The sequence below is a fragment of the Labrys miyagiensis genome (assembly GCF_030160835.1).
Lineage (GTDB): Bacteria > Pseudomonadota > Alphaproteobacteria > Rhizobiales > Labraceae > Labrys > Labrys miyagiensis.
The window spans coordinates 1-56,278 of record NZ_BSPC01000011.1; the positions used below are offsets into that span (position 1 = coordinate 1).

General features: G+C 63.9%; 52 protein-coding genes. 32 read left to right on the forward strand and 20 right to left on the reverse strand.

The window, feature by feature from the left end; translation table 11 throughout:
* From QQL24_RS06445 to QQL24_RS06465, 5 genes are all read right to left on the reverse strand, one after another.
* Positions 1 to 282, reverse strand: a 282-nt coding sequence (locus QQL24_RS06445; protein WP_284311083.1) for a translation initiation factor IF-2 associated domain-containing protein, incomplete at its 3' end; no start/stop codon positions are given.
* 42 nt (positions 283 to 324) lie between these two features.
* The gene (locus QQL24_RS06450; RefSeq protein ID WP_284311084.1) at positions 325 to 1,068 is read right to left on the reverse strand and encodes an RNA-binding protein; all 744 of its coding nucleotides are present in this window, start codon (positions 1,066 to 1,068) and stop codon (positions 325 to 327) included.
* Between the two features lie 6 nt (positions 1,069 to 1,074).
* A complete protein-coding gene (gene nusA, locus QQL24_RS06455; RefSeq protein ID WP_284311085.1) occupies positions 1,075 to 2,694 on the reverse strand; it encodes a transcription termination factor NusA in 1,620 nt (539 codons plus the stop codon).
* Between the two features lie 13 nt (positions 2,695 to 2,707).
* Positions 2,708 to 3,415, reverse strand: coding sequence for a ribosome maturation factor RimP (gene rimP / locus QQL24_RS06460; protein WP_284311086.1), 708 nt, complete (start codon positions 3,413 to 3,415; stop codon positions 2,708 to 2,710).
* 526 nt (positions 3,416 to 3,941) lie between these two features.
* Positions 3,942 to 4,982 (reverse strand): LacI family DNA-binding transcriptional regulator, encoded by a 1,041-nt coding sequence (locus QQL24_RS06465; RefSeq protein ID WP_284311087.1) that lies wholly within the window; start codon positions 4,980 to 4,982, stop codon positions 3,942 to 3,944.
* A 210-nt stretch (positions 4,983 to 5,192) separates the two neighbouring features.
* Here QQL24_RS06465 and QQL24_RS06470 point away from each other — a divergent pair, with 210 nt between their 5' ends.
* From QQL24_RS06470 to QQL24_RS06500, 7 genes are all read left to right on the forward strand, one after another.
* Positions 5,193 to 6,461, forward strand: coding sequence for an ABC transporter substrate-binding protein (locus tag QQL24_RS06470; protein ID WP_284311088.1), 1,269 nt, complete (start codon positions 5,193 to 5,195; stop codon positions 6,459 to 6,461).
* A gap of 117 nt (positions 6,462 to 6,578) precedes the next feature.
* Complete coding sequence (locus QQL24_RS06475; RefSeq protein ID WP_284311089.1) at positions 6,579 to 7,487, forward strand: carbohydrate ABC transporter permease; 909 nt, start codon at positions 6,579 to 6,581, stop codon at positions 7,485 to 7,487.
* On the forward strand, positions 7,487 to 8,377 hold the full coding sequence (locus QQL24_RS06480) for a carbohydrate ABC transporter permease (RefSeq protein ID WP_284311090.1): 891 nt from the start codon (positions 7,487 to 7,489) through the stop codon (positions 8,375 to 8,377). The genes QQL24_RS06475 and QQL24_RS06480 overlap by 1 nt, the downstream gene beginning before the upstream one ends.
* A 5-nt stretch (positions 8,378 to 8,382) precedes the next feature.
* Entirely contained in the window at positions 8,383 to 9,501 is a 1,119-nt protein-coding gene (locus tag QQL24_RS06485; protein ID WP_284311091.1) for an ABC transporter ATP-binding protein, read from the forward strand.
* Between the two features lie 59 nt (positions 9,502 to 9,560).
* Positions 9,561 to 10,319, forward strand: coding sequence for a sugar phosphate isomerase/epimerase family protein (locus tag QQL24_RS06490; protein ID WP_284311092.1), 759 nt, complete (start codon positions 9,561 to 9,563; stop codon positions 10,317 to 10,319).
* A gap of 331 nt (positions 10,320 to 10,650) precedes the next feature.
* Positions 10,651 to 11,784: a Gfo/Idh/MocA family protein gene (locus tag QQL24_RS06495; RefSeq protein WP_284311093.1), complete on the forward strand. Its 1,134-nt coding sequence runs from the start codon at positions 10,651 to 10,653 to the stop codon at positions 11,782 to 11,784.
* A 120-nt stretch (positions 11,785 to 11,904) separates the two neighbouring features.
* A complete protein-coding gene (locus QQL24_RS06500) occupies positions 11,905 to 13,122 on the forward strand; it encodes a hypothetical protein (protein ID WP_284311094.1) in 1,218 nt (405 codons plus the stop codon).
* Positions 13,123 to 13,408: 286 nt separating this feature from the next.
* On the opposite strand, the gene QQL24_RS06505 is transcribed toward QQL24_RS06500, so the two are convergent.
* The 4 genes from QQL24_RS06505 to QQL24_RS06520 all read right to left on the reverse strand — a co-directional run bounded on the left by QQL24_RS06505 (position 13,409) and on the right by QQL24_RS06520 (position 17,985).
* Positions 13,409 to 14,698 carry a D-tagatose-bisphosphate aldolase, class II, non-catalytic subunit gene (locus tag QQL24_RS06505; protein WP_284311095.1) on the reverse strand — a complete coding sequence of 430 codons (1,290 nt, stop codon included), beginning with the start codon at positions 14,696 to 14,698 and terminating at the stop codon, positions 13,409 to 13,411.
* Positions 14,695 to 15,675, reverse strand: coding sequence for a tagatose kinase (locus QQL24_RS06510; RefSeq protein WP_284311096.1), 981 nt, complete (start codon positions 15,673 to 15,675; stop codon positions 14,695 to 14,697). The genes QQL24_RS06505 and QQL24_RS06510 overlap by 4 nt, the downstream gene beginning before the upstream one ends.
* 40 nt (positions 15,676 to 15,715) lie before the next feature.
* Positions 15,716 to 16,486, reverse strand: coding sequence for an L-iditol 2-dehydrogenase (locus QQL24_RS06515; RefSeq protein WP_284311097.1), 771 nt, complete (start codon positions 16,484 to 16,486; stop codon positions 15,716 to 15,718).
* Between the two features lie 188 nt (positions 16,487 to 16,674).
* Positions 16,675 to 17,985, reverse strand: coding sequence for an ABC transporter substrate-binding protein (locus tag QQL24_RS06520; protein WP_284311098.1), 1,311 nt, complete (start codon positions 17,983 to 17,985; stop codon positions 16,675 to 16,677).
* A gap of 270 nt (positions 17,986 to 18,255) precedes the next feature.
* Here QQL24_RS06520 and QQL24_RS06525 point away from each other — a divergent pair, with 270 nt between their 5' ends.
* A complete protein-coding gene (locus QQL24_RS06525; protein ID WP_284311099.1) occupies positions 18,256 to 19,242 on the forward strand; it encodes a LacI family DNA-binding transcriptional regulator in 987 nt (328 codons plus the stop codon).
* Positions 19,243 to 19,440: 198 nt separating this feature from the next.
* On the opposite strand, the gene QQL24_RS06530 is transcribed toward QQL24_RS06525, so the two are convergent.
* Positions 19,441 to 19,896 (reverse strand): FxsA family protein, encoded by a 456-nt coding sequence (locus QQL24_RS06530; RefSeq protein ID WP_284311100.1) that lies wholly within the window; start codon positions 19,894 to 19,896, stop codon positions 19,441 to 19,443.
* A gap of 196 nt (positions 19,897 to 20,092) precedes the next feature.
* On the opposite strand from QQL24_RS06530, the gene QQL24_RS06535 reads away from it, so the two are divergent.
* The 11 genes from QQL24_RS06535 to QQL24_RS06585 all read left to right on the forward strand — a co-directional run bounded on the left by QQL24_RS06535 (position 20,093) and on the right by QQL24_RS06585 (position 30,505).
* Complete coding sequence (locus QQL24_RS06535; protein ID WP_284311101.1) at positions 20,093 to 20,791, forward strand: Tim44/TimA family putative adaptor protein; 699 nt, start codon at positions 20,093 to 20,095, stop codon at positions 20,789 to 20,791.
* A gap of 41 nt (positions 20,792 to 20,832) precedes the next feature.
* Entirely contained in the window at positions 20,833 to 22,077 is a 1,245-nt protein-coding gene (gene mltA, locus QQL24_RS06540; RefSeq protein ID WP_284311102.1) for a murein transglycosylase A, read from the forward strand.
* The gene (locus QQL24_RS06545) at positions 22,074 to 22,661 is read left to right on the forward strand and encodes a Smr/MutS family protein (RefSeq protein WP_284311103.1); all 588 of its coding nucleotides are present in this window, start codon (positions 22,074 to 22,076) and stop codon (positions 22,659 to 22,661) included. Before mltA ends, QQL24_RS06545 begins: the two co-directional genes overlap by 4 nt.
* Positions 22,658 to 23,020, forward strand: a complete 363-nt coding sequence (locus QQL24_RS06550; RefSeq protein ID WP_284311104.1) for a helix-turn-helix domain-containing protein — start codon at positions 22,658 to 22,660, stop codon at positions 23,018 to 23,020. Before QQL24_RS06545 ends, QQL24_RS06550 begins: the two co-directional genes overlap by 4 nt.
* 90 nt (positions 23,021 to 23,110) lie before the next feature.
* Positions 23,111 to 23,389 (forward strand): type II toxin-antitoxin system Phd/YefM family antitoxin, encoded by a 279-nt coding sequence (locus tag QQL24_RS06555; RefSeq protein WP_284311105.1) that lies wholly within the window; start codon positions 23,111 to 23,113, stop codon positions 23,387 to 23,389.
* Between the two features lie 6 nt (positions 23,390 to 23,395).
* Positions 23,396 to 23,728 (forward strand): type II toxin-antitoxin system RelE/ParE family toxin, encoded by a 333-nt coding sequence (locus QQL24_RS06560; protein ID WP_284311106.1) that lies wholly within the window; start codon positions 23,396 to 23,398, stop codon positions 23,726 to 23,728.
* Positions 23,729 to 23,955: 227 nt separating this feature from the next.
* A complete protein-coding gene (locus QQL24_RS06565) occupies positions 23,956 to 26,586 on the forward strand; it encodes a phosphatidylglycerol lysyltransferase domain-containing protein (protein WP_284311107.1) in 2,631 nt (876 codons plus the stop codon).
* Between the two features lie 381 nt (positions 26,587 to 26,967).
* A complete protein-coding gene (locus QQL24_RS06570) occupies positions 26,968 to 28,380 on the forward strand; it encodes a 6-hydroxynicotinate reductase (RefSeq protein ID WP_284311321.1) in 1,413 nt (470 codons plus the stop codon).
* The gene (locus QQL24_RS06575; RefSeq protein ID WP_284311108.1) at positions 28,377 to 29,243 is read left to right on the forward strand and encodes a UPF0280 family protein; all 867 of its coding nucleotides are present in this window, start codon (positions 28,377 to 28,379) and stop codon (positions 29,241 to 29,243) included. Before QQL24_RS06570 ends, QQL24_RS06575 begins: the two co-directional genes overlap by 4 nt.
* 1 nt (position 29,244) lies before the next feature.
* Positions 29,245 to 29,829 carry an amino acid synthesis family protein gene (locus QQL24_RS06580; RefSeq protein ID WP_284311109.1) on the forward strand — a complete coding sequence of 195 codons (585 nt, stop codon included), beginning with the start codon at positions 29,245 to 29,247 and terminating at the stop codon, positions 29,827 to 29,829.
* Between the two features lie 91 nt (positions 29,830 to 29,920).
* Positions 29,921 to 30,505, forward strand: coding sequence for an amino acid synthesis family protein (locus QQL24_RS06585; protein ID WP_284311110.1), 585 nt, complete (start codon positions 29,921 to 29,923; stop codon positions 30,503 to 30,505).
* A gap of 2 nt (positions 30,506 to 30,507) precedes the next feature.
* Here QQL24_RS06585 and QQL24_RS06590 read toward each other — a convergent pair whose 3' ends face one another.
* The 6 genes from QQL24_RS06590 to QQL24_RS06615 all read right to left on the reverse strand — a co-directional run bounded on the left by QQL24_RS06590 (position 30,508) and on the right by QQL24_RS06615 (position 34,697).
* On the reverse strand, positions 30,508 to 30,792 hold the full coding sequence (locus tag QQL24_RS06590) for a HigA family addiction module antitoxin (RefSeq protein WP_284311111.1): 285 nt from the start codon (positions 30,790 to 30,792) through the stop codon (positions 30,508 to 30,510).
* 16 nt (positions 30,793 to 30,808) lie between these two features.
* Positions 30,809 to 31,087 carry a type II toxin-antitoxin system RelE/ParE family toxin gene (locus QQL24_RS06595; protein ID WP_284311112.1) on the reverse strand — a complete coding sequence of 93 codons (279 nt, stop codon included), beginning with the start codon at positions 31,085 to 31,087 and terminating at the stop codon, positions 30,809 to 30,811.
* 104 nt (positions 31,088 to 31,191) lie between these two features.
* Positions 31,192 to 31,539: a type II toxin-antitoxin system PemK/MazF family toxin gene (locus QQL24_RS06600; protein ID WP_284311113.1), complete on the reverse strand. Its 348-nt coding sequence runs from the start codon at positions 31,537 to 31,539 to the stop codon at positions 31,192 to 31,194.
* A complete protein-coding gene (locus QQL24_RS06605) occupies positions 31,532 to 31,777 on the reverse strand; it encodes an AbrB/MazE/SpoVT family DNA-binding domain-containing protein (protein WP_284311114.1) in 246 nt (81 codons plus the stop codon). Before QQL24_RS06605 ends, QQL24_RS06600 begins: the two co-directional genes overlap by 8 nt.
* A 317-nt stretch (positions 31,778 to 32,094) precedes the next feature.
* Positions 32,095 to 33,594: an aldehyde dehydrogenase family protein gene (locus QQL24_RS06610; RefSeq protein ID WP_284311115.1), complete on the reverse strand. Its 1,500-nt coding sequence runs from the start codon at positions 33,592 to 33,594 to the stop codon at positions 32,095 to 32,097.
* Complete coding sequence (locus QQL24_RS06615) at positions 33,591 to 34,697, reverse strand: mandelate racemase/muconate lactonizing enzyme family protein (protein WP_284311116.1); 1,107 nt, start codon at positions 34,695 to 34,697, stop codon at positions 33,591 to 33,593. Before QQL24_RS06615 ends, QQL24_RS06610 begins: the two co-directional genes overlap by 4 nt.
* 326 nt (positions 34,698 to 35,023) lie before the next feature.
* Here QQL24_RS06615 and pdxR point away from each other — a divergent pair, with 326 nt between their 5' ends.
* The 12 genes from pdxR to QQL24_RS06675 all read left to right on the forward strand — a co-directional run bounded on the left by pdxR (position 35,024) and on the right by QQL24_RS06675 (position 49,572).
* Positions 35,024 to 36,508, forward strand: a complete 1,485-nt coding sequence (gene pdxR / locus QQL24_RS06620; protein WP_284311117.1) for a MocR-like pyridoxine biosynthesis transcription factor PdxR — start codon at positions 35,024 to 35,026, stop codon at positions 36,506 to 36,508.
* A 205-nt stretch (positions 36,509 to 36,713) separates the two neighbouring features.
* A complete protein-coding gene (locus tag QQL24_RS06625) occupies positions 36,714 to 37,781 on the forward strand; it encodes an extracellular solute-binding protein (protein ID WP_348536437.1) in 1,068 nt (355 codons plus the stop codon).
* Positions 37,782 to 37,901: 120 nt separating this feature from the next.
* The gene (locus QQL24_RS06630) at positions 37,902 to 38,300 is read left to right on the forward strand and encodes a RidA family protein (protein ID WP_284311118.1); all 399 of its coding nucleotides are present in this window, start codon (positions 37,902 to 37,904) and stop codon (positions 38,298 to 38,300) included.
* Positions 38,301 to 38,426: 126 nt separating this feature from the next.
* Positions 38,427 to 39,539, forward strand: a complete 1,113-nt coding sequence (locus QQL24_RS06635) for an ABC transporter ATP-binding protein (protein WP_284311119.1) — start codon at positions 38,427 to 38,429, stop codon at positions 39,537 to 39,539.
* 9 nt (positions 39,540 to 39,548) lie between these two features.
* Complete coding sequence (locus QQL24_RS06640; protein ID WP_284311120.1) at positions 39,549 to 40,415, forward strand: ABC transporter permease; 867 nt, start codon at positions 39,549 to 39,551, stop codon at positions 40,413 to 40,415.
* Positions 40,415 to 41,278: an ABC transporter permease gene (locus QQL24_RS06645; protein WP_284311121.1), complete on the forward strand. Its 864-nt coding sequence runs from the start codon at positions 40,415 to 40,417 to the stop codon at positions 41,276 to 41,278. Before QQL24_RS06640 ends, QQL24_RS06645 begins: the two co-directional genes overlap by 1 nt.
* A 16-nt stretch (positions 41,279 to 41,294) precedes the next feature.
* The gene (locus QQL24_RS06650; protein WP_284311122.1) at positions 41,295 to 42,935 is read left to right on the forward strand and encodes a GMC family oxidoreductase; all 1,641 of its coding nucleotides are present in this window, start codon (positions 41,295 to 41,297) and stop codon (positions 42,933 to 42,935) included.
* A gap of 38 nt (positions 42,936 to 42,973) precedes the next feature.
* Positions 42,974 to 43,600: a GNAT family N-acetyltransferase gene (locus QQL24_RS06655; protein WP_284311123.1), complete on the forward strand. Its 627-nt coding sequence runs from the start codon at positions 42,974 to 42,976 to the stop codon at positions 43,598 to 43,600.
* Between the two features lie 91 nt (positions 43,601 to 43,691).
* A complete protein-coding gene (locus tag QQL24_RS06660) occupies positions 43,692 to 44,132 on the forward strand; it encodes a MerR family transcriptional regulator (protein ID WP_284311124.1) in 441 nt (146 codons plus the stop codon).
* A 31-nt stretch (positions 44,133 to 44,163) separates the two neighbouring features.
* Positions 44,164 to 45,942: an acyl-CoA dehydrogenase C-terminal domain-containing protein gene (locus QQL24_RS06665; protein WP_284311125.1), complete on the forward strand. Its 1,779-nt coding sequence runs from the start codon at positions 44,164 to 44,166 to the stop codon at positions 45,940 to 45,942.
* 118 nt (positions 45,943 to 46,060) lie between these two features.
* A complete protein-coding gene (locus QQL24_RS06670; RefSeq protein ID WP_284311126.1) occupies positions 46,061 to 47,269 on the forward strand; it encodes an acetyl-CoA C-acetyltransferase in 1,209 nt (402 codons plus the stop codon).
* A 92-nt stretch (positions 47,270 to 47,361) separates the two neighbouring features.
* Positions 47,362 to 49,572 (forward strand): FAD-dependent oxidoreductase, encoded by a 2,211-nt coding sequence (locus QQL24_RS06675; protein WP_284311127.1) that lies wholly within the window; start codon positions 47,362 to 47,364, stop codon positions 49,570 to 49,572.
* Between the two features lie 85 nt (positions 49,573 to 49,657).
* Here the strand turns inward: QQL24_RS06675 and QQL24_RS06680 are convergent, their stop codons facing one another.
* Positions 49,658 to 50,659, reverse strand: a complete 1,002-nt coding sequence (locus tag QQL24_RS06680; protein ID WP_284311128.1) for a quinone-dependent dihydroorotate dehydrogenase — start codon at positions 50,657 to 50,659, stop codon at positions 49,658 to 49,660.
* Positions 50,656 to 51,000: a DUF952 domain-containing protein gene (locus QQL24_RS06685; RefSeq protein ID WP_284311129.1), complete on the reverse strand. Its 345-nt coding sequence runs from the start codon at positions 50,998 to 51,000 to the stop codon at positions 50,656 to 50,658. Before QQL24_RS06685 ends, QQL24_RS06680 begins: the two co-directional genes overlap by 4 nt.
* Positions 51,001 to 51,249: 249 nt before the next feature.
* On the opposite strand from QQL24_RS06685, the gene QQL24_RS06690 reads away from it, so the two are divergent.
* Complete coding sequence (locus tag QQL24_RS06690; RefSeq protein ID WP_284311130.1) at positions 51,250 to 53,472, forward strand: transglycosylase domain-containing protein; 2,223 nt, start codon at positions 51,250 to 51,252, stop codon at positions 53,470 to 53,472.
* Here the strand turns inward: QQL24_RS06690 and QQL24_RS06695 are convergent.
* Positions 53,450 to 54,871, reverse strand: coding sequence for a serine hydrolase domain-containing protein (locus QQL24_RS06695; protein ID WP_284311131.1), 1,422 nt, complete (start codon positions 54,869 to 54,871; stop codon positions 53,450 to 53,452). The genes QQL24_RS06690 and QQL24_RS06695 overlap by 23 nt on opposite strands.
* 126 nt (positions 54,872 to 54,997) lie before the next feature.
* Positions 54,998 to 56,200 carry an MFS transporter gene (locus QQL24_RS06700; protein ID WP_284311132.1) on the reverse strand — a complete coding sequence of 401 codons (1,203 nt, stop codon included), beginning with the start codon at positions 56,198 to 56,200 and terminating at the stop codon, positions 54,998 to 55,000.
* Positions 56,201 to 56,278 lie beyond the last annotated feature (78 nt).

The following is a 56,278-nucleotide window of genomic DNA, read 5'->3' on the forward strand; positions in this document are numbered from 1 at the left end:
CTGCGGAGCAGGCGCCGGCGGCGGGGGCACCGGGCGCGGAGGCACTGCCGGAGCCTGGGGCACCGGACGCGGTGGCGGCGCGGCAGCGGCGGGCGGCTGGGGCGCAAGCGTGGGAGTGGGCCCTGACGGACGCCGCTTCACCGTCTCGACGACGACTGTCTTGGTACGGCCATGCGAAAAGCTCTGGCGCACCGTATCCGGCGCGCTCGAAGGCCGCTTCAGAGTCAACGTCTTGGTGGGCGTAACAGTCAGCGTATCGCCCGGGTTCTTCGTATCAGTCATTCCGTGCCAAATCCTGCGGGTCGCCCCGTTTCATACAAAAGTTCAGATGACGTCGTCGCCGTCTTGCGACGGGGCGGCATCTTGCGTTGAGGGTTCGTCGTCCGCTTGCAGCGGGGCTTCCCGGGATGGAACGTCCTCGGCCGAAGCCAGTCCGCCATCCCGCCAGAAAGCGAGCGCCGCAACGCGATCCAGGAAACCGGTTGCCGCCGGGCCCGCGCAGAGCGCAGCATGTATCACATTTGTCCGCCCTAATGCCAAATCCAAATGGGCGGAATCGAGATTCATTATTGTGTCGGGTACATTTTTATCCAAATAGGCCCGCCGGACGGCTTGCGCAAGCTTTCTTGCCCCGTCTTCTGCTCCGTCCCGGGCCTGAATCACGGCCACGATACGTTGCGAGAGCCGTTCGGAATCGAGCGCGTCGATCACCTTGGCAAAGCCCGAGATCACCAGCCCGGCCTTGTTGGCGAAGCTGAGCATGTCGAGCACGGCCCTTTCGAGCAGCATCTCGACCATGTCGGGCAGGGTCGGGGGAACTTCGACCGGACGCTTCAGGGAGCGGGCGAAGGCCTTCCTGCGCATCGCTTCGTTGAAGCTCGCCCGATTGGCCGTGACCCAGACGCCGCGGCCCGGCAGCACACGCTTGAGGTCGGGCGTCAGTGTCCCATCGGGTGAGGGGACCAGGCGGATCAGCGTGTCGACAGGCCGCACGAGGCGCGTGGCGACGCACAGGCGCTCGTGCGCCCGGCGGTCATCTCGCTCTTCGAAACTCGGCGTTGTCAACACTATGGGTCATGCTCCGTGCTCGGCAGAGGCAGCTTCTTCGCCGGTGGCTTCTTCGTCGGCGGCTTCCTCGGTTTCCTCGGGAGCCTCGATCCAGCCGGCCTTGACGCGGGCGGCCATGATGATCGCCTCGGCCTCGTCGCGCGTGAGGTCGAAGCCGTCGAGATAGCCGGCATGCTTGGTGGTCTCGCCATCCTTGCGCTCGGTCCAGCCGACGAGATCGTCGGTGGCGCAGCCGGCAAGGTCCTCGACCGACTTCACGTCGTTCTCGCCGAGAGCCACCATCATGGCGGTGGAGACACCCTCGATGTCCTTGAGTTCGTCCTCGACACCCAGCGCCTTGCGCTTGGCGTCGAATTCGGCCTCGACGGCATTGAGATAATCGCGGGCGCGGGTCTGGATCTCGGCCGCCGTTTCCTCGTCGAAGCCCTCGATCGAGGACACGTCGGAGGGATCGACATAGGCGACTTCCTCCACCGTGCGGAAGCCTTCGGACGCCAGCAACTGGCCGACGACTTCGTCGACATTCAGGGCGGTCATGAAGGTCTGCGTACGCGCCACGAATTCCTTCTGGCGGCGCTCGCTTTCCTCGGCTTCGGTAAGAATGTCGATGTCCCAGCCGGTCAGCTGCGAGGCCAGGCGCACATTCTGGCCGCGACGGCCGATGGCCAGCGAAAGCTGGGCTTCCGGCACCACGACCTCGATCTTCTCGGAATCTTCGTCGAGCACCACCTTCGACACTTCGGCCGGCTGCAGCGCGTTGACGATGAAGGTGGCCACGTCCGGCGACCAGGGGATGATGTCGATCTTCTCGCCCTGCAGTTCGCCGACCACGGCTTGCACGCGCGAACCGCGCATACCGACGCAGGCGCCGACGGGGTCGATTGAGGAATCGCGCGAGATCACGGCGATCTTGGCGCGCGAGCCGGGGTCGCGGGCCACGGCCTTCACCTCGATCACGCCGTCATAGATCTCCGGCACTTCCTGCTCGAAGAGCTTGGACATGAACTGGGGATGGGTGCGCGACAGGAAGACCTGCGGGCCGCGTTGCTCGCGGCGCACGTCGAAGAGATAGGCGCGGATGCGGTCACCCGGGCGGAAGACCTCGCGCGGCAGCAATTCGTCGCGGCGCACCACGGCTTCGCCGCGGCCGAGATCGACGACGACATTGCCATATTCCACGCGCTTGACCAGGCCGTTGACCACGGTGCCGACGCGGTCCTTGAACTCGTCGAACTGGCGGTCGCGCTCGGCCTCGCGCACCTTCTGCACGATGACCTGCTTGGCGGACTGGGCGGCGATGCGGCCGAAATCGAAGGGCGGCAGGGTCTCGGCGATCCAGTCGTCGATCTGGGCGGCCGGGTTCTTGCGGCGAGCGTCCTCGACCAGGATCTGCGTGGCGTCGTTCTCGATCTGATCGACCACCTGCAGCAGGCGGGACAGACGGATCTCGCCGGTCTTGGGATTGATCTCGGCGCGAACTTCCGTCTCCTGGCCGTAGCGCGAACGCGCGGCTTTCTGGATCGCGTCTTCCATGGCGGCAAGCACGATTTGGCGGTCGATCACCTTTTCACGGGCGACGGCGTCGGCAATTTGCAAAAGTTCCAGGCGATTCGCGCTGACGGCCATGGGTCTTTTCCTCTCAGCGGGTTTTTGGTTGCTTGTGCGGCTTATGGGCCCGCGGATTCTTGGGCTGCGGAGCCTCCTCGGCGTCCAGCTCAGCCTCGTCTTCTGCCTCGATCTGCGCAGCGAGCGCTTTGGAGGCGACCTTGGCGCGGCGAAGCGATTCCGTCACCAGCGCGTCGGTCAGGATGAGATGGGCTTCGCTCATCTCGTCGATCTTCAATTCAACGTCGGTGGCCTCGCCGGGCTGGGCATCCGTGCGGCGGACCTTGGCCTTGTTGCCCTCGCCGCCCAGCAGGATACCACGAAAGCGGCGGCGGCCGGCGACGATCAGAGTCATCTCTATCTTGGCCTCATGCCCGGCCCAGCGCTGGAAATCGGTGGCGCGCACCAGCGGCCGGTCGATTCCGGGCGAGGAGACCTCGAGGTGGTAAGCCTTGCCGATGGGATCATCGACGTCGAGCACCGGCGAAATGGCCTTGGAGACGTCTTCGCAGTCATCCACTGTCATGGAGCCGTCGGGCCGCTCGGCCATGATCTGTACGGTGCCGCCATTGGTGCCGGTAAGGCGCACGCGCACCAGGCGATAGCCCATCGGCAGGATGGTGCGCTCCACGATCTCGGCCACGCGCGCGGCGACGCCCGTCTCGGTGAGACGTCGCGGCTCATGCAAGGCGTCGGCCGCAAGATCGGCTTCGCTGACAATGTTGGATCCGGGCTCGGTCAAGCAACCCTCGAAACAAAAAGAGCGGGTCCCGGGGGGGGCCCACTCTCACAAACCAACGATCCATGGACCGTCTATGAGATGTCTCATCGAGACACGCGCAATATAGGGATTTTTCGCAGGCGTGCAAGGAGGGATTTGTTCGACTGGGTCTTGCTGCTCGACAGTGCCGACGGCGTGGCCGGACTGACAGATTGTTATGCATGACACGATCGCTTATTTGCGCGGAGTGGGAGCCGGGCTTTCGCCCGACTCCCCCTTGCCTAAAGCTTGAGCAGGATCCGGAGAGTGACTTGCCAGCCACTCCGGGTCCTTTTCGCTTCAAGCGAGATGGTAAGTGGCAAAAACCACATCATCATCTCCTCCGTCGATCGCCAGGGCTGTTGCCGCAGCCATGGAAGCCAATCTTCCACGGTGGGCCCTTGGCACGGCCCCGCTGCTTTTGTCGATCAAGAACATTGCATGAACATAAATTGAGCCCAGGTCAACGGCGGTATACCTGTCAACCGTTGGATCTCAGGAACCTGGCTTACACCTTCACCGGCCCCGCGCTGTCGCGCTTGTCGAGTTCCCCCTTCAGCACCGTCACACGGGGCGGGGCAGTCTCCCCCTTGATCATGCCGAGCAGGATCTCGGCGCCCGTCGAGCCCAGCTCGAAACGCGGTTGGCGAATGGTGGTGAGGGTGGGCTCGACATAGTCGCCGATCTCGATGCCGTCGAAGCCGACGATGGAGACGTCCTCGGGCACGCGCACGCCCGCGCGCCTGATCGTCTTCATGAAGGCGATGGCCATCTCGTCCGAGCAGGAGACCACGCCGGTCGGGCGCCGTTCGAGCTTCAGGAAGGCCTCGCCGGCAGCAACCCCCGAGGCGAAGTCGTAATTGCCTTCGAAGCGGACAAAATCGTCAGGTCCGAGGCCCGCCGCCGCCAGCTCGGCGAGGAAGCCGGGGTAGCGCTCGAGCTCGTTGAAATTGCCCTTCGGGCCGGCGATGTAGGCGAGGTGCCGATGGCCCATCTCGATCAGATAGCGGGTCTGCGCCCGGCAGCACACTTCGTCATCCACCAGCACGGCGGGGATATTCGGCCCGTCTGCCTCGGCGCAGATGGCGACGATCGGCATGCCGGAATCGATGATCGAACGCCCATTGAAGGAGGGTATGGCATTGGAGAGCACCAAGGCGCCGTCGATGAAGCCGCCAAAGACCAGATCGACCAGGTGCTTTTCGGTGTTGTCGTCATGGATGTCGAGATTGCCCATCAGCACCGAATAACCGGCCTGGCCGAGGGCGACGTCGATGCCGCGCAGCACCTCGCTGAAGAAAGGGGGGTTGCGCCTCTTGCCCACCACCACGAGCACGGTCCTGGACGAGCCGGCGCGCAATTGGCGGGCGGCGACATTGGGGGTGTAGCCGAGTTGCCGCACCGCGGCGAACACGCGCTCGCGCGTCTCCTCCAGCACACGGTCGGGAAAGGTAAGAGCCCGGCTGACCGTGGCGGTCGACACGCCGGCGGCGCGCGCGACATCGCCGATGCGGGCCTTGGCAGCTTCCCTCGGGTCCCTGCGCTGCACTCGCTTTGCTCTTGGCTTGGCGGAAACCATGGACTTTACCGATCGCTAAGGTGCTGATCGCTCGACAAAAAGCGCGCCTGCTTCTATCCTGGCGCGTCTCTTTCGGCTCCAGCAACTCCCCCCTTGACATGAACCTCGATCGCAATCAATATCCAGCCGCGTGCAATCGATTACATAAGTTAAACATGCAACGCTTCAGGGAGAATGTCCATGGTAAAAATGTCTGAAATTTTGCCGGCCCGTTATTCCCGTACCGCTATCGCGGTCGTACTCGCAAGCCTCGCTTTGGCGGGTTCGGCGCTGGCGCAGGACAAACCCAAGGCCGAAGTGATGCATTGGTGGACCTCGGGCGGCGAAGCCGCGGCCGTGAAGGTCTTCGCGGACCAGTATACCAAGGCCGGTGGCACTTGGGTCGATGCGGCGGTGGCCGGCGGTGAGGCTGCCCGCGCCGCTGCGATCAACCGCATTGTCGGCGGCAATCCGCCCACTGCCTCGCAGTTCAATACCGGCAAGCAGTTCGATGACCTTGTCAGCCAGGGCCTGTTGAACACGCTCGACCAGGTCGCCGACGAAGGCAAGTGGAAGAGCTTCCTGCCGCCGGCCTTCGTGGAAGCGGCGAGCCGTGATGGCCATTTTTACGCGGTTCCCGTCAATGTGCACGGCCAGAACTGGGCCTTCTATTCCAAGCCGGTGCTCGACAAGGTGGGCATCGCAGCGCCGCCCAAGGATTGGGACGAATTCTTTGCGGATATGGACAAGATCAAGGCCGCCGGCCTGATCCCGATCGCCTTGGGCGGCCAGCCCTGGCAGGAACATATCCTCTTCAACGACATCCTGCTTTCCATCAGCAAGGACACCTATCTCAATCTCTATGACAAGCATGATGCGAGCGCGACCGCCACGCCGGAATTCAAGAAGGCAGCCGAGATCTTCGGCAAGATGCGTGATTATTTCGATCCGGGTGCGCCGGGCCGCAACTGGAATGATGCAACGGCGCTGCTGATCACCGAAAAGGCCGGCGTGCAGTTCATGGGCGACTGGGCCAAGGGCGAATTCAAGGCGGCCAAGAAAGAGGCCGGCAAGGATTTCTACTGCCAGATGGGCCTCAGCGATGGCGAGCTGATGATCGGCGGCGACGTCTTCGTGTTCCCCAAGACGGCCGACGCCGCCCAGCTCAAGGCGCAGAATCTGCTTGCGACGACCATGCTGTCGCCGGAAACGCAGGTGCTGTTCAACATCCAGAAAGGCTCGATGCCCGTCCGCACCGACGTCGATGCCAGCAAGTTCGACAGCTGCGCCCAGAAGGGCATGAAGCTTCTGGCCGATTCCTCGCACCAGACCCCGGTGGTCGACCTCCTGCTCACCGCCGACCTCAGCGGTACGCTGGATGACGTCATCACCAACTTCCTCAACAACAAGAGCGCCACGGTGGACGATTTCATCGCCAAGTTCACCGAAGCGATGAAGGCAGCGAACTGATCCTGCCGGGACCTGCAGGTTTCTCGGCGGCATTGAATCTTGCGCAATGCCGCTGAGCCGCAGCCTGTGGTCTCGGCATGCCTCCATCTTAGAAGACTGCGCCCGAGGGAGGTCACCATGACCGCGCCTGCACGATTGCCGTCTCAACCGCGCCCGTTTCGCCTGACCATGGCCACAGTCGCGCTTTTGCCCGCCTGGATCATTGTTGTCGTCGCCTATCTCGGCACCATGGCATGGACGGTGGTGATCTCGTTCACCAGTTCCAAGCTGCTGCCGGTCTATCATTTCGTTGGCTTCGACCAATATGTGCGGCTGTTCACCTCCGACCGCTGGCAGGTCTCGATCTGGCATCTGGCCGTGTTCGGGGTGTTGTTCATCGTGCTGTGCCTCATCGTCGGTTTTCTGCTCGCGGTGGCGCTGGACCAGAAAATCCGCTTCGAGAATACCTTCCGCACCATCTTTCTCTACCCCTATGCCATGTCCTTCATCGTCACGGGGCTGATCTGGCAGTGGCTGATGAATCCCGATCTCGGCATCCAGAACACCGTGCGAGGGCTTGGCTGGACCAGCTTCACCTTCGATTGGGCGGTGAACAACAATCTGGCGGTATTCGCTCTGGTTATCGCGGCGGTCTGGCAGGCCTCGGGCCTGGTCATGGCCCTGATGCTGGCCGGCCTTCGCGGGGTCGATACCGAATTGTGGAAGGCGGCGAAGATCGACGGCATCCCGTCCTGGCGGGTCTATGTCTCGATCATCATCCCAATCCTGACGCCGACGATCACCACGGCCACCGTCCTGCTCTCGATTTCGGTGATCAAGGTCTATGACCTCGTTGTCGCGCTCACCAACGGCGGCCCGGGGACATCCTCGGAAATGCCGGCTAAATTCGTGATGGACAATCTCGGCCAGCGCCAGAACATCGGCCTCGCCACGGCAGCCTCGACCGTCATGCTGATAACGGTGATCTGCGTCGTCTCGCCCTGGCTCTATTACACCTATTTCCGCAAGCGGGGAGGGCGGGTGTGATGAGCGACACCGCCACCCAGCCAAGGGGACGCCGCCCCACAGGTCTCACCTCCGGACGTGTCGGCGTCTATGTCTTCCTTGCCATCGCTGCGGCGTTCTTCCTGCTGCCGGCCGTGATCATGGTGCTGACCTCGCTCAAGACCATGGACCAGATCCGGCTGGGGCATATCTTTTCATTGCCCGAGAGCCTGGATTTCACTGCCTGGGGCACCGCATGGTCGAGCGCCTGCACGGGCTTGAACTGCAACGGCATCAGCGTCGGCTTCCTCAATTCGGTGAAGATCCTGGTGCCGAGTACCATCATCTCGATCTCGGTCGGAGCGATCACCGGCTATGCGCTGTCTCTATGGAATGTGCGCTGGGCCAATGTCCTGTTCGGCATTCTGCTGATCGGCGCGTTCATCCCCTATCAGGTGTTCATCTACCCACTCGTACGGTTTTCGTCGATGGCGGGTATCTTTCAGACCCTGCCTTGCATCATCACCATCCATACCATCTTCGGTCTGCCGTTGATGACGCTGATCTTCCGCAATTATTACGCCAGCCTGCCGATCGAACTCTTCAAGGCCGCGCGCGTGGACGGCGCCGGCTTCTGGCAGATCTTCTTCTACGTGATCCTGCCGATGTCGACGCCGATGATCGTGGTGGCGGCAATCCTGCAGATTACCGGCATCTGGAACGACTTCATCCTCGGATTGAATTTCGCAGGCAGTACCAATTCGCCGATGACGGTGCTCCTCAACAATATCGTCAACTCGACCACGGGCGAGCGTGTCTACAACGTCAACATGGCGGCGACCATCCTCACCGCCGCCGTCCCGCTCGCGGTCTATTTCATCTCCGGTCGCTGGTTTGTGCGCGGTATCGCCGCCGGCGCAGTCAAGGGGTAGATGCCATGGAAGCTCCCGTGAATGCTCCCGCTGCCGCCAAGAGCCAGTCGGTCTCGGTCAAGGATCTGGCGATCCGCTATGGCGCGGTCACCGTGCTGGACAATCTCCAGCTCGATGTGAAGCAGGGCGAGTTCATCGTGCTGCTCGGCCCCTCGGGCTGCGGCAAGTCGACCCTGCTCAACGCCATTGCCGGCCTCCTCGATATCAGCGATGGCGAGATCTGGATCTCAGGCAAGAACGTCACCTGGGCCGAGCCCGCCGATCGCGGCATCGGCATGGTGTTCCAGTCCTATGCGCTCTATCCGCGCATGAGCGTGGAAGGCAACATGTCCTTCGGGCTCCGGATCGCCGGCGTGCCCAAGGACGAGATCGCCAGGCGCGTCGCCAAGGCGGCCAAGCTGTTGCATCTCGAACCGCTGCTGCAGCGCAAGCCCTCCGAGCTGTCCGGCGGCCAGCGCCAACGTGTCGCCATTGGCCGTGCCCTGGTGCGCAATGTCGACGTCTTCCTGTTCGACGAGCCCTTGTCCAACCTCGACGCCAAGCTGCGCAACGAATTGCGCGTGGAGATCAAGAAGCTCCACCAGGACCTCGGCAACACCATGATCTATGTCACCCACGACCAGATCGAGGCGCTGACCCTGGCCGACCGCATCGCCGTGATGAAGGGCGGCGTCATCCAGCAATTGGCGAGCCCGCTCGAGATCTACCACAAGCCAGCCAACCAGTTCGTCGCCGGCTTCATCGGTTCGCCCAGCATGAACTTCCTCGACGGTCGCGTCGCGGGCGGGCCAGGCGGCTGGCGCTTCGAGGCGGCGGGCGAGAGCATCGACCTCGCGGCTTACGGCTTCATCGGCCAGCCCGGTGAACGCAAGGCCGTCTTCGGCATTCGCCCCGAGCATGTCGAGATTGGTACAGGACCCGCCAGCACCCACTCCACCCGCGGCAAGATCAGCATCGTCGAGCCGATGGGCGCCGACACCGTGCTGTGGACAACCCTCGCCGGCGTTCCCGCCACCATCCGTGTCGACGGCGACAACGTCGTCCAGAGCGGCGACGAGATCGATTTCCATTTCGACGTCGCCCGTGCCTCCCTGTTCGACGCCGAGACGGGGGAGCGGCTGTAATCCTGGTCTGCGATCACCTCTAACCTTTTGATTTTCCTCATTTCCAGAAAGGACCCATCATGGCTCTCACCAATCCTCTCTCTTTCCAGCTTTATTCCGCCCGCAATTTTCCTCCACTCAAGGACCAGCTCAAGATCATCGCCGATGCCGGCTTCGACACTGTCGAGCCCTATGGCGCGTTCTATGCCGACGTGCCCGCCGCCAGCCAGCTTTTCAAGGACTTCGGCCTGAAGGCGCGCAGCGGCCATTTCGGTATCGATTCCCTGGAGAGCGAACTCGACCGCAACCTCGGCATAGCCGATGCACTCGGCATTGAGACCATCGTGGTACCCTTCCTGGCGCCGGCGGCTCGTCCCAGCGACACCGCAGGCTGGAAAGCCTTCGGCGAACGTCTCGCCAGGATCGGCGAACAGGTGCGCAAGGCCGGCCGCGGCTTTGCCTGGCACAATCATGATTTCGAGTTCATCGCCTTGCCGGATGGCTCCTTCCCGATCGAGCACGTCCTCACGGATGGTGTGAAGTGGGAGGCGGATGTCGCCTGGATCGTGCGCGCGAAGGCCGATCCCAAGGCCTGGATCTCACGCTACGGCTCGATCATGCCGCTGGTGCACGTCAAGGATATCGCTCCGGTCGGCGAGAACACCAATGAGGACGGCTGGGCAGATGTCGGCACAGGCGTGGTCGACTGGGCCACGATCTGGCCGCTCTGCGTCAAGGCAGGGGCCGAGGTCATGATCGCCGAGCACGACAATCCCTCCGACCTCAAGCGCTTCGCCACCGTGAGCGCCGAGGCCATGCGCAAGCTCGCCAATGCGTAACGGCACGCACTTTCGAATCCAGTGTGGGTCCTGAGAGCCTGATCGAGAAGGGAACCTCGACCTTTTGTCATTGCCGGGCTCGTCCCGGCAATCCAGGGGTGCAAACGCCGGCAACCATCCGCGTCCCTTCGGCGATGCCGCGCTTTTGAGGCAGCTTTTCAGACCGACACCAACCTCTTCATGCCGTGCTGGTCCGACGACCGGCACCCCGAAGCTCTCTAGAGCAAAGCGCGTTTACACGTAAACGCCCATTGCTCTAACTGTTTGTTTTAACGCGTCTTTGCGATTCTTGCCGATTCCGTCAAATCGCAAAACGCTATAGGAGACCACCATGCCCTTGCGCGTTGGATTGATCGGCTGCGGCAATATTTCGGATATCTATCTCATCAATGCCGCGCTGTTCCGCGACTACGACTTCGTCGCCTGCGCCGATCTCAAGGATGAGGCGGCCCGGAAGCAGGCAGACAAATACGGGCTGCACAAGCGCAGCATCGCCGATATCCTCGTGGCTGACGACATCGACATCATCCTCAACCTCACCATTCCGGAGGCACATGCGGGCGTGTCGATGTCGGCGATCGAAGCCGGCAAACATGTCTATGGCGAAAAGCCCCTGGCGACGCGCCTGACCGACGGCGTCAAGCTGATCGAGGCTGCCAAGGCCAAGGGGCTTCGCGTTGGCACCGCGCCCGATACGGTGCTCGGCGCCTCCATCCAGGACGCGCGGCGCCGCATCGATGCCGGCGAAATCGGCAAGCCTTTGCTCGGCACAGCGGCGGTGATGGGCCATGGCATGGAGGCCTGGCATCCCAATCCGGAATTCTTCTTCAAGCCGGGCGCCGGGCCGGTGTTCGACATGGGCCCCTATTATCTCTCCACGCTCGTCACCCTGCTCGGGCCGGTCGCCAGCGTGGTGGCGCTGAGCCAGAGCGGTTTCGAGGAGCGCGTCGTCACCACCGAGGGGTCGCCCTTCAACGGCCAGCGTATAAAGGTGGAGACGCCGACCTCGATCCAGGCGCTGCTTGCCTTCAAGTCGGGTGCGCAGATCGCCTTCATGGCGAGCTGGGACGTGTGGGCGCATGGGCAATTGCCGCTCGAATTGCACGGCACCACCGCCTCCATGCGCGTGCCCGATCCCAACTGGTTCGGCGGCGAGGTATCGCTCGCCATCGGCCGCCAGCCCTGGGAGGCCCATGCCACCAGCAAGGACCGTTTCGGCGAGGCGAACTGGCCCAAGGACGCCCCGGGCGTCGCCAATTACCGCGGCCTCGGCCTCGCCGACATGGCCCGCGGCATTCTCGACAAGCGCCCGCACCGCGCCAATGGCGAGATCGGCCTGCATGTGCTGGCGATCATGGAGGGCATCCTCACCGCCGCAGCCGAGAACAGGACTGTCACCATCGAGCAGGGCTGCGACCGCCCGGCCGCCCTGGGTGACGTGGAGGCGAGGGGATTGCTGGCCTGAGCCTTCGGGCGGTCTTGCTGGCCTCACGTAAACCAAATCTTCGCCCTTACGCCAATTCGCGCTAGGACCCCGGCCCAAGCCCGGGTCATAGTGCGGCCATGACGTAAGGGCGATGTGTGCATGGGCTTGCTGGATTGGCTGTTCTCGCCAAAGGAAGTGACGAGAGAAGCGTTCGTTCAGGAGGCAATCGAGCTTCTGGAGCGCGCGGGCGGCACGAATTTCACCTTCGATGCCGAGCGCTTCGCCTTGCGCGGGGCCGACCACACCTGGTTTCTCGACAATGCCTTCGCCCGGACGAAGGGATTGTCGAAGCATAAGCGGCGAATGGAGCTAGAGCGGTTCGTCGCCACCGTGATCGAGGCACCCACGATCGACGTCTCCACGCTCGACATGGCTGCCCCGCTGCTGAAGCCGACGCTGCGCCTGCGCGGCAGGGACGCCACCACCCAACTCCAGGCCATGCTCGATGGCAGTGCCTCGACGGATATCGTTCCCTATGCCTTCGAGCCCCTGGTCGACGAGTTGATCGTGCGCCCGGTGGTCGACACCCAAGTCAGCATGCTGCATGTCGACGCTGAGCGCCTGGGCGAGTGGGGGATTTCGGTCGAAAATGCGCTGAAGATCGCCCTTGCCAACATCCGCCACGAGGTCGTGCCAGCCGGCTTCACGCGCCTGCAGGATGGCGTGTTGGCGGGGGCCTGGCTGCCGGACTACCAGCCCTGCGCCATGCTTTTTCCCGAGATCTTCCGCAATCTCGGCCTGCGTGGCGCGCCAGTGGTGGCGCCGCTGACGCGCGGGCTGATCTATGTCACCGGCAGCGAGGACATGGCCGGGCTCGCCCGTGTGCTGACCTTGGCCGAGCAATCCATAACCCGGGAACTCTATCCCTGCTCGGCCAGTCTCTATCGTCATGACGGCCGGTCGTGGTCGAAATTCATGCCGACGGGGAACAGCGAGGTCGAGCGGCTCGCCCATAGGGTGGAGACGCTCCAGGCCTGGGAGCTCTACGAGACGCAGCAGCGCCTCCTCAACAGGGTGCACGAGAAGACGGGCATCGACATCTTCGTGGCCACCTTCATGGTGGTGGAGCGCGGGCCCGCCATGTTCTCGGTCTCCTCCTGGGCCCGAAACGTACTTTCCCTGCTGCCGCGAACCGATGTCCTCGCCATACAACTCGAGGACGGCAGCAACCGGACGGTGTCATGGGAGGCGGCCTTCGAGGCCTTCGGCGATCTCATGAAGGAAGAGCCCGACCTCTGGCCCCGGCGCTGGCGGGTGAAGCGCTCGCCTGGCGACGCTCAGATCACCGCTCTGCCGGAATATCAGTCCGAAGCCTGAGGCGTTTTGCGATTTGACGGAATCGGCAGGAATCGCAAAGACGCGTCAAAACAAAGAGTTAGAGCATTGCAGCGTTTACGCTTAAACGCATTTTGCTCTAAGGAGTCACTCGATGCGCTTTTTTCGATGGTTGTCTACATGCTTTTAATTGACCAATATCGAAGGAAGTCTGACCCGGGAGCACGCGAGGTGCCAAATGCGGGAGGCGTATCTAACACCCTGCGGGCCCCCGGATCAGTAGTCCCGACGCTCTGCCCAGCGCGAGACCATCTCGGAATCTGGTGGATCATAACTGCCGCTCCTGGCGGCAAGCGCAGGCATCGTCATAACGTTGCAAAACTTCACCTACCGAGGCTATGACGATCGCCTGCGGTGAAGAGGTTTGAACAAGTGCGGCCGAAAGTTTAGGCAAGTACTGAGACGAAAGTGTAGTAGGAATAGCAACCTTGGAAAGCACCTGTTGCAGGTGCAGCCAGGCGGCTTGTGCTTTACCCTTGCCCCAATAATATCTTACACGATCGCTTAAACTATAGTGACGTTCGACATATTGATTTCTCTTTGAACCCTTGTAGTAACTCTTCCAATAAATGGGCTCATCACACATCAGCTTTTCCATGGTGGCAGCCAACGGCCTGTCGCCATAGCCTTCGACCAGCTCAGTGGCAATCATATCGAGTGCGTAGATCGCTTCGCGAAGGGCGAATGTCAGCTCTGGGCCAACCTTGAGGATTGAAAAGCCATTCTGCACAAGGTTTGATAACGCCTCACCGGATTGATAGTCGGTCGAGTGGGCTTCGTAGACGAAGGTGGGATACTCATTGAGGAGATTGGTCAGGTGCAATGTCGCGGCCGGCGCGTAAGTAATGACATTGTCATTCCCGAATTCGACACCCGGCTGCACAACGAGCGCGATGACCCTCTCGTACGCGCCATGCAGATTGTTCCTGGCAAATGTCCGCCGATGAACCTCTAGCGTCTCTCGAGCCGCATCCGCCGATGTTGGAGTGATGGCATCGAGTGCATGGTCCGCCCCGCCAGGGATAGGGACTTCCGTGCCGATAACATAGCAGGGTGGGGTGGTACCGCGGCGCCTCGCGATCTTTTCCGCGACCGAAGCCAGGCGCGCTGCCCGCTCCGCCGTGATCTCATCATTGAGAGCTGCGGGTTCCCCCGCGCAGCCCATCGATGCATCGAGATGGATCTTGCTGAAGCCTGCTTCCACATAGGCTCCCACCATCTCTTCCGCCTTCGCCATGGCGGTTTCAGCGGGCTCCTTCCTCCACGGATTCGGACCGAGATGATCGCCGCCGAGGATGATGCGGTCCATTGGCACGCCTTCCTGAGCAGCAAGTCCCGCCACGAAGTCTATGAATGCCTTCGGCGTTTGACCGGTGTAGCCACCGAATTGATTGACCTGATTGCATGTTGCTTCGATCAACACGCTTTTGTTCAGCCGCCTCGCCTGCTGGAGAGCAGCACTGAGGACGAGCGGATGGGCAGAGCAGACCGAGGTGATGCCGACGGGACTACCGTTCGTGCGAGATTTTGCGAGGTTCGTCAGAGCCGATTCCGTCATGATCTAGGCGTTCCTTCGACGAAAGTGTTCAGTTCACGAAGGGAGGCAACACCCTCCATCGGGCCGCGCTGGGTTACGGTTCGTGCGCCGGCGGCATTCGCCATCGTCAATGACTTGGCCGGGTCCATGCCCAGTCGCCGGCAAGTGAGATATGTCGCACCAAAGCAATCGCCGGCGCCTGTCGGATCAATTTCCGTCACTCTGAAAGCGGCAGCGTCGCCGCTCGAACCGTCACGTCGATAGTATGAAGCCCCCTCCGCTCCACGCTTGAGGACAATCTCGCTGACACCGAGTTCAAACAGTGCTGACAAGGCGTCATCCCGGTCTGCCCGTCCCGACACCGTCAGAAGCTCATCGCCCGATGGCAAAAGAAGGTCCGCCTGTTGGACGAGCGCCTCGAAACAGGCATAGGCAGAGCTGTCGGCCAGGAGCTCCTTGCGAACATTCGGGTCAAGCGACACCGAGCCACCGCGCTTGCGAACAGCAGCCAAGGCGAATTCGATGAGTGTCGCTACACCCGGAATAGCGAGTGACGAACCCATCACGTGCAAATGGCCTGCCCGTTCCGCAATGGCTTTTGTCACCGTCGTCAGGGATAGCTGGCCAGCCGCGGAATGGGTGATGTTGAAGATGAAATCCCGCGCACCATCAGGCCGATACCGGACAAAGGCACTCCCCGTCGGCCGGTTAGGCTCGACCGTCACAGCCGAGACATCAACACCGTCGCGCCTGAGACGCGCGAGGTTCAATTTTCCAAAGTCGTCATCGCCGACTGCGGCAACGATAGCGGCAGAGCCACCAAGGCGAGCGACCTGATCGATGAATATTGCCGGCGCACCGGAGGGGAAGGGTCCGGCAAACGTCTGGGGCTCGTTGAACCCAAACCCTGGTGAAGTCGCCATGATCTCCACCAAAATCTCGCCGATGGTAAGCGTCGGTCCAAGAGATTCCGGTGCGATCGCTTGAGGTGAACGCATGGCTAAATCCTGACGAATGGGAGTGAATTGGACCGACGCCTCAGCTCATCCAATTGCCGCCGTCGACGTTGTACGTCTGGGCAAGGATGTAGTTGCTTTCGGCAGAGGCCAGGAAGATGGCCAGCCCAGCGATATCTTCGGGGTTGGCAAAGCGGCCGATCGGCACCGCCTTCGCGACGGCTGCCTTCTTCTCACCCGGCTTGAGGCCTTCCCATTTGGCGAAGCTGGCGTCCACGACATCCCAATGCTCCCCATCGACGACGCCGGGGGCGATGGCGTTGACATTGATGCCATGCTTGACCAGGGCAAGCGCGGCGGACTGGGTCGCGGAGATAATGGCTGCCTTGGATGCACAATACAGCGTGACGAGTGCCTCGCCCCTGCGGCCGGCCTGGCTTGCCATGTTGATGATCTTGCCGCCGCGGCCGCGCGCGATCATCGCATTGGCCACCGCCTTCATCATGAAGAGTGGACCTTTCAGATTGATATCGAACACCCGGTCATAGCTCGCTTCGGTGATATCCTGGATCGGAGCCATGTCGAAGATGGCGGCGTTGTTCACCAGAATATCGATGCCGCCAAACTCCTGATCGACCTCTTTGACGACGCGTTCGATATCGTCGAGCTTCGTCACATCCAGTCGAACAGCTCGCGCAGCGGGCCCAATGTCCCGAGCACCACTCTCCGCCCGCGCAATATCGATGTCCGCGATCACAACTTTGGCGCCCTCAGCCACGAAAGCCTTCGCGAAGCCGTAGCCGATGCCGCGCGCAGCGCCGGTGATAAGTGCAACCTTGCCATTGAGTCTCATGTCTTCATCCTCGAAAGATTAGCCACTTGAAAGCAATCCCCCCAATTCGCCTTTCCAGGTGTGGGGAAAGGTCGTTTGGATCAGATTGCAATTGTATCTGAATGAAACCGGCCTGGAGCCTATTATCGATGCAGCGCTGGGAGAGAGGCTGTCCCATCCAGGACGGGACAGCCGTTGGAAACGAGGAACTACTTGATGTAGCCGGCCTTGGTCATGACACGAGTCACCTGATCCTGTGAGGTCGAGAGCGCGTCATCGATGCTCTCAGTGCCGGCAAGTGCAGACGAGAACTGCTGACCGACGTTCGTTCCGAGGCCCTGGAACTCGGGAATTGCAACGAACTGCACGCCGACATAAGGCACAGGCTTGACCGTCGGATGGTTGGGATCTGCCGACATGATCGAGTCGAGCGTGATCTTGGCAAACGGCGCGGCCTGCAGGTAGTTATCGTCCTTATAGAGCGAGGTTCGCGTCCCCGGGGGAACGTTGGACCACCCGTTCGTCTTGGCTACGAGACCGAGATATTGCTTGCTCGTTGCCCAGGCCAGGAACTTCTGGGCGGCATCAATCTTCTTGGACGAAGCCGGAATGGCAAGAGACCAGGCCCAGAGCCAGTTGCCGCCCTTGCCCAGGCCGGCATTGGGTGCCACAGCGAACCCGACCTTGTCGGAGACAGTCGACTGCTTGGGATCAACGACGAAGGATCCAGCCGACGTCGCATCGATCCAGATGCCGCACTTGCCTTGGTTGAAGAGAGTCAGATTTTCCTGGAAGCCATTCGTCGGGGCACCTTGCGGGCCATAGTTCTTCATCAGGTCGACATAGTAGGTGAGCGTCGCCTTCCATTCAGGCTGATCGAATTGAGGCTTCCAGTTCTCGTCGAACCAGCGAGCGCCGAATGAATTCGCCATCGAGTCGATGAAGGCCATGTTTTCGCCCCAACCCGCCTTGCCGCGGAGGCACACGCCGTAAACGCCGTTGGCGGGGTCGTTCATCTTCTGTGCGGCTTCCTTGACGAAGTCCCAAGTCGGCTGCTCGGGCATCTTGAGCCCGGCCTTTTCGAGCAGATCCTTGCGATACATCGTGAACGAAGATTCGCCATAGAACGGCGCTGCATAGAGCTTGCCGTCATAGCTCAGTCCGGCTCGAATCGGAGGCAGGAGATCGTCGACGTCGTAGCCCTTATCGAAGTCGAGCGGAGCCAGCCAGCCCTTCTTGGCCCAGATCGGTACCTCATAGGTGCCGATGGTGAGGATATCGAATTGACCAGCCTTGGTGGCGATATCCTGGGTGACCTTATCGCGCAGTGCATTTTCTTCGAGCGTCACCCAGTTCAACTGAATGTCCGGATTTGCCTTCGTGAAATCGTCGGTCAGCTTCTGCATGCGAAGCATGTCGCCATTGTTCACCGTGGCGATCGTAAGGGTTTCGGCATGTGCATACGCGACCGAGCCAACGAGGGCGGCTGCGCACACGGCTGCCTTCCACACTCTCCTCATGACGTTCTCCCATCTGGAGCAGGGGGATTGATCTCAATCCTCGAATTCCTGCTTCCGGCGCTCTTCCTTTGTCTCAAAAGCGAGTGCTCGTCAATATCATGTGTATAGAAATTTCTTATCGTATGTAAAGATTTTTAGTGACGTTTGATTCTCACGTGCGTTACGAACGAAACTTCGACATAAGACGGCTTGGGTCAGACGACGAACCAGGGGCAGGGAACGACTGTGTCAGAAGCGACAGACTACGGTGGCGCCGGCAAGATCCGAACCATGGAGGAGTTCGCCGCGGCAGCTGGCCTGTCGCGACCAACCGTATCCAAATATTTCAATGACCCCGATAGCGTTCGGCCGGCAACACGCGAACGGATCGAAAATGCCATCAAACGTCTTGGATATCAGCCCAACCTGCTCGCGGTGAATTTCAACCGCAAGGCCCCGAAAACGATCGGCATGATCGTCCCTTCTTTGGTTGACCCGTTCTACGCCGCCCTGGTCGAGCAGGTAGAGTTGAGCGCACTCGACGAGGGTTACTGGACGATCGTTCTCAATTCCCACGGCGAACGTTCCATGGAGGAGCGCGCTGTCCGCACTTTGATGTCCATGCGTGTCGCAGGATCGATTGTCGTCCCGCTGGGGACAACCTCCGAAATCTCAACGCTGAAGGAACTGGCGGGCGCTTTTCCCCTCGTGCTGGCCGATACCCGCGTTGATATCGACGCGCCCTTTGTCGGAACCGATAACTTTCAGAGCATTTCGCTTATTGTAGATTACCTTCTCCGCACAGGAGAGGCGCCTTGCTATTTCGATATGCCCCGCGTCAATCGAAACGCCCTCGAACGCCGGGAAGCTTACGTCCGCGCGATGGAACGGCGAAACGCGCTCCCCGAAATCATATCGGCGCCAGCGCACAGCTGGGCTTTTGAAGCCGTGGCCTTTGAGCAAATGACGAACCTTCTGTCGAATGGCCCACTGCCGACCAATACCATTTTATGTGCCACCGACAGAACCGCGTTTGGCGTGATGGCGGCGGCGAGTGAACACCGCCTAACGGTTGGTCGGGAAGGACAGCTTCGGGTTGCCGGGCATGACGACCATCCGTTCAGCCGCTTTGCAAGCCCCTCTCTCACGACAGTCGCACAGGACGGCCACAAGATGGCGATGCTGGCGCTTGGAATGTTGATTGGTCGAATTGGAGGAGAGACAGACGAGAGCGCTCATCTCCTGGAAGCGCAACTCCGCATGCGCAATTCAGCATGACGCGATCGTGTATCGCTAGAGCAAAGCGCGTTTAAGCGTAAACGCTGCTTCGCTCTAACTCTTTGTTTCGACGCGTCTTTGCGATTCTTGCCGATTCCGTCAAGTCGCAAAACGCTGTAGGCAGCCTTGCACCTGCTTGGGTCCTTATTCGGCGCAGGTTCTTGTCGAAAAGCCGTGCTACACTTCTCAGCGCCCTGCTTAGTCGACCGGCTTCCACTCGTCTTTGTCGAGGTCGATCACCTTCGGATCGGCGCTGGTCGCACCTGGGCGGGTCCGCGGCGTCACGGGCGAGCCCTCTTGCCATTGCTTGAACAGGCTCGGCAGGATCAGGGCGAAGCCGATGACGTCGGTGACGAAGCCCGGAATGATCATCAGCACGCCGCCGAGCGCCACCATCATGCTTTCGCGCGCGGCGCCGGTCGGCTCGCCGCCCTGCAGGGCGCGCATCAGCCGGGAGAAGGCGGCAGTGCCCTGCCTGCGCAGGAGCGACACGCCGATGAAGGAGGTCGCCACCAAGGCGATCAGCGCCAAGGGCAGGCCGACGCGGGACGCCACCCAGAAGAAGGCGGTGAGTTCGGCGAAGGGCAGGATCGCCAGCCCGGCAAGGCCGAGCCAGGCCCAGCTGGCGGGGACGTTGAAGCTGCGTGCGATCATCGGCGCGGTTACTCCGGTGGGAGCCTTCTGTCTTGGCGGAACCTACCGCATGCTGACCACGTTCAGTGTTCATGGTAGCATGGAAGCTGGCAAGTTACATATTTGACACCATATAGGTGAGGACTGTGGCATTGCCACGGGGGAGTGAAGCCGATATTGCGAACATTGGTTCGATCGGTTGGATGCTGAAGGTCAGATGGGCAGTTTCGATATCATCACGCTCGTTTTCCTCGGGCTTGCGGTCTTCGTGATCTTCAAGCTGCGCTCGGTGTTGGGCGAACGGACGGGTGCGGAGCCGCCGCCCTTCGAGGGACTGCGCCGTGACGCCCCACCGCCGGCCCGCGACGAGAAGGTGGTGACGCTTCCTTCCCGCGAGGCCGAGGCGGGCATTCCTGACGAGACACCGGTGCCGACTTTCCGCTGGGAAGGCTTCGCCGAGCCGGGCTCGGCGCTGGCTACCGGCTTCGACGCCATTGCAGCACTCGATCCCACCTTCCAGCCGCGTACCTTCTCGGCCGGCGCCAAGGCCGCTTATGAGATGATCGTCACCGCCTACAACAATGGCGACCGCAAGACGCTGAAGGGCCTGCTCTCGCGGGAGAATTTCGAGGCTTTCTCGCAGGATATCGGCGAGCGCGAGACACGTGGCGAGAGCGTGCAATCCACCTTCGTGTCGATCGACAAGGCCGATATCACCCAGGCCGTCGCCAAGGGCCGCATGGCCGAGGTGACAGTGAGGTTCGCCTCCCAGATGATCAGCGCCACCAAGGACAAGGCCGGCACTCTCGTCGACGGCAGCCTCGACAAGGTGGAAACCGTCACCGACACCTGGACCTTCGCACGCGACACCAGCACCCGCGATCCCAACTGGCGCCTGGTCGCCACCGGCGAATAGGTGGTGTCGGAGCAAGGCGGGCGGGCGACGGTATCCATGTCATGCGCATTTCCTGGAGTTTGGGCCTCGTTCCGGCGCTTGCCGTGATCGCCGGCATGGCGGGTGCGGCCGAACGCAAGCCCGCTGCCGCCCCCGTGCCGCCGCCCTTGCCTGTGGGCGTGCGGGCCGAACCTGTCTCCTTCCGCGCTCTCGCCGGATGGCGGGGTGACGATCACGCCAAGGCCTTCCAGGTCTGGCTCGCCTCCTGCCGGTCCCAGACGTCGGACAATCCCGCCCTCAATGACGGTGTGCCTGCGCCGCCGGATCTCGTCACCCTCTGCCAGAAGGCGCTCAAACTGGGAAAGCTGGATGCCAGGGCGGCTCGCGCCTTCTTCCAGGACAATTTCAGCCCCTGGCGCATCCGCCCGCCGGAGGGCAGCGGCCCCGTGGCCGGAAAAGCCTTCTATACGGGCTATTACGAGCCTGAGATCCCAGGCTCGCTGGTGCGCGAGGGGCCGTATCAAACCCCGCTGCTCGACCGTCCTTCCGACCTCGTGGCCTTCGGCCTCAACGCCGTCCCGCCCGGTTTCGAGGGCTACGCGGCTGCCCGGCGCAAGCCCGACGGCAGCCTGGAGATCTACCCCGACCGCAAGGCGATCGAGGAAGGCGCGCTGGACGGGCAGGGGCTCGAGATCGGCTATATCGCCGACCCGGTCGACCGCTTCTTCATGCAGGTGCAGGGCTCCGGCACGCTGCGCCTGCCCACGGGCAGCACCGTGCGCTACGCCTATTCCGGCAAGAACGGCCAGCCCTATACCGGCATCGGCCGGATCGTGGCGCAGAGACTCAACGTACCGCCCCGCGAAATCACCATGGCAAGCCTGAGGGCCTTTCTGGCCAAGGATCCGTCGGTGGCGCGCGAGGTGATGCAGGAGAACAAATCCTTCGTCTTCTTCAAGATCGCACCCTTTCTCGGCCCCGATGCCGGCCCCATCGGCGGCGAGGGCCTGCCGGTTACGCCGCTCCGCTCCATCGCCATCGACCGCAAGATCTGGCCCTATGGCCTGCCGGTCTTCATCGACACCGCCATTCCCGATATCGGAGGCGGGGTGAAACCGCAGACGATCCGCAAATTGATGATCGCGCAGGACACCGGTTCAGCCATCATCGGCGCGGCGCGGGCCGATATCTTCTTCGGCACCGGCGACAAGGCGGGAGCGATTGCCGGAGCGGTGCGCCATGGCGGCGAATTCACAGTGCTCTGGCCCAAGCCAGAGGCGGCTTCCAAACCGGGGAGCGCCAGGTGACCCCGCGCCGCCGCAAGGAGCTGACTGCCGAGGACAGCGAGCTTTGGGCCTTCGTCACCCGCGAGGTGACGCCGCTCAAGCGTCGGCGCCGCAAGCCCGTGCCGAAGCCGGTGGAGCTGGTGGTGGAACCGGCCGCCGGCCCTGCCGCCAAGCCGGTACCCAAGGCGAAGGCGGCCGCGCCGAAACCGGTCAAGCCGGTGGCGCCTCCTCTGCCGCCGATCGCTCCGATTGACAAGCATGAGCGCCGCCAGGTGGTGCGCGGCACCCGCGCCATCGATGCCCGCATCGATCTGCATGGCATGCGCCAGGCCGAGGCGCATGGCGCCCTGCGCGGCTTTCTGGCCATCGCGCAGATGCGCGGCTATTCCATGGTGCTGGTGATCACGGGCAAGGGCGGCACGGGTGGCGAGAGCCTGTTCTCGGCCGATGAGCGCGGCGTCCTGCGCCGCGTCGTGCCGCAATGGCTGCGCATGCCGGATCTCCGACCCCTCGTACTCGGCTTCGAGGAGGCGCATCAGGGCCATGGCGGCAGTGGCGCACTCTATGTTCGGCTGCGGCGCCTGCGCAAAGGCCCTCAGCCATGACGCCCTTCGGTGCCAAGCTGCGCGACCTGCGCGCCGCCCGCGGCCAGAGCCTCAAGCAGATGGCGGGCGCGCTCGGCGTCTCCCCCGCCTATCTCTCGGCTTTGGAGCATGGCAAGCGCGGGCGGCCGACCTGGCTGCTGATCCAGCGCATCATTGCCCATTTCAACATCATCTGGGACGAGGCGGAGGACCTGCAACGCCTCGCCGCGCTCTCCGATCCCCGCGTCGTCGTTGACACGGCCGGCCTCACGCCCCAGGCGACGGAGCTTGCCAACCGGCTCGCCCGGGACATCGCCACGCTGCCGGAGGCGGAGATCCGGGCGCTGCTCTCCCGCTTGCGGACGATCAGTCGGGAGTAGAGTCCGGCCGGCAAGGCCAAACCGACGTGTTGTGGTTTTGCATTTTCGGACTACATTCGGTCCTTATTTTGGTCACCGAGAGATGCGCCCATGAAGATCACCGACCGTGTGAAGCCAATCAGTTATCTGAAAGCGCATGCTCCAGAGATAATCCGTGGTCTCTCCGAAGGCGCGGATCCCGTTGTCATTACACTTCATGGTGAGGCAAAGGCGGTGTTGCAAGACGTCGCACAGTACGAAGAGACTCAGGAGACGCTTGCGCTCCTGAAAGTGCTGGCACTGACCAATCAGCAGGTTGAACAGGGCAAGGTGCGTCCCGTTTCGGAAGCATTCCAACGTATCCGCGAGCGTATCAAGAACGAAGCGTGATGCCCGATGCGCTACCGTGTGGTGATGGCCGACGAGGCCGAGGCTGATATTGAGGATATTTATCGCTATATCGCGCGCCATGACTCGATAACGATCGCTGAACGCGTCATGCAGGCTCTCGATGATGCCTGTCACGGCCTCGGCCACATGCCTCTACGGGGCAATGTTCCCAAGGAACTCATCAGTCTCGGTATTTCCGAATATCGCGAGGCTCATTATAAGCCTTTCAGGATCATTTACCGGGTTATCGGGGCCGATGTGGTGATCTATTGCGTTGTCGATGGGCGCCGCGACATGCGCGCCTTTCTTGAGCGACGGCTTCTGCGTCAACCGCGATAGGCAAACGGGATCCTGAGCGCTTTGCATACGCTTGCCAAAGGCGCACCAAACGCGGAGTGGTGATCGCCACTCCGCGTTCGGTGCGCGCCCGATCGAGGAAGCTGCGCCTCTAATAGGGCCGAATTCTCCACCGCAACGCCGAATCGCGCCGCGCACCCCTTCACAATTTGGTCTTCCTGCGCGCATAAGGCAGGCCTGTTGCAGGACCGTGGTTCGGGAGTCGATGCGTGACGGCGGAAAAGGACGAGATCAAGCCGGCATCGACATTGCTCGTCCTGCCTCGTGAAGGAGGCCGCCTGTCCGCCCTCCGGCGAGTCCTGCGCCGCGTGCCCTGGAACTATGTCGGCCCGATCCTCTCGATCGCCTTGTTCGTCGGCGCCCTGGTGGTGCTCGCCTCGCTCCTGCGCACCGTCAAGCCGGATGAGGTGGTGGCGGGCTTCACGGCGACGCCGGCCCTCGCCATCGCGCTTTCCATCGTCTTCACCGCCTGCTCCTACCTAGCCTTGACCGGCTATGACGGCCTGGCGCTGAAGCAGATCGGCGCCAAGGACATCTCCTATTCCACCGCCGCCATCGGCTCCTTCACCTCCTACGCCATCAGTTACACGCTGGGCGTGCCGCTGCTCACCGCCGGCGTGGTGCGCTACCGCGTCTATGGCGGCGCCGGCCTCTCCGGGCCGCAGATCGCCGCGCTCACGCTGGTTTGCACCCTCACCTTTTGGCTGGGCATGGGGGCGGTGCTGGCCCTCGGCCTCTTGCTGGTGCCGCAATCCGTGGCCGGGGTGGATCATCTGCCGACGATCTTCAACATGGCGATCGGTCTCATCCTGATCGGCCTCATCGTCGGCTATGTTTCCTATGTCTCCACCGGCAGGCGCGTGGTGGCGGTCGAGGGCTGGTCGATGCCGCTGCCGGGCGGCAAGGTCACCGCCATGCAGATCGCTCTGGGCGTGTTCGACGTCTGCGCCGGCGCCGGTGCGCTCTATGTGCTGCTGCCCGAGCAGGCGGCGGGCATTCCCTTCTTCACCTTCATGGTGATCTACGTGCTGGCCGCCTTCCTCGGCGTGCTCAGCCATTCGCCCGGCGGCCTCGGCCCATTCGAGGCCACCATGCTGGTGGCGCTGCCGCAGATTCCCGAGCCGATCCTGCTCGGCCGCATCATCCTGTTCCGCGTCATCTACTACTTCATTCCCTTCGCCCTGGCGCTCGCCATTCTCGGCGCCTATGAACTCGCGCGCCGCCGCCATTTCGTCGGCAAGATGGTGGACCAGGTCTCCGGCATCATGAAGCCGCTGGCGCCGATCCTGGTCTCCGGCGCCATGTTCCTGGCAGGCGGCGCCCTGCTGATCACTGGCGCCGTGCCGGCAAGCGAGGCAAGGCGGATCCTGCTCACCGATTTCGTGCCGCTGCCGGTGCTGGAGTTTTCGCATCTGGTCGCCTCGCTGACCGGCGTGGCGCTGCTCTTCCTGGCCCGCGGGCTGATCCGCCGCATCGAGTCGGCCTGGCGGGCGGCGATGATCGTGCTGATCGTCGGTACGGTGGCGACGCTGCTACGCAGCGCAGACTTGCGCTTCATGCTGACCTTGTGCTGCGCGCTCCTGGTGCTCGCCCTCAGCCGGCCGGCTTTTCCGCGCAGCGCCACGCTCTTCGGCGTCGACTATTCGCCGCTCCTGCTCGGCGCCATCGCCGCCATGCTGGCCGTGACGGTGTGGATCGGTTTCTTCGCCTTCCGGTTTGTCGACTACACGCCAGACCTCTGGCTGCGCTTCGGCCAGGGCTATGAGATGTCGCGCTTCCTGCGTTCCACGAGTCTTGCCGTGGTGGCGGCCGTCGCCATCAGCTTCCTCACCGTCTACTGGAAGGGCGGCATCGGCCTGGTGCCGGCCAGCGCCGTCGATCTCAGCGCCCTGGTGGCCCGCGTTCCTTCGGCGGAAGCGCGCCTCGCTCTGCTGCCGGGCCAGATGCTACTGGCCAGCGACCTGGGTCGTGCCGCCATGGTGGTGGCACGCTCGGGCGGCTCCTCCATCGCCCTTGGCGACCCCCTGGGGGCCCCTGCGGTCGTGCAGGACCTGCTCTGGGTATTCGGCGAGCGGGCCGAGCAGGAGCGGCTCTGGCCCGTGGTGCTGTCGGCCTCGCCGCAGATGCGCGCCAACTATCTCGAGGCCGGCCTGATCCTGACACCGATCGGCGATCACGCCTGGCTCGATCTCGCCAACCTGCCGGACGAACCCTTCAGCGGCGCCAATGCCGTGTTCGGCTGGGCGGATATCCACTCCCTCAGCATCGATCTCGTGCCGGCGGGGGCGACCGCCGCGACCATCTCGCTGCTCGACGGGGTTTCGCAGGCCTGGCTCTCCGGCACCGGGCAGAGCGAGGGGCATTTCGTCATCGGCCGCTTCACGCCCGAATGGATCCGCACCAATGACTGCGCCATCCTGCGCCGAGCCGGCGAGATCGTCGGCTTTGCCGTGGTGATGCGGAGCGGCAACAATGAGGAGTGGGCCATCGACATCCTGCGTTATCTGCCGGATCTCGGGCCCAACGCGCTCGATTTCATGCTGCTGCGCCTGCTGCGCCTCGCCAAGGCGCGCGGCGTGCAGCGCTTCGATCTCGGCCTGACGCCCAATCCCGCCCGCGCCACCGAGAATCTCGGCCCGGCCTGGCAGCGCGTCACCCCGCTCCTGTTCCGCTTCGGCGACCACATCCAGAATTTCGACGCCCTGCGCGGCTTCAAGGCCCGCTTCAATCCGCGTTTCGAGCCGCGCTACCTCGCCTGCACCGCCGGCTTTGCGCTGCCGACGATCTTGCAGGACGTTACGGCGCTGATCGAGAAGGGCGGGGAGGAGACGCCAGTTTGAGGGGCGCGGCGCGAGGTCGGAGGGGGTGTGGACAGAATGAGGCGGAGGAACCGCTAACCCAGGGCTCCTTTCCCGCGCCTTATCCTGGCCACACCCCCTCCGTCACGACTTCGTCGTGCCCAGCGCACACAAAGTGTGCGCGATACCCCAAGCTTCGTGGGAGAGGCTTCGCGTCCCGCCCTTTTCGTCATGCAGCCATACTTGACACTGTGCGCTAACCCGCCGAATATTGTTAGTACACAAACGAAATCGGGACGCCTCGTTCCCGTCGAGGGCCAGCGCATGACCACTTACAGCGAGTTCTCCGCCCATAGCGAGTTCGCCGTGCCTCAGCCTCAGCTCGGCGTCGACGACAAGATCCGCTGCGATGCCTGCCCCGTGATGTGCTACATCAAGCCCGGCATGGCCGGCGCCTGTGATCGCTATGCCAACGACAATGGCGTGCTGGTGCGTGTCGATCCGCTCGTTCTCCTGGAGCGCACGGTCGGTGAAGGTGGCGAGGTCGTGCCCTTCGGCGGCGGCAGCTGGGACGGCTCGCTGGTAGCGGGCTCGGAGAAATTCGTCACCGCCATCGGTGCCGGCACCACCTATCCAGACTACAAGCCGGCGCCCTTCATCGTGTCCTCCGAGGTCGAGGGCGTCGACATGGTCACGGTCGTCACCGAGGGCATCTTTTCCTATTGCGGCGTGAAGGTGAAGATCGATACCGACCGCTTCATCGGCCCCGAACAGAGCACGGTGCGCGTGAAGGGCGAGGCGGTGGGCCATGTCACCACCGGCGAATATGGCTCTCAGATGCTCTCGCTCGGCGGCGTGCACCACCTCACCGGCGGCTCGAAGAAGGAAGGGCGCGTCACCTGCGACGCCCTGCTGGAGCTCTGCAACGGCAAGCCGGTGGAACTGACCATCGATGATGGCGCCACCCTCATCATCGAGGCGGGCAAGGCGCCGATCGTCAACGGCCAGATGGAGCAGCGCATGCGGGTGGGCTGCGGCTCGGCCACCATCGGTATCTTCGCCAAGCAATGGGAGGGCAAGACCGACGAGGTGGTGGTCGTGGACGATCATATCACCGGCGTGCTCTCCGAACACCAGGCCGGCAAGCTGCTCGGCATTCCCGATACGGGAATCAAGATGAAAGGGCGGCGCTCGACCCCCGGCCGCTATTTCCAGGTCGCCCAGCCCGGCACCGGCTGGGGCGGCACGGATATCGACGATCCCCTCACCATCCTCGGTCCCTTCGATTCGAAAGTGGCCTGGCCTGGGCTACGCCTGCTGATGGTCAGCACCACCGGCGAGCACCATGCCTATTACGAGCTCGACGACGAGCTCAAGCCAGTGAAGCGCGACCTGCCGGAGGTCTTGGTGGAATCCGTCGAGCGCATCGCCGAGAATTGTGAGCCGGCCCTTGCAACCGTGCTGTTCATCGGCGGGGCCGGCGGCTCGCTACGCGCCGGCGTCACCGAGAACCCTGTGCGCCTGACGCGCTCGGTGAAGAACGCCCTCACTTATGTCACCTGCGGCGGCGCCCCCGTCTATGTCTGGCCGGGTGGTGGCATCACCTTCATGGTCGACGTGACGCGGCTGCCGGAAAACGCCTTCGGCTATGTGCCGACGCCGGCCCTGGTGGCGCCGATCGAGTTCACGCTGCGCCTCGACGATTACGAGGCGATGGGCGGTCATGTCGGTCATGTCAGGCCGCTGTCCGAGATCACCGAAGGCAAAGGCGTACGCCACCGCGACGACAATCCCTGGCCGCTGACGCCGCATGATGCGAAGCGGTCGCACGGATGAGCCCCCAAGCCGCCATCCTCGCCGATGGCCGCCGGCTGCATCTGCAGCACGGGCCGATCGATCTCGTCATCGAGGCCTTCGGCGAGGTCGGCGCGGTGCAGGACGCCTATCGGACGGCGGCAAGACGTTTCGACGGGCTGCTGGAAGAGCTGTGCGCCGAGCTGCCGCTGCTGCGTGCGAAACAGCGGTCCGACAGTGCCGAGGCCGAGGGGATCGTGGCGCGCCGCATGCAGGCCGCAGTCAGCCCCCATGCCGCCGCGCATTTCATCACGCCGATGGCGGCTGTGGCGGGTTCCGTGGCCGATGAGATCCTCGCCGCCATGCTGGCCGCCGCGCCGCTGCGCCGCGCCTATGTCAACAATGGCGGCGACATCGCCCTGCATCTGGCCGAAGGCGAGGTCTTCGCCATCGGCCTGGTGGATCGGCCGGACCAGCCCAGCCTGTTTGCCCGCAGCGAGATCCGCGCTGCCGACGGTGTCGGGGGCATCGCCACCTCGGGCTGGCGCGGGCGCAGCTTTTCCCTGGGTATCGCCGATGCCGTGACGGTGCTGGCGCCCTCCGCCGCCATGGCGGATGCGGCGGCCACCATCATCGCCAATGCAGTCGACCTGCCTGGCCATACCGCCGTCACCCGCCTCCCGGCCGTCTCCCTGCAGCCCGACAGCGATCTCGGGGAGCGCCTGGTTACGCGCGGGGTCGGCGTCCTCACGCCCGGCGAGATCGCGCTTGCCCTGCAGGGTGGGGAGATCCGGGCGCGAGACCTCATCGACGCAGGCTTGATCGCCGCCGCCGCCCTTCACCTTGCCGGCGCCACGCGCCTCGTGCCAACCTCTTACGCCCTCATTCAACCGGAAGCCGCCTGAGATGCCCGAAGTCGTTCTGCGCAAGCGCGCCATCATCGTCGAGGAGATCTTCCACGAGGGCGGCCCGGCCAGCCCCGTGCCGCTGAAGCGCGGAGCCGCCATCTCGGTAATCCGCAACCCCTTCGCCGGCCGCTATGTCGAGGAAATCGCCTCCTTCATGGACGATCTCAAGCCGCTGGGGCTCGAGATGGCGAAGGCGCTGCTGGCGGCGCTGGGTGGCGATCCAGCCAGCGTCGAGGGCTATGGCAAGGGCGCCATCGTCGGCGCGGCCGGCGAGCTCGAACATGGCGCGCTCTGGCACGTGCCGGGTGGCTATGCCATGCGCGAGATCCTGGGTGACGCCAAGGCGATCGTGCCCTCCACCAAGAAGCTCGGCGCACCGGGCACGCGGCTCGACGTGCCCATCACCCATGTCAACGCCTCCTATGTGCGCAGCCATTTCGACGCCATGGAAGTCGGCCTGTCCGACGCCCCCAAGGCCGACGAGATCGCCCTCGTCCTGGTGATGACCACCGGCCCGCGCATCCACGCCCGTGTGGGCGGCTTGGCGGCCGGGGACGTGAAGGGGCTGGATGGGTTGAGGTAACCGGGGGGTGGGTCTTCAGACCCGGCTCTTCTTCTCAGCAACCGCCACGTATTCAGGCTGGTCTGAAGACCAGCCCCCAGGAGGTATCATCATGCCCGCCAAGATCCGCAAGCTCGTCACCCTCCTCGAGGAAGTCCGCACCGAGATGGACCGACCCGTCGATCCGCCCACCCGCCGCGCTGCTGCCGTCGCGGTGATCGAGAACCCCTTCGCCGGGCGCTATGTCGAGGATCTCACGCCGCTGATGGAGATCGGCGAGGAACTCGGCGACCTGCTCACCAGGCGCGCGGTAGCGGCGTTGGGCATCGAGGGTCCGGCGGCCGAAAGCTACGGCAAGGCTGCGGCCGTGGGCGAGAATGGCGAGCTGGAGCATGCCGCCGCCATCCTGCATCCCAGGATGGGTGCGCCGGTGCGCAAGGCCCTGGGCAAGGGCGCGGCGCTGATCCCCTCGGCCAAGAAGCGCTGCGGCCTCGGCGGCGTGCTCGATGTGCCGCTCGGCCACAAGGATGCGGCCTTCGTGCGCAGCCATTTCGACGCCATGGAAGTGCGCGTGCCCGACGCGCCCCGCGCCAACGAGATCCTGGTGGCGATCGTCGTCACCGACAGCGGCCGCCCGCTGCCGCGTGTCGGGGGGCTGGCGAAGAGCGAGATCAAGGGCGAGGATGGGCTGCGATAGGGTTACGCGGCGTTCTGCAGCCGGCGCACTGTGGGCTTGGTGTTCTTCCTGGCCTGCGCCAGGTCAAAGCTCGTTTGCATGGCCAACCAGGCCCGGGCCGTGCTGACGCCAGCCATTTCAAGTCGGATGGCGAGATCCGGGCTGATCGCCGCGCGACCATGCAGAACGCGGGACAGAGCCACTCTTGATATGCCGAGGCGGCTGGCCGTCTCCGTCACCGAAATTTCGAGCGGAGCAAGCACATCTTCCCGCAAAAGCTCGCCGGGATGAGGAGGGTTCATCATCATCACCATGCAACTCCTTTCAATGATAATCTTGATAGTCGACCAATTCGACATCGGCACCGACAAATCGAAATGTGACCCGCCAATTGCCGTTCACCCAGACCGACCAGTGTCCCCTCAAATCACCCTTCAGGGAATGCAATTTGAAGCCTGGCACATCCATATCGGCAGGTTCCACAGCCACATCCAGAGAGCCTAATATGCGCCTGAGCTTGTTGGCGTGAGCGGCTTGGACGCCTCTAGTGGAATCCGTCCGATAAAGAGCTTCGAGGCCTTTGTGTCGGAAACTGACAATCATGCATTATTGTATCGTGTATCGTTACGCTATACAAGGCGCGAGTTTGCGATGGACCTTGATAGATGGAGCGGCCTAGGTCGCAGCCGATGTGACATCAGCGTTCGCTACATTCCGCACAACGCGGCGAGTTTTGCCCGCACGTCCGCCAATGTGGCAGCCGGCACGCTCCCTCCAGCGTAGCGGATGGGTCGGGCGGTGGTATCGATGCTTCGCACGTGGCCTGTCAGGATTTCGCCGGACACGGCGAGGCCTGGCGGGAGAATGACGCTGGTCCCGAAATTCCGGATCGTGCTGGTGATCGGACAAACGATGGCGAACCCCGATGCCCGGCTGAACGCCATGGGAGACAGCACAAGGGCTGGCCTTCGTTCGCCTAGTTCCCGGCCCGTCCTTGGATCGAAGTCGGTCCAGATGAGATCGCCCTCATCGGGCGTGTAGGTGACATTAGTCATCCACGATCTCTCCTCCTACATCCACACCCCACTCAAACGCGGCACCCATGGCCTCGGGCGTCACATTGACGAGCAGATCCTCCAATCGATAGCTGGGCGTGGCCCCTTCAACGATGAGCCTGTTGCCTTCGGCGACGACGCTGACTGTTTGCCCTTCGCTGATGCCGATTTGCTGAACAAGTGCTCGCGGCAGCCTGAGGCCCAGGGAATTGCCCCATTTCGACACGACGACTTCCATGTCATGACCCTCCAAGAGTGATACACAATGTATATCCATCTCAAAGGAAGCGCAATCAGCTGAAATCCCGCCGCGATGCTCTTCACCAGCGGCAGTTCCTCAGCCGATAGCTTATTGAGCCCGGAATCTCTCAGGAGGTTGGTAGCACGCTTGCGGTGCGGTAGCAGGACCGCAATCTGAAGAAGATTTGCTGTCGGCCCGTCTCGCAGGGCAGACATCAGTTGCGGAACTATCGAGTGGAGCAGGAAGGCCTTGCTAAAGAAGTTCATCTCGATAGGAAGCTAGCATGACCACCATGCCACTGAGTGGGGTCGCCACTATCCCGAAATCCGCGCCGCGATGCTCTTCACCCGCGTATAGTTCTTCAGCCCGTCCAGGCCCTTCTCCCGCCCGAAGCCAGATTTGCGGTTGCCGCCGAAGGGCATTTCGATGCCGCCGGCGAAATATTCGTTGATGAAGACCTGGCCGGCGTCGATGTCGCGGGCGAGGCGATGGGCACGGCCGAAATCGGCGGTGTAGATGCCGGCGACAAGGCCGTAGCTGGTGCCGTTGGCAAGGGCCAGCGCTTCTTCCTCGCTCTCGAAGGGCTGCACCGTCAGCACCGGCCCGAAGACTTCCTCCTGCACGATGGCGTCGCTGCTCGAAGAGGGCTCGATGATGGTGGGTTGATAGAACCATCCCTGGCCAAGCGCGCCACCTTCGGCCCTGGCTCCGCCGGTGTGCAGTTTGGCGCCGCGCTCGACGGCCGACGCCACCATGCCCTCGATCTTGGCGAGTTGCGCCGCCGAGTTGACCGGCCCCATGCCGGGATTGGTCAGGCCGTGGCCGAGCGTGAGGGCGCACACGCGTTCGGTGAGGTGGGCGAGGAACGTCTCGCTGAGGCTCTTCTCGATCACCAGGCGCGAACCGGCCGAGCAGATCTGGCCGGCATTCTCGTAGATCGCTTCCATCATGCCTGATAGCGCCGCCTCGATATTGCAGTCAGCGAAGACCACGACAGGCGATTTGCCGCCGAGTTCCAGGACAAGCTGCGTCACATTCGGCGCGGCCGCCTGCATCACGCCGATGCCGGTGGCGACCGAACCAGTGAAGGTGATCTGATCGATGCCGGTATGGCTGACCAGCGGCGCGCCGGCCTCGCGGCCCGTACCCGTCACCACATTGCATACGCCATCCGGCAGACCGGCCTGGTGCAGGATGTCCGCCAGCATCAGGGCCGTGAAGGGTGTCTGCTCGGCTGGCTTGGCCACCACGGCGCAGCCGGCGGCGAGGGCCGGGGCGAGGCCACGGGCGGTGGTGGAGATCGGATAGTTCCAGGGGATGATATGGGCGGTGACGCCCACCGGCTCATGCACCGTCATGCCGAAATGGTCGCGCCCGAGCGGCATGGTATCACCATGCAGCTTGTCGCAGGCGCCGGCGTAATATTCGAAGGTCCGCGCGGCGCCGCGCACGTCGCCCAGCGCCTCGACGAGTTTCTTGCCGGAATCGAGGCTTTCGACGACGGCAAGGCGCTCCGCATTCTCGCCGATCAGCGCCGCCGCACGCTGCAGGATGCGCCCGCGCTCGGCCGGCTTGAGATCGCGCCAGCGCCCTTTCAGCGCCCGCCGCCCGGCCTCGACGGCCGCGTCGACATCGGCGGTATCGCCGGCGGCAAAGCTCGCAAAGGCGGTGCCCCGGCCGGGATCGAAGCTGTCCATACGCGCGCCGGAGTGCGAGGGCTGGAAACGCCCGTCGACGAAATGGCCGCCGGGCAGGCCGGCGATGCGGCCCGTCGTCAGGGCTTCCTGCACCAGCGCGTCGAGGGAGGCGCTCATGCCGCCAACTCCGTCGCCTGGTAACGGGCCTTGGCGAGCCAGTCCGGATTGACATCGATGCCCCAGCCCGGCCCTTGCGGGATTTGCACCTTGCCGTCCTCCACATGCAGCGGATTGGTGAGGAGACCGACCTCCCAGGGATAATAATCCGGGCCCTCGATCGAATATTCGACATAGGGTCCCGCATTCTCCAGCGCGCCCATGACGTGCAGCGTATAGGCCGTCAGCATCGACTGGTTGGCCGAATGCGGTGTCACCGGCAGGCCCGCCGCCCTGGCCAGCGCGGCAACCTTCAGCATGCGCTCGACGCCGCCGATATAGCAGATGTCCGGCTGGGCCACGTCGACGATGCGGTTGCGCATGGCATAGGTCCAGATCGTCAGGTCGCAATCCTGCTCGCCGCCGGTGACATCGAGGGAGAGCGCCTCACTCACCTCCTTGGTCCAGTCATGCTCCCAATAGGGGCAGGGCTCCTCGAAATGGATGACGCCGTGGTCCTGGAGCATATGGCCGACCTCGATGGCCTTGCCGGGCGAATAGGCGCTGTTGCCATCCACCAGCAGCCGCGCCTCCTCGCCCAGGGCCTTGCGCACCGTCGGCACGATGGTGTCGGTGCGGCCGGGCCATTCGTCCTCGTCATGACCGCATTCCTTGCCGACGCGGAACTTGAAGGCGGTGAAGCCGAATTCGCCCTGCAGGCGCTTGAGGCGCTCGGCCTCGTCCTCCGGCGTGATCTCGCCACGCTTCATGCTGGAGGCATAGACGGGGAAGGGGCGGAGCGTACCGCCCAGCAATTCGCACACACTCCTGCCGGCGCGCTTGCCGCGCATGTCCCACAGAGCGGTGTCGAGGCCAGTGAGGGCGCGGAAGAGATAGGAGCAGGGGAATTTGTGCTCGCGCTCGGGAATGAGCTGCACCAGCCCGGCGATGTCGTCGGCATCGCCGCCGATGGCCCAGCGCGCTACCTGGCGATGGAAGACCTCGCAGGTGATGTCGGCATTGTAGGGCGAGACCTGGCCCCAGCCTTCCCGGCCATCTTCGGCCGTGGCGCGGACGAAGCCGACATGTTGGTTGGAGAAGGTTTCCAGCCGCGTGATCTTCATCGAATTGCTCATTGATATCGATAGCGTTCGCGTCGGAGGGAAAGTGCGAACTTATGGCAACGGATATTTCCTTCTAATTGGTCTGCCTCTAAGGTCCATTTTGAACCAACAGGCAGGCCACTGGCTCAATCGAGTTAGGGAAGCGCCGTCATTCCGGGCGACCGTGTCCTCACAAGCGGAGCTTGTGAGTGGAGACCCGGAATCCAAGAACATGAACTTCGCAGGATGGTGTTCATGGATTCCGGCGCTTCGGCCGGAATGACGGGCGGATAGGTGCCTGCCTTTCTCGACCCGAATTCAAAGTCCAACAGGAAAGGGAGGAACACATGGTCAAACGGGCGGGCGGAGCGCTCCTGCAGTCGATCACCATCGACCATGCCTCCTCGCGCACCATCGGCATCCAGCTCACCACGGCGCTGCGCGACCTCATCCTGGGCGGCGGGCTTGCTGCCGGTGAAAGGCTGCCGGCCTCGCGTATCCTCGCCAAGGAACTCGGCATCGCCCGCATGACGGTGATCGGCAGTTTCGAGCAGCTCACGGCAGAGGGATTGGTGGAATCGCGGACTGGCGCCGGCACCTTCGTCAGCGAGGCCGTCCAGACCGACAGGCCAGCCACGCACAGCCTCGAACAGGCCAGGCCGGTGCAGAGCGCGCCACTCGCCCGGCTGCTCTCGGCTGCCTCCCATCATTTCGTGCACCGCCTGCCGCATGAGCCGCGCGCCTTCACCACGGCCATGCCAGCCTTCGACGCCTTCCCGATGGCGCAATGGTCGCGCATCGCGGCCCGCCACTGGCGCAGCCAGCGCCATCAGGTGCTCGGCTATCCCGAGCCGCATGGCCACCGCCCGCTGCGCAATGCCATCGCCGCGCATCTGCGTGCCAATCGTGGCATCACCTGCAGCGCGGATGAGATCTTCATCGTCTCCGGCGCCCAGCAGGCCTTCGACCTGATCGGCAGCACGCTGGTCGATCCCGGCGACCGCATCTGGTTCGAGAATCCCGGCACCATCGGCGCCCGCAACAGCTTCCTCGCGCATGGCGCCGAGATCGTGCCCGTGCCCGTCGACGATGACGGCCTGGTGGTCGCCGAAGGCCTCGCCCGCTCGCCGGACTTCAAGCTCGCCTTCGTCACGCCCTCGCACCAGCAGCCTCTCGGCTCGAAGATGAGCCTGGAGAGGCGCTTTGCCCTGCTGCAGGCCGCCACGGCGGCGGGGGGCTGGGTGATCGAGGATGACTGGGACGGCGAATTCTTCTTCCATGGCCGGCCCCTGCCGACGCTGAAGGGGGTCGATGCCGCCGGCCGGGTGATCTATGTCGGCACCTTCTCCAAGACCTTGTTCCCGGCCCTGCGACTCGGCTTCATCCTGGCGCCGCCGGCCCTCGTGCGCATCTTCGAGACCAGCCTGGAAGCCTTCTCGCCCGGCGTGCCGACCTCGCTGCAGGACCATGTCTCCGATTTCATCGGTGAGGGCCATTTCGCCGCCCATGTCCGGCGCATGCGCAAGCTCTACGCGGAGCGCTGCGAGGCCCTGCTGGAGGCCGGCGCCAGGCACCTGACGCCCTGGCTGGAGATCGTGCCGACCAATACCGGGCTCCACACCGTCGCCTGGCTGAAGGGAGGGCTGAGCGGCACCGCCGTCTCGGCCGCTGCGGCCCGGCGCAACCTCACCGTCGCCGCGATCGAGCGTTTCTGCATCGAGCCCATCGCGCGCGAAGGCTTGGTGCTCGGCTTCGGCGGCATCAACGCCGCCAAGATCGAGGCGGGCGCGAAGAGCCTAGCCCAGACCTTCGCGGAACTGTCATCCGCGTGACATAGGGTGGGCTGTTCCCCCGAAGTGGTCTTCCTATTTCTCCAGAATGGACCTGCCCGGCAGACCAATCGGGACCTAGCGTAATGCTCGAGTAGCTGGGCCGCCTATTGCTGCCGGTGCCGGGCCGAGGTCCGACCCTCGCTCCGACGGCTGCCATGGCTGGTTCGACCAGTTCCTCCAGCAGAACAAAAACCGGAGAGGGCACGTGACCAGCATCAAGACACTCCTTGCAGCCTTAGCCACCACGGCGGTGATCGCATTCGCGACCCCCGCGGCGGCCGAAACCCTGCGCCTTCTGACCTGGGGCGGCTATGCCCCCGACGCGATCGTCAAGAAGTTCGAGCAGGAAACCGGCATCACCGTCGAGGTGACGGTGTCCAACAACGAGGACATCATTTCCAAGCTCCGCGCCACCGGCGGCGCCGGTTTCGACCTGGCCCAGCCCAGCGCCGACCGTATCACCGGCCCACAGGAGGAATACGGCATCTACAAGCCGCTCGATCTCAGCAAGATCGACACCAGCCTCTTCATCCCGGATTTGCTGGAGGCCTCCAAGAAGGTCACCACCGCCGACGGCAAGGTCTATGGCATCTCGCATCTGTGGGGCACGGCCGGTATCGTCGTGAACAGCAAGCAGGCGTCCGACGTGAAGGGCTGGGGAGACCTCTGCACCGACGCCCACAAAGGCAAGGTCTCGATGCGCCTGAAGCGCATCCCGTTGCTCGGCATGGCCTTTGCTGCGGGCGATGATCCCTTCGCCGCCTATGGCGACAAGGCCAAGTATCAGGAGATCATCGACAAAGCCGGCAAGAAGCTTGCCGATTGCAAGGCCAATGTGAAGGCCTATTGGTCGGGCTCGGACGATCTTCTCAACATGCTGCGCTCGGGCGAGGTGGTCGCCTCCGAATCCTGGGATTCCACCGGATTCAAGCTCAATGCCGAGAACCCTGACTTCGTCTTCGTGGCGCCTGACACGGGCGCGCTCGGCTGGATCGACACCTTCGCGCTGCCCGCCAAGGGCAAGGCGGACGATGCTGCCTACAAGTGGATCAACTTCGTGATGAAGCCGGAGAACGCTGCCGCCATCACCGAGGCCTCGGGCAGCTTCTCGGCCTCCAAGGGCGCCGACGACCTCGTCAATCCAGCCCTGCGCAAGGCCTTCAAGCAGTTCTTCCCGCCGGACGTGATCGCCAAGGTCAAGTGGTTCCCGCCGATCCCGGCCGGCTTCGAAGACATGGAAGGCAAGGTTCTCGACCGTATCGCCGCGCAATAGTCCCCTGGCGCGGCAGCCTTGAAAGCGGGACACCATCGTCCCGCTTTCCCTTCTTGGGGGGTGCTGTGCCCACTGAGCGACGTTGTCTGGGAGGCGTTGAATGACCGGAGACCAAGACGAATGACGATCGAAAGCATCAACCCCGGGACTCTTCCGCTCCCGAAGAACTACGCTCAAGTCGTCGTCGCGACGGGTACAAAGCTGGTATTTGTTTCTGGTCAGGAACCGGAAGACATAAATGGCGATCCCGTTGGGCGAGGTGACTTAGCCGCTCAAACCCGCCAGGTCTTCGACAACATCGGCCAGGCGCTCTCGGCGGCGGGAGCCCGCAAGAACCAGGTCGCCAAGATCACATTCTATGTCGCCAACTACAAGCGCGAGGACTTGCCGATACTGGAAGAAGCTCGAGTGGCGTTCTTCGGGGATCACAAGACAGCCGATGTCGTGTTGGGAGTTCAGGCCCTGTCCCACCCAGACTACCTGATTGAGATCGATGCGTTTGCTGTCGTGGACGGGTGATGGAACGATGCACCACCACGGGCCAAGCGCCATCGCCCGAACAGTAGCAACGAGCGACGGGCGGGTACCTTTTTCTGGTCAGTATCTGAGGCCGAACAGGCCCTTTCTCATCCTCCGGCGGTGTCCATGAATTTCGATCTCGAATGTCGTGATCTCGTCAAGACCTATGGCAGTTTCAGAGCTGTCGACGGCATTTCGGTGCAGATCCCCCAGGGCAGTTTCTTCTCGATGCTCGGGCCCTCGGGCTGCGGCAAGACCACCGCGCTGCGCCTGGTTGCCGGCTTCGGCGAGCCGACCTCCGGCGACATCCTGATCAAGGGCGAGTCCGTGCTGAGGACGCCGCCGAACAAGCGGCCCGTCAACATGGTGTTCCAGCACCTCGCCCTCTTCCCGATGATGAGCGTGGCCGAGAATATCGGCTATGGCCTGCGCCGCCGCGGCATGGCGCGGGAGGATATCGCCAGGCGCGTCGCCGATATCCTGGCGCGCGTGGACCTGCCCAGTGCCGGCGAAAAGCGCATCGATCAATTGTCGGGCGGCCAGAAGCAGCGCATCGCCATCGCCCGCTGCATGGTGCTCGATCCCGCCGTGCTGCTGCTCGACGAGCCGCTCGGCGCGCTCGATCTCAAGCTGCGCGAGCATATGAAGGTCGAGCTGAAGCAGCTCCAGCACCAGTTCGGCACCACCTTCATCTACATCACCCATGACCAGTCCGAGGCGCTGGTGATGTCCGACCAGGTGGCGGTGATGAACCACGGGCGCTTCGAGCAGGTCGGCTCGCCGCAGGAACTCTATTTCAACCCGAAGACCGCCTTCGTCGCCGGCTTCGTCGGCGATTCCAACCGCTGGGCCGGCAAGGTCGTTTCGGCGGGCGGTCAGGCCGTGACGGTGGAGCGGGCCGATGGCGGGGCGCTCAATGCCGTCGTCGGACCGAATCACACGATCGCCAAAGGCGAGGCCGTCGAGGTCTTCGTGCGCCCGGAGGAGATTGCCATCGAGCCGGTCGGCGCAACGCCGCTGCCCGGCAATGGCACCAATGAGATCCGGGGCGAGGTCGAGAGCTTCCTGTTCAACGGCGCAATGAGCCGTGTGCTGGTGAAGTGCGGGGCGGGTGCGCCCGTCTCGGTGGCCTTCGCCCATGATAGCGGCATCGGCAATTTCACCGTGGGACAGCCGGTTTCGCTGCGCTTCGCACCCGGCAAGAGCCGCTGCTTCAGCCAGACCGCAAGCCGGGCCTGAGGAACCAGCATGATCACCTCAAGCCGCCGCCTCACCTTCTTCCTCCTGCTGACGCCCTTCGTGCTGTGGATCGGGCTGCTGATCATCATCCCGCATATCGACCTGCTCTACATGTCGCTGCAGGAGAAGATATCGCCGCGGGTCTACCGCACGAGTCTGGCCAACTACCAGGATTTCTTCGGCGAATGGGCTTATGTCTGGACGCTGATCCGCACCATCACGATGTCGGTGCTCGCCACCGTCCTCACGCTCGTCATCGCCTTCCCGGTGGCCTATTACATCGCCAAGATCGCGCATGGCCGCTCGCGGACCATCCTGTTCCTGACCTGCCTCCTGCCCTTCTGGGTCAGCGAGATCGTACGCGTGTTCGGCTGGATGCTGATCCTGCGCGAGACGGGGCTGCTCTCCAACCTCCTGCAGTTCCTGCACATCACCTCCGGGCCGGTCGAGTTCCTCTATAATGACGTGGCGATGATGATCGGCCTCGTCTACACCTCGATGCTGTTCATGGTGGTGCCGCTGATCTCGGCCATCGACAGCCTCGACAATTCCTATATCGAGGCGGGCTACGATCTCGGCGGCGACGGCTTCACCGTGCTGCGCGAGATCGTCATCCCGCATGCCATGCCCGGCATCGTGGCAGGTTCGGTCATCGTCTTCATGCTCAGTCTCGGCAACTATCTCACGCCGACCCTGATGGGCGGCAAGAGCGGGCTGTGGTTCACCGCGCATATCTACACGCAGTTCATCACCCGCTTTAACTGGGAGGCGGGCTCGGCCTTTGGCTTCATCCTGCTCGCCTGTTCGAGCGCCGTGGTCTGGCTTGCGCTCAAGCTCAGCGGCCAGTCGCTCTCCTCGACGCTCGGGAGGCAATGATGCTGGCTTCCTTGTCCCGCAGCCCCTTCGTCCGCGGCGTCTACAACGCCTATGTCGGTCTGTTCATCGTCTATCTGGCGCTGCCGCTCCTGGTCGTCGCCGTTTTCGCCTTCAACAATTCGATGTATCCCTCGCTGCCCTGGAAGGGGGGCACGCTGACCTGGTTTTTCGGCACCAAGGATCCGATGCTGGGCCTGTTCAACGATCCCAATGTCTGGCGGGGCATGGGCAATTCGCTGATCGTGGCGGTATGCACGACCACGCTGGCGCTGCTGGTCGGCACCACCACCTCTTTCCTGTTCGAGCGTTACGAGTTCCCGGGCAAGAAATTCTGCCATCTGCTGATGCTCGCCCCGCTGGTCATCCCCGGTGTCATCCTCGGCATCTCGATCCTGGCCTTTTCGAGCGGCATCGCCAATCGCACCGACGATGCCTTCGGGGTGGAGATCGATTGGCTGAGGCCGGGTCTCTTCCTGGTCATTCTCGGCCAGTTCTCCTTCATCGCCACGGTAGCGACGCTGGTGATCTCGGCGCGCCTGCGCAAATTCGACCGTTCGCTGGAGGAAGCCGCCCACGATCTCGGCGCCACGCCCTGGGAGGTGCTGCGCACGATCACGCTGCCCTATCTCAAGCCGGCGCTGATCGGCTCGGGCATCATCTCCTTCCTGATGTCCTTCGAGAATTTCAACACCACGCTGATGCTGGTGGGGTCGGATCCGCCGCTGACCATCACCATGTTCGACCGCATGAAGGAAGGCTCGACCCCGCTCCTCAATGCCGTCTCGCTGTTCCTGATGCTCTCCTCGGCGACGCTCGGCCTGATCAGCATCCTGGCCCAGCGCGACCACAGCGCAGCCCCGTAATGAGTTTGCCCGTATCATGAGTGAGTATGACTACATCGTCGTCGGCGCGGGCTCGGCGGGCTGCGTCGTCGCCGCGCGGCTCAGCGAGAGCGGGCGCTACAAGGTGCTGTTGCTCGAAGCCGGGCCGTCGGACCGGCGCTTCTGGATCCAGACGCCGATCGGCTACGGCAAGACCTTCCATGACCCCGAAGTCAACTGGATGTACCAGACCGAGGCTGAGCCGAACCTGAACGGCCGCACCGTCTACCAGCCGCGCGGCAAGGTGCTGGGCGGCTCGAGCTCGATCAACGCCATGGTCTATTCGCGCGGCAGCGCCGGCGATTTCGACGGCTGGGAGGCGATGGGCAATCCTGGCTGGGGCTGGCGCGACGTGCTGCCCGCCTATCGCCGCCTGGAGGACCATGCCCTCGGGGCGGGGCCGTGGCATGGCGCGGGCGGGCCGCTCCATGTCAGCACCATCGCCTCGACCGCCCATCCCCTGACCGCCATCTTCATCAAGGCGGCGCAGGAAACCGGGCTGCCCTTTACCGGCGACCTCAACGGCGAGAGCATCGAGGGCATCGGCTATTACCAGATCAACACCACCACCACAGGCTACCGCGCGTCGACATCGCGGGCCTATCTCTGGCCGGCCAAGGGGCGGGAGAACCTGCGCATCGAGACCGGCGCGCTGGCGACGAAGCTCCTGTTCGAGGACCGCCGCTGCATCGGTGTCGCCTACCGGCAGAAGGGCCGCAGCATCGAGGCGCGCGCCGGGCGCGAGGTGATCCTCAGCGGCGGGGCGATCAACTCGCCGCAATTGCTGCAACTCTCGGGCGTCGGACCGGTGGACCTCCTGCGCGAGGCCGGTGTCGAGCCGCGGCATGAATTGCCGGCGGTGGGCGCCAATCTGCAGGATCATCTGTGCTACGACCATGTCTACCGCTCGCGCCTGCCGACCCTCAACCAGGTGCTGGGCCCGCTGATGGCGCGGCTGCGCGTCGGCCTGCAATATGTGGTGCGCAGCACGGGACCACTGGCGCTCAGCGTCAACCAGGGCGGCGGCTTCATCCGCACAAAGCCGGAGCTGCCGGCGCCCGACATCCAGCTCTATTTCTCGCCGCTGAGCTATGAACGCGCCGTGCCGGGTGTGCGCGCCCTCACCAGGCCCGACCTCTTCCCGGGCTTTTCCACCAGCATCTCGCCCTGCCATCCGACGAGCCGGGGCCATATCGCCATCCGCTCGGCCGATCCGACCGCGGCGCCCCTGATCCGGCCCAATTACCTCGCCACCGAGCATGATGTCGCCGACATGCTGACGGGCGCACGGATCCTGAGAGGCCTTGCGAAGACGCATTCCTTCCGCAATCTGATCGTCGAAGAGAAGAAGCCCGGCATCGCCGTCGAGAGCGACGAGGAGCTCATTGCCGACATCCGTGCGCGCGCTTATTCGGTGTTCCATCCCTGCGGCAGTTGCGCCATGGGGCCGGATGCAGGCCAGGCGGTCGTCGATCCCCGGCTGCGCGTGCATGGCCTTACGGGCCTGCGTGTCATCGACGCGTCGATCTTTCCCGCCATCACCTCGGGCAATACCAATGCACCGGCCATCATGGTGGGCGAAAAGGGCGCCGACCTTGTGCTGGAGGATGCCGGCCAGTCGGCGGAGATAGCCTTGTAGCATTTTCCAGAAAAGTTGCAGAGCGACACTCTGACGAAATGATGCGTCGTTTTGGCAGGATGTCGCTGCGGCAGGGAAGCGGCTATGATGGCATGATGCTGGGACCCACGCTCGAAACGCCACGCCTGTTCCTGAGACCGCCGCAACCGGACGATCTCGACGCCTGGGCGAGAATGCTGGCGGATCCCGTCACCACCCGTTTTCTCAGCGGCCCCAAGCAGCGCTCGGAGGCCTGGCGTATCCTCACCTTGATGACGGGTGCCTGGATCACGCGGGGTTTCAGTACCTTCTCGGTGATCGAGAAGGCCTCAGGCCTGTGCATCGGCCGCGCCGGCCCCTGGCAGCCCGAGGGCTGGCCGGGTACCGAGATCGGCTGGGTGCTCGACCGCTCGGTCTGGGGCCAGGGTTATGCCACCGAGGCAGCGGCGCGCTGCATCGCCTGGGCCTATGACGAACTCGACTGGCAGGAGGTCGTCCATGTCATCGACCCCGGCAATGCCGCATCCATCGCAGCGGCGCACAAGCTGGGTTCGGAGCGCTGGGGCAAGACAAGGCTGCCGGCGCCTTTCGCCGGGGCGACCGTCGATCTCTACGGGCAGAGGCGCGCGGCGGCTGTATCCAAACCTGTCATCCGGTCCGCTCCCATGCGGCGCGGCGGGACGTGATCCCCTTCATCCGTATTAACTTTTCGCTGTTCTCTTGACGTTGACGTAAACTGGAGCTATCTCCTCTTCAACAGCAATGGAGAGGCGTTCGATGACATTGAGCGAGTCGACTTTCCGGGAGGAGAATGCGGAAGCGCAGGCGGAGGTTCCGCGCAAGGAGCGCTTCACCATCCACGAACTCGTCGAGGAATTCGACATCACATCCCGCACGTTGCGTTTCTACGAGGAGAAGGGTCTCCTCAATCCCACGCGCCGGGGGCTCGATCGCATCTATTCGCGCCGCGACCGCGCCCGCCTCAAGCTCGTGCTGATGGGCAAGAGCGTGGGCTTCTCGCTCGAGGATGTCCGCCACATGCTCGATCTCTACGATCTCGGCGACGGCCAGGCCACGCAGTTGCGCGTCGCTCTCCAGCGCTTCGAGGAAAAGCTCGCCGAGCTCGATCGCAAGCGGCGCGACCTCGACCATGCCTATGCCGAGCTGAGCCATGCCCGCGACGTGGTGAAGAGCCGCCTTGCGCGCCAGCAGAAGTAATTTCTGATTTTGAATTTGAAGGGAGTGAGCCATGCCTGTTTACAAGGCTCCGGTGGAGGACGCGATGTTCCTCATCAACGACGTGCTCGATATCAACAAATACAATAATTTGCCGGGTTTCGAGGACGTTTCGGCCGATACCGTCGCCGCCATTCTGGGCGAGGGCGCCAAACTTTGCGAGGAGGTGCTGCAGCCTCTCAACGCCAGCGGCGACCGCGAGGGTTGCCATCGCGCGGCCGATGGCACCGTGACCACCCCCAACGGTTTTAAGCCGGCTTATGAATCCTATCGCGCCGGCGGCTGGGTCGGGCTGCCGGCGCCTGTGGAGTATGGCGGCCTCGGCTTGCCGGCCGTCCTGAATTCGGTGATGCAGGAATTCGTCTCCGGCGCCAATCTTGCCTTCGGCATGTATCCGGGTCTTACCCAGGGCGCCATCGCCGCGATGCTGGAACATGGCTCGGACGAACAGAAGAACACCTATCTGCCCAAGATGATCTCCGGCGAGTGGACCGGCACCATGAACCTCACGGAGCCCCATTGCGGCACCGATCTTGGCCTCATCCGCACCAAGGCCGTGCCCAATGGCGATGGTTCCTACAAGATCTCCGGCCAGAAGATATTCATCTCGGCCGGCGAGCACGACCTTGCCGCCAACATCGTGCATCTGGTGCTCGCACGCATCGAAGGCGCTCCATCGGGCACCAAAGGCATCTCGCTGCTCGTCTGCCCGAAATATCTCGTCAAGGAAGACGGTTCGCCAGGCGAGCGCAACACGCTCTCCTGCGGCAAGATCGAGGAGAAGATGGGCATTCACGCCAATGCCACCTGCGTAATGAATTACGAGGAAGCGACCGGCTTCCTGGTCGGCGAGGAGAACAAGGGTCTCGCCGCCATGTTCGTGATGATGAACGAGGCCCGCCTCGCCGTGGGCGTGCAGGGTCTCGCCATGGGCGAGGTCTCCTACCAGAACGCCGCCAGCTACGCCCGCGAGCGCCTGCAAGGCCGGGCGCTGAGCGGTGTGAAGGAAGCGAGCAAGCCCGCCGATCCGATCATCGTGCATCCGGACGTGCGCCGCACCTTGATGACCGCCCGCGCCCTCAACGAAGGCGGCCGTGCTTTGGCGCTGGTCACCGCGCTGCAGGCCGATATCCATCGCCGCTCGCCCGACGCAGCGGCGCGCCAGGCGGCGGATGACCGTCTCGGCTTGCTGACGCCGATCATCAAGGCCATCCTCACCGAGAACGGCCTGCAGAATGCGATCAATAGCCAGCAAATGTTCGGCGGCCACGGCTATATCGCCGAGGTCGGCGTCGAGCAGTTCGTGCGCGATGCCCGCATCACCCTGATCTATGAGGGCGCCAACGGCATCCAGGCGCTCGACCTCGTCGGCCGCAAGCTGCCGCGCGACGGTGGCCGCGCCATGATGGCCTATCTCGCTGAGCTCAACGGCTTCCTGAAGGCCCATGAGGCGGACGAGGCGCTAAAGCCCTATGTCGCGCCGTTGAAAGTTTCGGCCGGCCATCTCCAGCAGGCCACGATGTGGCTGATGCAGAATGCCCTCGCCAAGCCCGACAATGCCGGCGCGGCCTCCACCGACTATCTCCAGCTCTTCGGCTTGGTCGCGATGGGCTATATGTGGGCGCAGATGGCCAAGGCGGCCTTGGCCAAGGGCGACGATGCTTTTGCGAAGAACAAGCTCGTCACCGCGAAATTCTTCGCCGACAGGCTGCTGCCCGAGACGGGCCTGCGCCTGGCCCGCGTGACCGCCGGGGCAGGGGATGTGATGGCCCTGCCGGCGGAGGCGTTCTAGCTGGGAGCGCGGACGTCACAGCGACATGCTTGCATGTCGCGATGTCCGCTCTTCCTTTCCTGCAAGTGTATCGTTTCCAAGAGCGGACGAGACCTCCGCGCTCCCAGGGGTATCCCCAATGACCGAAGCCTTCATCTATGACGCGGTGCGCACGCCACGCGGGCGGGGCAAGCCCGACGGCGCCCTGCATGAGGTCACCAGCCTGGCGCTCGCCAGCCAGACGCTGCGCGCCGTGGCGGAGCGCAACAGCCTGCCCGAAAATGCGGTCGAGGACGTCATCCTCGGCTGTGTGGACCCGGTCGGCGAGGCCGGCGGTGACATTGCCCGCATCGCCGCTCTGCATGCCGGGCTTGGCGAGAAGGTGCCGGGCGTGCAGATCAACCGCTTCTGCGCCTCCGGCCTCGACGCCGTGAACCTTGCCACCGGCCAGATCGCCAGCGGCCAGAAGGACCTCGTCCTCGCCGGCGGCGTCGAGAGCATGTCGCGCGTGGGCATGATGGCCTCGGGCGGCGCCTGGGCGCTCGACCCCTCCAGCGCCGTGCCGACCTGGTTCATGCCGCAGGGCATCTCGGCCGATCTGATCGCCACCAAATACGGCTTCTCGCGCGCCGACGTCGACGCCTATGCGGTGGAATCGCAGCGTCGCACGGCGCAGGCCTGGGACGAGGGGCGCTTCGCCAAATCCGTGGTGCCGGTGAAGGACATCAACGGCCTCACCATCCTGGCGAGGGACGAGCATATGCGCCCGTCCACCACCATGCAGACCCTGGGCGCGCTCAACGCCTCCTTCATTCAGATGGGCGAGATGGGCGGCTTCGACGCGGTGGCCGTGCAGTCGCATCCCGAGGTCGAGAGGGTCGAGCATGTCCACCATGCCGGCAATTCCTCCGGCATCGTTGACGGCGCCTCGGCGGTGCTGATCGGTTCCGCGGAAGCCGGCAAAAGACTGGGCCTGAAGCCGCGCGCCAGGCTCAAGGCCGCCGCCTCCGTCGGCTCCGACACCGCCCTGATGCTCACCGGCCCGGTCGACGTCACCCGGCTCATCTTCCAGAAGGCGGGCATGGACAAGGGCGATATCGACCTCTTCGAGATCAACGAGGCCTTCTCCTCGGTGGTGCTGCGCTACATGCAGGCCTTCGACCTCGACCCCGCCAGGGTCAATCCCTGCGGCGGCGCCATCGCCATGGGCCATCCGCTCGGCGCCACCGGCGCGATGATCCTCGGCACGGCGCTCGACGAGCTCGAACGCACCGGCAAGTCGACCGCCCTGGTGACCCTGTGCGTCGCCGCCGGCATGGGTGCCGCCACCATCATCGAGCGGGTGTGATCGGGGGGCGGGTCTTCAGACCCGCCTTTTCCTGGTGCGCCGCGTTTCCAGCCGGGTCTGAAGACCCGCCCCCCATTTCCTGGGAGCCCCCAATGGACCTCACCAATTTCCGCTTCGATGTCGACGCCGACGGTATCGCCCTCGCCACCTGGGACATGCCCGGTCGCTCGATGAACGTCATCACCGTGGAGGTGATGGACGAGCTCGAGGAGATCCTCGCCAAGGTCGTTGGCGAGGCCGGCATCAAGGGCTGCGTGATCGCCTCGGGCAAGGAGGCTTTCTCAGGCGGCGCCGATCTCACCATGCTGCAAGGGCTGGGCCGGCGTTATCAAGAGGCCTGCAAGGCGCTTGGCGAAGAGAAGGCGATGGAGACCTTCTTCGCCGAGAGCCGGTATCTCTCGCAGCTCTACCGCCGGATCGAGACCTCGGGAAAGCCGTTCGCCGCCGTGATCAATGGCATCTGCCTCGGCGGCGCCTTCGAGCTGACGCTGGCCTGCCACTACCGCATCGGCGTCTCGGACAATGACAAGGCCCGCGTCGGCCTGCCCGAGGTCAAGGTCGGCCTCTTCCCCGGAGCGGGCGGCACCACCCGCGTCTCCCGCCTGATGAAGCCCGACCAGGCCCTGCAGATGCTGCTCAAGGGTGACCGGCTGCGCATCTCGCAGGCCCACAAGATGGGCCTCCTGCATGCCGTGGCGCCCAGGGACGAACTGATCGCCAAGGCCAAGGAATGGATCAAGGCCGGCGGCTCGCCCAAGGCGCCCTGGGATGTCGAGGGTTTCCGCCTGCCGGGTGGCCTGGTCTATTCCAAGGCCGGCATGATGGTCTTTCCGCCGGCCAACGCGCTCTATCGCCGCGAGACCTACGACAATTATCCCGCCGCCCGCGCCATCCTGCAAAGCGTCTACGAGGGCCTGCAACTGCCCTTCGATCGGGCCCTGACGGTGGAATCGCGCTATTTCGCCCATGTACTGCGCTCGCCCGAAGCCGCTGCCATGATTCGCAGCCTGTTCGTCTCGATGCAGGACCTCAACAAGGGCGCCCGCCGCCCCGCCATGCCGCCGAGCCGGCTCAAGCGCGTCGGCGTCGTCGGCGCTGGCTTCATGGGCGCCGGCATCGCCTATGTCTCGGCACTGGCCGGCCTCGACGTGGTCCTGGTCGACCGCGACCAGGAGGCGGCCGACAAGGGCAAGGCCCATTCGGACAGCCTGATCACGAGCCAGATCAAGAAGGGCCGCGGCACCATGGCCGAGCGCGACGCCTTGCTTGGCCGCATCACCGCCACGCCCGACTACAACGCGCTGGCGGGCGTCGACCTCGTCATCGAGGCGGTGTTCGAGGATCGCGCCGTCAAGGCCGAGGTGATCAAGAAGGTGCAAGCCGTGCTCGCCCCCGATGTGATCTTTGCCTCGAATACCTCGACATTGCCGATCTCCTCCCTCGCCATCAATTCGGCGCGGCCGGAACAGTTCATTGGCGTGCATTTCTTCTCCCCCGTCGAGAAGATGCTGCTGGTCGAGGTGATCAAGGGCGAGAAGACCGGCGACAAGGCGATCGCCACGGCGCTCGACTTCGTGCGCGCCATCCGCAAGACGCCGATCCTGGTCAATGACGGGCGCGGCTTCTTCGCCAATCGCTGCGTGCTCAACTATATCCGCGAGGGCCATCTCATGCTCGCGGAGGGCGTGCCGCCGGCGATGATCGAGAATGTCGCCCGCGCTGCCGGCATGCCCGTCGGCCCGCTCTCGCTCAATGACGAGGTCGCCATTGATCTCGCCTGGAAGATCCTGCAGGCCACCAAGAAGGATCTTGGCGAGGGCGCTGTCGATCCCGCCCAGGAGACGCTGCTCGACACCCTCCTCAACAAGGAGGGAAGGCAGGGCCGCAAGAACGGCAAGGGCTTCTACGACTATCCCGCCGTCGGCCCCAAGCGCCTGTGGCCCGGCCTTGCCGACCTGCAGCCGGTGAAGCTTGATCCCGACACCATCGACATCCCAACCCTCAAGCATCGCTTCCTGGTGGTGCAGGCGCTGGAAGCCGCGAGAACGGTGGAGGACGGCATCATCACCGACATGCGCGAGGCCGATGTCGGCTCCATCCTCGGCTTTGGCTTCGCGCCGTTCACGGGCGGCGCGCTCTCCTACATCGACGGCATGGGCACCAAGGCCTTCGTGGCGCTCTGCGATAGACTGGCGGCTGCCTATGGCGAACGTTTCGAGCCGAACAAGCTGCTGCGGGACATGGCGGCGGGGGATGAGCGTTTCTACCAGAGGTTCAAGCCGGAGACGAAGAAGGCGGCTTGACTGGGAGCGCGGACATCCTGTCCGCCTCTTGGAAACGATGCGACTGCGGGAGGGGAAGAGGCGGACAGGATGTCCGCGCTCCCGGCTACAACCCCCGCTTGATCTCCGTCACCAGCCCCGGGCCCTTGTAGACCAGGCTGGAATAGAGCTGCACCAGCGTGGCGCCCGCCTCGATCTTGGCCTTCGCAGTTCGCACCGAGTGGATGCCGCCCACGCCGATCAGCGGGAATTTGCCCGCCACCCGCTTGGCAGTTTCCGCCAGCACCCGGGTGGAGAGTTCGAACAGCGGCGCGCCGGAGAGACCGCCGGTTTCGCCGGCGAGCGCCTTCTCCTTCAGGCTTTCGGGCCTGGAGATGGTGGTGTTGGAGACGATCATGCCGTCGAGCCCATGCGCCAGCGCCCGGTCGACGATGTCGTCGAGTTCGGCCAGGGTGACGTCGGGTGCGATCTTCAGGAGCAGGGGGCGGCGGGCCCCGTTGAGGGCGACGGAGTCACGCGTTTCCACCGCTCGGGCGAGGAGTTCGTCCAGCGCCTCGCGCTTCTGGAGATTCCGCAGGCCCGGCGTGTTGGGGGAGGAGACGTTCAGCGTGAAATAGGAAGCGACGGGCGCGAAGGCGACGATGCCGGCGGCATAGTCGGCCGCCTTGTCCTCGCTGTCCTTGTTGGCGCCGACATTGACACCGAGGATGCCCCGGCCCTTCCTTGCCTTCAGCCGCGCCAGCACGGCGGCGTGGCCCTGATTGTTGAAGCCGAAGCGGTTGATCACGCCTTCGTCGGCCGGCAGGCGGAACAGGCGCGGCCGCGGATTGCCCTCCTGCGGGCGGGGCGTGACGCTGCCGATCTCGACGAAGCCGAATCCGAGGCGGAACAGCGGATCGACCACCTCGGCATTCTTGTCGAAGCCGGCGGCCACGCCGACGCGGTTGGGAAAGTCGAGGCCGAAAGCCTTGACCCCAAGCGAAGAGGGATCGGCAGGGGGCGGGGGGATCGGCAGGCCGCGCAGGGCCGCAAGCGTGCGCTCATGCGCCAGCTCCGGATCCATGCGGAAGAGCAGGGGGCGGATGAGGGCAAAGGCGGCGCCGATCATGCCAGCTCGACGGGAAACAGGTGGCTGCCATCCTCGCTCAGCGGCAGCGGCTTGATCCAGAGGATCTCGTCGAGCGGCAGGCTGGCATAAAGGTGGGGAAACAGGGCGCCGCCGCGCGAAACCTCCCATTTGAGGGCCTCGCCGAGCTTTTCGGCCTCGACCGCCGCCAGGAGGAGATCGGGCTGGCCGGCGAAATACTTCGCGGCCGTCTCGCGCACTGTACCGGCGTCGGAGAAATGGATATAGCCATCCTTGAGGTCGATTGGCGCGCCCTCGAACCGGCCGGCGGCCTCGGCCTCCTGCCATTGTTGCGCCGTCATGATTTTGTAGATCGTGGTCATCGGTCCTTCCTTGTCCCGTGCTTCCTACAGGGCGGAAGTGCCGCTGTCTGCACCGTTTTTCCATGGCTGCACGCCGTGGTTGGTGGTATCCGCCATGACAATGACGGATTGACGCCTTGTTTGCGCCGCGCGCGCAGCCGAAAGCGAAGTGGTTGCGCGCACCGGTAGCTGTTGCTTAACCCGAAGCGCTTAGAACTGGTTGGATTTCGTGAGTTTTGGAAGGCAGGTATGGCGCAGGGGCAGCGGCGCATGATTGAACGGGTTGAGCCGCGTTTCGAGCCGGAAAAAGGCGATGAGCCCGGTCCGGGCGATGACGATTTCCGCGTTACCCGTGAAGATCGACCCGCGCCCGCGCCCCTGGAGCAGCGCAACCGGGCGCCGGTTCGCGCCAAGAGCGCGCGCGCCAAGGGTGGGGGTTGGGGCCTGTTCGGCGGCGGTTCCTCCGGTCGTGGAGACACCCCCTCACGTCGTGGCGGTGGCGGTGGTTCGGGTGGCAAGGGCCGCCGTCCCAAGCGCCGCCGCTCGATGCTGTATCGGCTGGTCTATTGGTCTTTCGTGTTGTGTATGTGGGGCCTGCTCGGCGTCGGCGGCGTTGTCGCCTGGTATGCCGCCCACCTGCCGCCCTATCAGAATCTCGCCGTGCCGCCCCGCGCGCCCAATGTACAGATCGTGTCGGCCGACGGCAGTGTGCTCGCTAATCGTGGCGACATGGGCGGGGCAGCGATTTCGATCAAGGATCTGCCCAGTTACGTTCCACAGGCCTTCGTCGCCATTGAAGACCGCCGCTTTTATTCGCATTTCGGTGTCGACCCGTATGGGCTTGGTCGCGCGGCCTTCGTTTATCTGACGACCCATCGGGCGACGCAGGGCGGCTCGACGTTGACCCAGCAACTCGCCAAGAACATCTTCCTGACGCCAGAGCGCAGCCTTGGCCGCAAGATCCAGGAAGCCATCCTCGCCGTCGAACTCGAGCGGAAATACACCAAGGACCAGATCCTTGAAATGTACATCAACCGCGTCTACTTCGGCGCGGGAGCCTATGGCATCGAGGCGGCGGCGCAACGCTATTTCCACAAGCCGGCCAAGAGCCTCAACGTCATGGAAGCGGCAACGTTGGCCGGTCTGATGAAGGCACCGTCTTCGCTCGCGCCCAATAAATATCCGGATCGTGCACGTCAGCGCGCGCAGCTCGTGCTCGACGCCATGGTCGATACCAAGGTAATCACGCCTCAACAGGAGAAAGACGCACTCGCGACGCCGGTAAAGGTGTCAAAATTCGCGTCCGAATCGTCCGGCAACTACCCGGCGGACTGGGTCTATGGTCTCCTTGATGACCTCACCGGCCCGCTCGACAGCGACGTCGTCGTCGAGACTACCATCGATTCCAAGCTTCAGAACACCGCCGAAACCTCATTGCGCCAGGCACTCGACAAATCCGGCGCCAAGCTGCACGTCTCGCAAGGGGCACTGGTGGCCATGGATCCGGATGGCGCCGTGCGCGCCATGGTCGGCGGGCGGTCCTATGGTGACAGTCAATTCAATCGTGTGATTTCAGCCTATCGCCAGCCCGGTTCGACCTTCAAGCCCTTCGTCTACCTCGCCGCGCTGGAGAACGGCAATACGCCCGACACGGTGCGCGACGACGCGCCTGTAAGCCTGGCTGGCTGGAGCCCGGAGGACTTCTCCAAGGAGTATCGCGGCCCCGTTTCGCTGACGACGGCGCTCGCCCTATCGCTCAACACCGTGGCGGTGCGGCTCTGCGCCGAAGTCGGCCCCAGGGCGGTGGTTAATGTGGCGCATCGCCTTGGCATCGTCTCCAATTTGGAGCCCAATCCCTCGATTGCCCTGGGTACCTCGGAAGTCACGCCATTCGAGATCACCTCCGCCTATGCGACCTTCGCCAATGGCGGGCGTCTTGTGATCCCCTATGTGGTCAAGCGCATCAAGACCGATAAGGGCAAGGTTCTCTACCAGCGCCCGGCACCGATGAACGCCACGGTGATCGACCCGGACAAGGTCGGCATGATGAATTCGATGATGAGCCAGACGCTCACCATCGGCACGGCGCGCAAGTCGGCCCTGCCGGGCTGGCAGGCGGCCGGCAAGAGCGGCACCAGCCAGAATTATCGCGACGCCTGGTTCATCGGCTTCACCAGCCACATGGTGACCTCGGTCTGGGTCGGCAATGACGATGGCACCTCGACCAAGCGCATCACCGGCGGCACCCTGCCGGCCGAAATCTGGAACAGCTTCATGCGCGTGGCGCACAAGGGCGTTCAGCCGACCCCGCTGCCCGGCAAGCCCTGGGTCCACCAGGAGCCCCAGGAAGACCAGGTTATTGCTGCCCAACCCCAGGTGGATGGCGCGCCTGATGACCAGCCCGTGGCGACGGAGCCCGTGACGACGGCCGAGGTCCCGCGCTCGACTGGCCGGCCTATCGCCGATTGGCTCAGCCGCGTTCTGAGCCGTTGATGGGGGTGGCGGTCTCCGGCCGCTGCAGATCGTAACGCGCCTGGAGCTCTGCCGCGAGCACGTCCTCTGGCACCAGCGTGCCTGCACCGAGCCGGACTGTGCTCACCTTCCCCGCATCATTGCGTATCAGGCGAACTGGTTCTCCATAGCTGCCGAAGGCGCCTGCCTCCGCGATGCGACCTTCGTCCGTTCCATTGACCTCGATTTCCGCCGTCTTTGCCAGTGGGTCGAGGAGGCCCGGCAAGGCTACGAACACCTTCTGTCCTATCGGCACGAGATCGACCGCGGCCCAAACGCTCCACCAGCGTCCTGCCCAGTCGGCGAGATGGGCGCTGGGAGCCCCACCTGTCGCGAAGGCCTTCATGATGCGCAGAGCGCCGTCCAGCCAAGGATGCGCAGAACCGTCCACGGCATTCGTCAGGACGGAGATGGCAAGGTGCTGTTTCGGGACCACCACGGTGCGCGTGATGTATCCCAGAAACCCGCCACCGTGGCCAAACCATTCCCAGCCGTCCAATGTGCCGCTGATCATGCCAAGGCCGTAGCTCGTTTCCAGCGTCGCATGCGGATCGCGCCATTGCGCGCGGGTCATTTCACGCCGGCTTGCCGCTGTCAGAATGCTGGTCTCCGCCTCTGGCGAGAGCTGTGCGAAGAACTTCGCAAGATCGCCGGCCGTCGCCACGAATCCGGTTGCCGGGGCGAAAGCGTTTGTCGATTGATCGCCTGGAACGACCAGGCGTCTCCCGAGCAGTGTCCTGCTCGAATGCCCGCGGGCGAACGGCGCACCGTCAGGCAAAGGCGCGTCGGGAGTGGTTTCCGTGAGTCCTGCCTTTGCCACGATCTCACGCCCGATCCAGTCCACCCAGCTCTCGCCGGTAACAGCCTCGATCACCCGCCCGGCAAGCGCAAATCCGTGATTCGAGTATTTGAGGCGTAGCCCTGCCTCGATCGCCGGCGGCAATGCGAGATCGCGATCGAGCTCTGCTTCATCAGGGAACGGAGCGCGGTCCACCCAATAGTTCGCATCCATGCCATCGCGGAAGATACCGGCGGTGTGGGACAGCAACTGGGCTATCGTCGCCGATGCGATCTTCGGATGCAGGCCGGAGACATATTGCCCCGTTCGATCTTCAAGCGTGACGCGTCCTTGCTCGCGAAGTCTCATCAGCCCGGCTGCCGTGAAGCTCTTCGAGTGCGATGCGACGCGAAACCGGTGGCGAGGCGTGAGCGGAATGCTCAGCCCCTGGTCGGCAAAGCCGATTGCGTGCTCCAGCTTGAGCTTTCCGCGATAGGTTACCGCGATCGTGCAGCCCGGCTGCTCGAGGACACGCATCTGGTACTCGAGCCAGCGAGAGACATAGTCGAGGGACGGGGCGAGCCACTCTGGCGTATCGGTCATATGCATGGGTTCCATGGTCCGGCCTGTGCGTGAAGCATCAGCAAGGTCTGCCTCCTTCAGGCCGGCCACTCAGCGCAGCCATAAATTGTCGCGTGGACTGGATTTCAGCAACGTAGCGGAAAACAGCTAACGTCGTCTTTCCAGCGCCAGCCACCCTGTGATTGCGAGCCCCAGCAACGTGGCGATCGCGCCGAACAGGAAGGGTGTCGCCTCGCTGAACAGGCCCGAGATCCAGCCCGCCGCCGGGCCGGTGATGCCGAGCGAGACGTCGAGGAACATCGAATAGAGCCCCAGGGCCGAGCCGCGATTGGCTGACGGCACCCGGCTCACCGCCTCGACGCCGATGGCCGGGAAGACCAGGCTGAAGCCGAACCCCGTCACCGCGGCACCGCCGATGCCCATCATCGGGCCCATGGACGCCCAGACCACGAGCAGCCCCGCCACCTGAATCACCAGCGAGACGATCGCCACCGGAAAGCCGCCGCGGCGGTTGATCGTATCGGCGAGGATGAGGCGGCAAGCGATGAAGGCGAGGCCGAAGGCGCTGAGCGCATAGGCTGCGCCGTCCCACTGGCGCGCGGCATAGAACAAGGTGACGAAGGTTGTGATGGTGCCGAAACCGGCCGTTGCCAGGGCCAGGGCGGTGCCGTGCGGCAGCACGCGCAACAGCACCGAACGGAAGCTGAGCTGATTGTCACGAGCCGTCATCGGCGTGGCTGGCTTCGGCAAGGCAAGGGCGAGGCCGAGGATGGCCAGCACCATCACGGCAATGCCGATGCCGGCGAAGCCCAACAGGCCGGTGATCGCCACGCCCGCCGGCGCCCCAACCGCCAGGGCGCCATAGGTTGAGATGCCGTTCCAGGCGATGATGCGGGCGGTCTTTTCCGGACCGACCCGTCCGATGGCCCAGGCGATGGCGCCGGTGCCGATCAGGCTCTCGCAGATGCCGAGCGAGAGGCGGCTCGCCAGCAACAGGCCGAGCGCCAAAGCCGGCACGCCTTCGCACAAAGCCGAGGCCAACAGCAGGGCGCCGCTGCCGAAAGCGGCTTGGAGGCCCCAGATCACCGTGGGCTTCGGCCCCCTGGTGTCGGCGATCTGGCCCACCCGCGCCCGCGTCAGCACGGTGGCGATATATTGGATCGAGATGGCGAAGCCGGCCATCACGGTGGAATAGCCCAGCGTGATGTGCACATAGGTCGGTAACACCGCGAGGGGCAGGCCGATGCTCAGGAAGCCGACAAAGGTGATGAAGACGGTGGCAATGATCTGGGCATTGTCGCCACGCTCCTCCTGCTTGGAAAGGGCGGCGGCTGACGGATCGGACGACACGGAAAAGTCCTTCGGGAAAACGGCACGGTGCTGCCCTCGCTTCAGCGAGGTCGGAGGGGCAGCGGGAAATCGGGGAAG

Excerpts from the sequence above, each read along its gene's own strand:
- QQL24_RS06510 (WP_284311096.1), bottom strand. The coding sequence starts at position 15,675 with ATGCGTTCACCTCAAGCGATCGCACCGGAATCTCTTGGACCGACGCTT.
- QQL24_RS06600 (WP_284311113.1), bottom strand. The coding sequence starts at position 31,539 with ATGACTAATGTCACCTACACGCCCGATGAGGGCGATCTCATCTGGACC.
- QQL24_RS06515 (WP_284311097.1), bottom strand. The coding sequence starts at position 16,486 with ATGAGACTCAATGGCAAGGTTGCACTTATCACCGGCGCTGCGCGCGGC.
- QQL24_RS06635 (WP_284311119.1), top strand. The coding sequence starts at position 38,427 with ATGAATTTCGATCTCGAATGTCGTGATCTCGTCAAGACCTATGGCAGT.
- QQL24_RS06685 (WP_284311129.1), bottom strand. The coding sequence starts at position 51,000 with ATGACCACGATCTACAAAATCATGACGGCGCAACAATGGCAGGAGGCC.
- QQL24_RS06550 (WP_284311104.1), top strand. The coding sequence starts at position 22,658 with ATGACGCCCTTCGGTGCCAAGCTGCGCGACCTGCGCGCCGCCCGCGGC.
- QQL24_RS06650 (WP_284311122.1), top strand. The coding sequence starts at position 41,295 with ATGAGTGAGTATGACTACATCGTCGTCGGCGCGGGCTCGGCGGGCTGC.
- QQL24_RS06575 (WP_284311108.1), top strand. The coding sequence starts at position 28,377 with ATGAGCCCCCAAGCCGCCATCCTCGCCGATGGCCGCCGGCTGCATCTG.
- QQL24_RS06555 (WP_284311105.1), top strand. The coding sequence starts at position 23,111 with ATGAAGATCACCGACCGTGTGAAGCCAATCAGTTATCTGAAAGCGCAT.
- pdxR (WP_284311117.1), top strand. The coding sequence starts at position 35,024 with ATGGTCAAACGGGCGGGCGGAGCGCTCCTGCAGTCGATCACCATCGAC.
- QQL24_RS06520 (WP_284311098.1), bottom strand. The coding sequence starts at position 17,985 with ATGAGGAGAGTGTGGAAGGCAGCCGTGTGCGCAGCCGCCCTCGTTGGC.
- QQL24_RS06495 (WP_284311093.1), top strand. The coding sequence starts at position 10,651 with ATGCCCTTGCGCGTTGGATTGATCGGCTGCGGCAATATTTCGGATATC.
- QQL24_RS06585 (WP_284311110.1), top strand. The coding sequence starts at position 29,921 with ATGCCCGCCAAGATCCGCAAGCTCGTCACCCTCCTCGAGGAAGTCCGC.
- QQL24_RS06670 (WP_284311126.1), top strand. The coding sequence starts at position 46,061 with ATGACCGAAGCCTTCATCTATGACGCGGTGCGCACGCCACGCGGGCGG.
- QQL24_RS06660 (WP_284311124.1), top strand. The coding sequence starts at position 43,692 with ATGACATTGAGCGAGTCGACTTTCCGGGAGGAGAATGCGGAAGCGCAG.
- QQL24_RS06505 (WP_284311095.1), bottom strand. The coding sequence starts at position 14,698 with ATGACGGAATCGGCTCTGACGAACCTCGCAAAATCTCGCACGAACGGT.
- QQL24_RS06605 (WP_284311114.1), bottom strand. The coding sequence starts at position 31,777 with ATGGAAGTCGTCGTGTCGAAATGGGGCAATTCCCTGGGCCTCAGGCTG.
- QQL24_RS06680 (WP_284311128.1), bottom strand. The coding sequence starts at position 50,659 with ATGATCGGCGCCGCCTTTGCCCTCATCCGCCCCCTGCTCTTCCGCATG.
- QQL24_RS06530 (WP_284311100.1), bottom strand. The coding sequence starts at position 19,896 with ATGATCGCACGCAGCTTCAACGTCCCCGCCAGCTGGGCCTGGCTCGGC.
- QQL24_RS06665 (WP_284311125.1), top strand. The coding sequence starts at position 44,164 with ATGCCTGTTTACAAGGCTCCGGTGGAGGACGCGATGTTCCTCATCAAC.
- QQL24_RS06610 (WP_284311115.1), bottom strand. The coding sequence starts at position 33,594 with ATGAGCGCCTCCCTCGACGCGCTGGTGCAGGAAGCCCTGACGACGGGC.
- QQL24_RS06560 (WP_284311106.1), top strand. The coding sequence starts at position 23,396 with ATGCGCTACCGTGTGGTGATGGCCGACGAGGCCGAGGCTGATATTGAG.
- QQL24_RS06580 (WP_284311109.1), top strand. The coding sequence starts at position 29,245 with ATGCCCGAAGTCGTTCTGCGCAAGCGCGCCATCATCGTCGAGGAGATC.
- mltA (WP_284311102.1), top strand. The coding sequence starts at position 20,833 with ATGCGCATTTCCTGGAGTTTGGGCCTCGTTCCGGCGCTTGCCGTGATC.
- QQL24_RS06595 (WP_284311112.1), bottom strand. The coding sequence starts at position 31,087 with ATGATTGTCAGTTTCCGACACAAAGGCCTCGAAGCTCTTTATCGGACG.
- QQL24_RS06525 (WP_284311099.1), top strand. The coding sequence starts at position 18,256 with ATGGAGGAGTTCGCCGCGGCAGCTGGCCTGTCGCGACCAACCGTATCC.
- QQL24_RS06645 (WP_284311121.1), top strand. The coding sequence starts at position 40,415 with ATGCTGGCTTCCTTGTCCCGCAGCCCCTTCGTCCGCGGCGTCTACAAC.
- QQL24_RS06475 (WP_284311089.1), top strand. The coding sequence starts at position 6,579 with ATGACCGCGCCTGCACGATTGCCGTCTCAACCGCGCCCGTTTCGCCTG.
- QQL24_RS06690 (WP_284311130.1), top strand. The coding sequence starts at position 51,250 with ATGATTGAACGGGTTGAGCCGCGTTTCGAGCCGGAAAAAGGCGATGAG.
- QQL24_RS06470 (WP_284311088.1), top strand. The coding sequence starts at position 5,193 with ATGGTAAAAATGTCTGAAATTTTGCCGGCCCGTTATTCCCGTACCGCT.
- QQL24_RS06655 (WP_284311123.1), top strand. The coding sequence starts at position 42,974 with ATGATGCGTCGTTTTGGCAGGATGTCGCTGCGGCAGGGAAGCGGCTAT.
- QQL24_RS06615 (WP_284311116.1), bottom strand. The coding sequence starts at position 34,697 with ATGAAGATCACGCGGCTGGAAACCTTCTCCAACCAACATGTCGGCTTC.
- nusA (WP_284311085.1), bottom strand. The coding sequence starts at position 2,694 with ATGGCCGTCAGCGCGAATCGCCTGGAACTTTTGCAAATTGCCGACGCC.
- QQL24_RS06480 (WP_284311090.1), top strand. The coding sequence starts at position 7,487 with ATGAGCGACACCGCCACCCAGCCAAGGGGACGCCGCCCCACAGGTCTC.
- QQL24_RS06485 (WP_284311091.1), top strand. The coding sequence starts at position 8,383 with ATGGAAGCTCCCGTGAATGCTCCCGCTGCCGCCAAGAGCCAGTCGGTC.
- QQL24_RS06640 (WP_284311120.1), top strand. The coding sequence starts at position 39,549 with ATGATCACCTCAAGCCGCCGCCTCACCTTCTTCCTCCTGCTGACGCCC.
- QQL24_RS06695 (WP_284311131.1), bottom strand. The coding sequence starts at position 54,871 with ATGACCGATACGCCAGAGTGGCTCGCCCCGTCCCTCGACTATGTCTCT.
- QQL24_RS06570 (WP_284311321.1), top strand. The coding sequence starts at position 26,968 with ATGTGCTACATCAAGCCCGGCATGGCCGGCGCCTGTGATCGCTATGCC.
- QQL24_RS06535 (WP_284311101.1), top strand. The coding sequence starts at position 20,093 with ATGGGCAGTTTCGATATCATCACGCTCGTTTTCCTCGGGCTTGCGGTC.
- QQL24_RS06675 (WP_284311127.1), top strand. The coding sequence starts at position 47,362 with ATGGACCTCACCAATTTCCGCTTCGATGTCGACGCCGACGGTATCGCC.
- QQL24_RS06490 (WP_284311092.1), top strand. The coding sequence starts at position 9,561 with ATGGCTCTCACCAATCCTCTCTCTTTCCAGCTTTATTCCGCCCGCAAT.
- QQL24_RS06590 (WP_284311111.1), bottom strand. The coding sequence starts at position 30,792 with ATGATGATGAACCCTCCTCATCCCGGCGAGCTTTTGCGGGAAGATGTG.
- QQL24_RS06500 (WP_284311094.1), top strand. The coding sequence starts at position 11,905 with ATGGGCTTGCTGGATTGGCTGTTCTCGCCAAAGGAAGTGACGAGAGAA.
- QQL24_RS06630 (WP_284311118.1), top strand. The coding sequence starts at position 37,902 with ATGACGATCGAAAGCATCAACCCCGGGACTCTTCCGCTCCCGAAGAAC.